At 59.1% G+C, this 55,684-nt stretch carries 55 protein-coding genes and 1 tRNA gene (2 of these 56 cut by a window edge); 39 read left to right on the top strand and 17 right to left on the bottom strand.

Annotated elements, in window-relative coordinates; all coding sequences use genetic code 11:
• From BM035_RS03700 to ribA, 3 genes are all read left to right on the top strand, one after another.
• On the top strand, positions 1 to 665 hold the 3' portion of the coding sequence (locus BM035_RS03700) for a Nudix family hydrolase (RefSeq protein WP_092030353.1). Its footprint begins 307 nt before the window's first position; the window shows 665 of its 972 coding nt (coding positions 308-972); its start codon lies off the left edge, out of view; the stop codon is at positions 663 to 665.
• 87 nt (positions 666 to 752) lie between these two features.
• The gene (gene moaC / locus BM035_RS03695; RefSeq protein WP_008176486.1) at positions 753 to 1,235 is read left to right on the top strand and encodes a cyclic pyranopterin monophosphate synthase MoaC; all 483 of its coding nucleotides are present in this window, start codon (positions 753 to 755) and stop codon (positions 1,233 to 1,235) included.
• Between the two features lie 134 nt (positions 1,236 to 1,369).
• A complete protein-coding gene (gene ribA, locus BM035_RS03690; protein ID WP_008176485.1) occupies positions 1,370 to 1,984 on the top strand; it encodes a GTP cyclohydrolase II in 615 nt (204 codons plus the stop codon).
• Positions 1,985 to 2,058: 74 nt separating this feature from the next.
• Here ribA and dxs read toward each other — a convergent pair whose 3' ends face one another.
• From dxs to BM035_RS03670, 4 genes are all read right to left on the bottom strand, one after another.
• Complete coding sequence (gene dxs / locus BM035_RS03685; protein ID WP_092030352.1) at positions 2,059 to 3,990, bottom strand: 1-deoxy-D-xylulose-5-phosphate synthase; 1,932 nt, start codon at positions 3,988 to 3,990, stop codon at positions 2,059 to 2,061.
• Positions 3,991 to 4,123: 133 nt separating this feature from the next.
• Positions 4,124 to 5,020, bottom strand: a complete 897-nt coding sequence (gene ispA, locus BM035_RS03680; RefSeq protein ID WP_014576115.1) for a (2E,6E)-farnesyl diphosphate synthase — start codon at positions 5,018 to 5,020, stop codon at positions 4,124 to 4,126.
• Positions 5,020 to 5,274, bottom strand: coding sequence for an exodeoxyribonuclease VII small subunit (locus BM035_RS03675; protein WP_008176478.1), 255 nt, complete (start codon positions 5,272 to 5,274; stop codon positions 5,020 to 5,022). The genes ispA and BM035_RS03675 overlap by 1 nt, the downstream gene beginning before the upstream one ends.
• Positions 5,275 to 5,329: 55 nt before the next feature.
• A complete protein-coding gene (locus BM035_RS03670; RefSeq protein WP_092030350.1) occupies positions 5,330 to 6,103 on the bottom strand; it encodes an NRDE family protein in 774 nt (257 codons plus the stop codon).
• Between the two features lie 88 nt (positions 6,104 to 6,191).
• On the opposite strand from BM035_RS03670, the gene BM035_RS03665 reads away from it, so the two are divergent.
• From BM035_RS03665 to BM035_RS03650, 4 genes are read left to right on the top strand one after another with little or no spacing between them, the layout of a single operon-like run.
• Entirely contained in the window at positions 6,192 to 6,989 is a 798-nt protein-coding gene (locus BM035_RS03665) for a sulfite exporter TauE/SafE family protein (RefSeq protein WP_041646103.1), read from the top strand.
• A 10-nt stretch (positions 6,990 to 6,999) separates the two neighbouring features.
• Complete coding sequence (gene lgt, locus BM035_RS03660; protein WP_092030348.1) at positions 7,000 to 7,788, top strand: prolipoprotein diacylglyceryl transferase; 789 nt, start codon at positions 7,000 to 7,002, stop codon at positions 7,786 to 7,788.
• Positions 7,785 to 8,624 (top strand): thymidylate synthase, encoded by an 840-nt coding sequence (locus BM035_RS03655; RefSeq protein ID WP_092030347.1) that lies wholly within the window; start codon positions 7,785 to 7,787, stop codon positions 8,622 to 8,624. Before lgt ends, BM035_RS03655 begins: the two co-directional genes overlap by 4 nt.
• A 23-nt stretch (positions 8,625 to 8,647) precedes the next feature.
• Positions 8,648 to 9,157 carry a dihydrofolate reductase gene (locus BM035_RS03650; protein ID WP_092030345.1) on the top strand — a complete coding sequence of 170 codons (510 nt, stop codon included), beginning with the start codon at positions 8,648 to 8,650 and terminating at the stop codon, positions 9,155 to 9,157.
• Here the strand turns inward: BM035_RS03650 and BM035_RS03645 are convergent.
• Positions 9,154 to 10,674: a DEAD/DEAH box helicase gene (locus BM035_RS03645; protein WP_062785656.1), complete on the bottom strand. Its 1,521-nt coding sequence runs from the start codon at positions 10,672 to 10,674 to the stop codon at positions 9,154 to 9,156. The two genes, BM035_RS03650 and BM035_RS03645, sit on opposite strands and share 4 nt — an antisense overlap.
• A gap of 198 nt (positions 10,675 to 10,872) precedes the next feature.
• Here BM035_RS03645 and BM035_RS03640 point away from each other — a divergent pair, with 198 nt between their 5' ends.
• Positions 10,873 to 11,661 carry an acyl-CoA thioesterase gene (locus tag BM035_RS03640; RefSeq protein WP_092030343.1) on the top strand — a complete coding sequence of 263 codons (789 nt, stop codon included), beginning with the start codon at positions 10,873 to 10,875 and terminating at the stop codon, positions 11,659 to 11,661.
• A gap of 13 nt (positions 11,662 to 11,674) precedes the next feature.
• On the opposite strand, the gene BM035_RS03635 is transcribed toward BM035_RS03640, so the two are convergent.
• From BM035_RS03635 to BM035_RS03625, 3 genes are all read right to left on the bottom strand, one after another.
• Positions 11,675 to 12,574 carry a haloalkane dehalogenase gene (locus tag BM035_RS03635; protein ID WP_008176462.1) on the bottom strand — a complete coding sequence of 300 codons (900 nt, stop codon included), beginning with the start codon at positions 12,572 to 12,574 and terminating at the stop codon, positions 11,675 to 11,677.
• Positions 12,575 to 12,721: 147 nt separating this feature from the next.
• Complete coding sequence (locus BM035_RS03630) at positions 12,722 to 12,970, bottom strand: hypothetical protein (protein WP_008176460.1); 249 nt, start codon at positions 12,968 to 12,970, stop codon at positions 12,722 to 12,724.
• Positions 12,971 to 13,045: 75 nt separating this feature from the next.
• Entirely contained in the window at positions 13,046 to 13,396 is a 351-nt protein-coding gene (locus BM035_RS03625) for a hypothetical protein (protein WP_008176458.1), read from the bottom strand.
• Positions 13,397 to 13,523: 127 nt separating this feature from the next.
• On the opposite strand from BM035_RS03625, the gene BM035_RS03620 reads away from it, so the two are divergent.
• Both BM035_RS03620 and BM035_RS03615 read left to right on the top strand, forming a co-directional pair.
• Entirely contained in the window at positions 13,524 to 14,639 is a 1,116-nt protein-coding gene (locus tag BM035_RS03620) for an AI-2E family transporter (protein ID WP_008176456.1), read from the top strand.
• 122 nt (positions 14,640 to 14,761) lie between these two features.
• The gene (locus BM035_RS03615) at positions 14,762 to 15,181 is read left to right on the top strand and encodes a peptidoglycan-binding domain-containing protein (RefSeq protein WP_008176454.1); all 420 of its coding nucleotides are present in this window, start codon (positions 14,762 to 14,764) and stop codon (positions 15,179 to 15,181) included.
• Between the two features lie 73 nt (positions 15,182 to 15,254).
• Here the strand turns inward: BM035_RS03615 and ilvD are convergent, their stop codons facing one another.
• A complete protein-coding gene (ilvD, locus tag BM035_RS03610; RefSeq protein WP_008176452.1) occupies positions 15,255 to 17,090 on the bottom strand; it encodes a dihydroxy-acid dehydratase in 1,836 nt (611 codons plus the stop codon).
• A gap of 160 nt (positions 17,091 to 17,250) precedes the next feature.
• Here ilvD and BM035_RS03605 point away from each other — a divergent pair, with 160 nt between their 5' ends.
• Positions 17,251 to 18,507 carry an HDOD domain-containing protein gene (locus BM035_RS03605; protein WP_092030342.1) on the top strand — a complete coding sequence of 419 codons (1,257 nt, stop codon included), beginning with the start codon at positions 17,251 to 17,253 and terminating at the stop codon, positions 18,505 to 18,507.
• A 52-nt stretch (positions 18,508 to 18,559) separates the two neighbouring features.
• Positions 18,560 to 19,138 carry an LON peptidase substrate-binding domain-containing protein gene (locus BM035_RS03600; protein WP_039882136.1) on the top strand — a complete coding sequence of 193 codons (579 nt, stop codon included), beginning with the start codon at positions 18,560 to 18,562 and terminating at the stop codon, positions 19,136 to 19,138.
• On the opposite strand, the gene BM035_RS03595 is transcribed toward BM035_RS03600, so the two are convergent.
• From BM035_RS03595 to BM035_RS03585, 3 genes are read right to left on the bottom strand one after another with little or no spacing between them, the layout of a single operon-like run.
• The gene (locus tag BM035_RS03595; RefSeq protein ID WP_092030340.1) at positions 19,135 to 20,592 is read right to left on the bottom strand and encodes a bifunctional DedA family/phosphatase PAP2 family protein; all 1,458 of its coding nucleotides are present in this window, start codon (positions 20,590 to 20,592) and stop codon (positions 19,135 to 19,137) included. The two genes, BM035_RS03600 and BM035_RS03595, sit on opposite strands and share 4 nt — an antisense overlap.
• Positions 20,589 to 21,587, bottom strand: coding sequence for a GGDEF domain-containing protein (locus BM035_RS03590; RefSeq protein ID WP_092030339.1), 999 nt, complete (start codon positions 21,585 to 21,587; stop codon positions 20,589 to 20,591). The genes BM035_RS03595 and BM035_RS03590 overlap by 4 nt, the downstream gene beginning before the upstream one ends.
• A complete protein-coding gene (locus BM035_RS03585; RefSeq protein ID WP_014576126.1) occupies positions 21,584 to 22,600 on the bottom strand; it encodes a GGDEF domain-containing protein in 1,017 nt (338 codons plus the stop codon). The genes BM035_RS03590 and BM035_RS03585 overlap by 4 nt, the downstream gene beginning before the upstream one ends.
• Positions 22,601 to 22,773: 173 nt before the next feature.
• Between BM035_RS03585 and BM035_RS03580 the strand changes: the two genes are divergently transcribed.
• The 10 genes from BM035_RS03580 (at position 22,774) to lipB (ending at position 31,805) form a co-directional block, all read left to right on the top strand.
• Positions 22,774 to 24,030: a glutamate-5-semialdehyde dehydrogenase gene (locus BM035_RS03580; protein WP_092030337.1), complete on the top strand. Its 1,257-nt coding sequence runs from the start codon at positions 22,774 to 22,776 to the stop codon at positions 24,028 to 24,030.
• Between the two features lie 5 nt (positions 24,031 to 24,035).
• Complete coding sequence (gene nadD / locus BM035_RS03575; RefSeq protein WP_014576127.1) at positions 24,036 to 24,686, top strand: nicotinate-nucleotide adenylyltransferase; 651 nt, start codon at positions 24,036 to 24,038, stop codon at positions 24,684 to 24,686.
• 70 nt (positions 24,687 to 24,756) lie between these two features.
• Positions 24,757 to 25,107 (top strand): ribosome silencing factor, encoded by a 351-nt coding sequence (gene rsfS / locus BM035_RS03570; RefSeq protein WP_008176434.1) that lies wholly within the window; start codon positions 24,757 to 24,759, stop codon positions 25,105 to 25,107.
• Positions 25,108 to 25,109: 2 nt separating this feature from the next.
• The gene (gene rlmH, locus BM035_RS03565) at positions 25,110 to 25,580 is read left to right on the top strand and encodes a 23S rRNA (pseudouridine(1915)-N(3))-methyltransferase RlmH (RefSeq protein ID WP_008176432.1); all 471 of its coding nucleotides are present in this window, start codon (positions 25,110 to 25,112) and stop codon (positions 25,578 to 25,580) included.
• 9 nt (positions 25,581 to 25,589) lie between these two features.
• A complete protein-coding gene (gene mrdA, locus BM035_RS03560; protein ID WP_014576128.1) occupies positions 25,590 to 27,479 on the top strand; it encodes a penicillin-binding protein 2 in 1,890 nt (629 codons plus the stop codon).
• Positions 27,479 to 28,621, top strand: coding sequence for a rod shape-determining protein RodA (gene rodA, locus BM035_RS03555; protein WP_008176427.1), 1,143 nt, complete (start codon positions 27,479 to 27,481; stop codon positions 28,619 to 28,621). Before mrdA ends, rodA begins: the two co-directional genes overlap by 1 nt.
• Before the next feature lie 123 nt (positions 28,622 to 28,744).
• Positions 28,745 to 29,638 (top strand): septal ring lytic transglycosylase RlpA family protein, encoded by an 894-nt coding sequence (locus tag BM035_RS03550; protein WP_053114580.1) that lies wholly within the window; start codon positions 28,745 to 28,747, stop codon positions 29,636 to 29,638.
• A gap of 56 nt (positions 29,639 to 29,694) precedes the next feature.
• Positions 29,695 to 30,861: a D-alanyl-D-alanine carboxypeptidase family protein gene (locus BM035_RS03545; RefSeq protein ID WP_092030336.1), complete on the top strand. Its 1,167-nt coding sequence runs from the start codon at positions 29,695 to 29,697 to the stop codon at positions 30,859 to 30,861.
• A 30-nt stretch (positions 30,862 to 30,891) separates the two neighbouring features.
• A complete protein-coding gene (locus BM035_RS03540; RefSeq protein WP_008176421.1) occupies positions 30,892 to 31,161 on the top strand; it encodes an HP0495 family protein in 270 nt (89 codons plus the stop codon).
• A 5-nt stretch (positions 31,162 to 31,166) separates the two neighbouring features.
• Positions 31,167 to 31,805, top strand: coding sequence for a lipoyl(octanoyl) transferase LipB (gene lipB / locus BM035_RS03535; protein WP_092030334.1), 639 nt, complete (start codon positions 31,167 to 31,169; stop codon positions 31,803 to 31,805).
• Between the two features lies 1 nt (position 31,806).
• Here lipB and BM035_RS03530 read toward each other — a convergent pair whose 3' ends face one another.
• On the bottom strand, positions 31,807 to 32,898 hold the full coding sequence (locus BM035_RS03530; RefSeq protein WP_008176416.1) for a GGDEF domain-containing protein: 1,092 nt from the start codon (positions 32,896 to 32,898) through the stop codon (positions 31,807 to 31,809).
• A 252-nt stretch (positions 32,899 to 33,150) separates the two neighbouring features.
• On the opposite strand from BM035_RS03530, the gene BM035_RS03525 reads away from it, so the two are divergent.
• Positions 33,151 to 34,596, top strand: coding sequence for an ABC1 kinase family protein (locus tag BM035_RS03525; RefSeq protein ID WP_092030332.1), 1,446 nt, complete (start codon positions 33,151 to 33,153; stop codon positions 34,594 to 34,596).
• Here the strand turns inward: BM035_RS03525 and BM035_RS03520 are convergent.
• Positions 34,536 to 34,979, bottom strand: a complete 444-nt coding sequence (locus BM035_RS03520) for a YqaA family protein (protein WP_008176412.1) — start codon at positions 34,977 to 34,979, stop codon at positions 34,536 to 34,538. The two genes, BM035_RS03525 and BM035_RS03520, sit on opposite strands and share 61 nt — an antisense overlap.
• Positions 34,980 to 35,039: 60 nt before the next feature.
• Between BM035_RS03520 and BM035_RS03515 the strand changes: the two genes are divergently transcribed.
• Together BM035_RS03515 and BM035_RS03510 are read left to right on the top strand one after the other, a co-directional pair.
• Complete coding sequence (locus BM035_RS03515) at positions 35,040 to 37,166, top strand: methyl-accepting chemotaxis protein (RefSeq protein WP_092030331.1); 2,127 nt, start codon at positions 35,040 to 35,042, stop codon at positions 37,164 to 37,166.
• Between the two features lie 120 nt (positions 37,167 to 37,286).
• Positions 37,287 to 37,541, top strand: coding sequence for a GrxA family glutaredoxin (locus tag BM035_RS03510; protein ID WP_008176407.1), 255 nt, complete (start codon positions 37,287 to 37,289; stop codon positions 37,539 to 37,541).
• Positions 37,542 to 37,628: 87 nt separating this feature from the next.
• Here BM035_RS03510 and BM035_RS03505 read toward each other — a convergent pair whose 3' ends face one another.
• Entirely contained in the window at positions 37,629 to 38,891 is a 1,263-nt protein-coding gene (locus tag BM035_RS03505; RefSeq protein WP_008176405.1) for a 6-phosphofructokinase, read from the bottom strand.
• Between the two features lie 155 nt (positions 38,892 to 39,046).
• Between BM035_RS03505 and mpl the strand changes: the two genes are divergently transcribed.
• From mpl to BM035_RS03480, 5 genes are all read left to right on the top strand, one after another.
• Positions 39,047 to 40,441 (top strand): UDP-N-acetylmuramate:L-alanyl-gamma-D-glutamyl-meso-diaminopimelate ligase, encoded by a 1,395-nt coding sequence (mpl, locus tag BM035_RS03500; protein ID WP_092030329.1) that lies wholly within the window; start codon positions 39,047 to 39,049, stop codon positions 40,439 to 40,441.
• A 46-nt stretch (positions 40,442 to 40,487) separates the two neighbouring features.
• Positions 40,488 to 41,135, top strand: coding sequence for a flavin prenyltransferase UbiX (locus BM035_RS03495; RefSeq protein WP_014576138.1), 648 nt, complete (start codon positions 40,488 to 40,490; stop codon positions 41,133 to 41,135).
• A gap of 122 nt (positions 41,136 to 41,257) precedes the next feature.
• The gene (locus BM035_RS03490; protein WP_092030328.1) at positions 41,258 to 42,397 is read left to right on the top strand and encodes an acyl-CoA dehydrogenase family protein; all 1,140 of its coding nucleotides are present in this window, start codon (positions 41,258 to 41,260) and stop codon (positions 42,395 to 42,397) included.
• A gap of 82 nt (positions 42,398 to 42,479) precedes the next feature.
• Positions 42,480 to 44,222, top strand: a complete 1,743-nt coding sequence (locus BM035_RS03485) for a protein adenylyltransferase SelO (protein WP_092030326.1) — start codon at positions 42,480 to 42,482, stop codon at positions 44,220 to 44,222.
• A 115-nt stretch (positions 44,223 to 44,337) separates the two neighbouring features.
• Positions 44,338 to 46,221: a hypothetical protein gene (locus tag BM035_RS03480; RefSeq protein WP_092030324.1), complete on the top strand. Its 1,884-nt coding sequence runs from the start codon at positions 44,338 to 44,340 to the stop codon at positions 46,219 to 46,221.
• 128 nt (positions 46,222 to 46,349) lie between these two features.
• Here the strand turns inward: BM035_RS03480 and BM035_RS03475 are convergent.
• Positions 46,350 to 46,436 (bottom strand) — tRNA-Leu (locus BM035_RS03475).
• Positions 46,437 to 46,687: 251 nt separating this feature from the next.
• Here BM035_RS03475 and rnr point away from each other — a divergent pair.
• From rnr to alr, 8 genes are all read left to right on the top strand, one after another.
• Positions 46,688 to 49,264: a ribonuclease R gene (gene rnr, locus BM035_RS03470; protein WP_092030323.1), complete on the top strand. Its 2,577-nt coding sequence runs from the start codon at positions 46,688 to 46,690 to the stop codon at positions 49,262 to 49,264.
• 15 nt (positions 49,265 to 49,279) lie between these two features.
• A complete protein-coding gene (gene rlmB, locus BM035_RS03465; protein WP_053114591.1) occupies positions 49,280 to 50,017 on the top strand; it encodes a 23S rRNA (guanosine(2251)-2'-O)-methyltransferase RlmB in 738 nt (245 codons plus the stop codon).
• Between the two features lie 245 nt (positions 50,018 to 50,262).
• Complete coding sequence (rpsF, locus tag BM035_RS03460) at positions 50,263 to 50,679, top strand: 30S ribosomal protein S6 (protein WP_008176389.1); 417 nt, start codon at positions 50,263 to 50,265, stop codon at positions 50,677 to 50,679.
• 25 nt (positions 50,680 to 50,704) lie between these two features.
• Positions 50,705 to 50,935, top strand: coding sequence for a 30S ribosomal protein S18 (gene rpsR, locus BM035_RS03455; protein ID WP_007154918.1), 231 nt, complete (start codon positions 50,705 to 50,707; stop codon positions 50,933 to 50,935).
• A 26-nt stretch (positions 50,936 to 50,961) separates the two neighbouring features.
• Positions 50,962 to 51,828 (top strand): hypothetical protein, encoded by an 867-nt coding sequence (locus BM035_RS03450; RefSeq protein ID WP_008176381.1) that lies wholly within the window; start codon positions 50,962 to 50,964, stop codon positions 51,826 to 51,828.
• A 20-nt stretch (positions 51,829 to 51,848) separates the two neighbouring features.
• Positions 51,849 to 52,295 carry a 50S ribosomal protein L9 gene (rplI, locus tag BM035_RS03445; RefSeq protein ID WP_008176379.1) on the top strand — a complete coding sequence of 149 codons (447 nt, stop codon included), beginning with the start codon at positions 51,849 to 51,851 and terminating at the stop codon, positions 52,293 to 52,295.
• Positions 52,296 to 52,526: 231 nt separating this feature from the next.
• The gene (gene dnaB / locus BM035_RS03440; protein WP_041644976.1) at positions 52,527 to 53,933 is read left to right on the top strand and encodes a replicative DNA helicase; all 1,407 of its coding nucleotides are present in this window, start codon (positions 52,527 to 52,529) and stop codon (positions 53,931 to 53,933) included.
• A complete protein-coding gene (alr, locus tag BM035_RS03435) occupies positions 53,933 to 55,009 on the top strand; it encodes an alanine racemase (protein ID WP_092030321.1) in 1,077 nt (358 codons plus the stop codon). The genes dnaB and alr overlap by 1 nt, the downstream gene beginning before the upstream one ends.
• A gap of 17 nt (positions 55,010 to 55,026) precedes the next feature.
• Here the strand turns inward: alr and BM035_RS03430 are convergent, their stop codons facing one another.
• Positions 55,027 to 55,383, bottom strand: a complete 357-nt coding sequence (locus BM035_RS03430) for a hypothetical protein (RefSeq protein ID WP_053114594.1) — start codon at positions 55,381 to 55,383, stop codon at positions 55,027 to 55,029.
• Positions 55,384 to 55,532: 149 nt separating this feature from the next.
• On the opposite strand from BM035_RS03430, the gene BM035_RS03425 reads away from it, so the two are divergent.
• Positions 55,533 to 55,684 carry the 5' end (the start) of an SDR family oxidoreductase gene (locus tag BM035_RS03425; protein ID WP_008176370.1) on the top strand. Its footprint extends 727 nt past the window's final position, so the window shows 152 of its 879 coding nt (coding positions 1-152); it begins with the start codon at positions 55,533 to 55,535; the stop codon falls past the right edge of the window.

Raw genomic sequence — 55,684 nt, 5'->3', positions numbered from 1 at the left:
GGGGATGTGAGGGGCAGCCCGTTGAATGGCTGACCCCGGAGCAGCTTCGGGATGAGGATTTCCCCGCCGCCAACCGGCCGATCATTCGCGCTCTGCGTCTACCCCGGCAGTTGGCAATTACCGGTTCCGAGAATGGTCTGGAGCCAGGCCTTGCGCACCTGCAGGAGGGTCTGAGCGCGGCTCGACCACCGCTGGTACTGCTCCGGGCTCCGGCGTTGAGTCCGCTGGCCTATCGGGAGTTGGCGGCGAACGCGTTGCCGGTTTGTGAAAAGGCCGGAGCTGCCCTGATTGTACACGGTGGACCGGAGGTATTCCGCGCCATACCCTGCGCCCATGGGCTGCACCTGCCCTGGCGCGAGGCGGCCAAGCTCTCGGCGAGACCGGTTCCGGAAGATGTCTGGTTGGGGGTTTCCTGCCACGACAGGCAGGAGATCGATCATGCGACGGCTATCGGAGCGGACTACGTGACCCTGGGGCCAGTCCAGCCGACCGAAAGCCATCCGGGTGCGCCGACCCTGGGATGGTCGGTCTTTGCCGACCTGGTGTCGGGAGCGGTGCTTCCGGTATTTGCCCTGGGCGGTTTGTCGCCCGGCGATCTCCGCGAGGCTCGCCAGCGGGGCGGTCAGGGCATCGCCGGAATCCGCTTCTGGTGGCCGCAAAGCTGATACTTGTCAGCGACGCCGTGGCCATGTCTGTTATGCTGTCGTTCCTGCATTTTTCACCATCTTGCACAACCGATTCCGGGAGAGACCGTGAGTAAACTGACCCATCTCGACGACAAGGGCGAAGCCCGCATGGTGGACGTGACCGACAAGGCGGCCACCGAACGCGAGGCCCGCGCTGAAGCTACCATCCGCATGGCGCCGGAAACCCTGAACATGATTATTGAGGGTGAGCATCCCAAAGGGGATGTCCTGGCTGTTGCCCGCATCGCCGGTATCATGGCCGCAAAGAAAACCCATGATCTGATTCCCTTGTGTCATGCGCTGAACCTGACGTCTGTGAAAGTTGAACTGACTCCGGGCGACGACGGGGCATCTGTACATATTCTGACCCGCTGCAAACTTTCCGGCCAGACCGGTGTCGAGATGGAGGCGTTAACCGCGGCAAGCGTGGCGGCACTGACGCTGTACGACATGTGCAAGGCGGTCGATCGTGGCATGGAGATTGATTCCGTGCGTCTGCTGGAGAAGAAAGGCGGCCGCAGTGGCCACTGGGTCGCCGATAAAGCCTGATCTGGCGGACCGCCGCGCTCGTAAGTGTTGGTTACCAAGACCACTCCGGAGGAGCGACAGTGCCGAGACTACGCCAAGCGGGCGGGCCCGTGATAGAATGCGCGGCCCGATTGACTGAACCACGAGGAAACACTGTGGCTGTTCGTTACATCCAGACCTGCCGGTTGCCGACCCCGTTCGGGGTATTTGATATGCACGGCTTTGAAGAACCGGACACCGGAAAGGAACACGTTGCCCTGACTCTCGGCGACCTGGATAGCGACGAACCCATGCTGGCCCGCACGCATTCCGAATGTCTGACCGGCGACGCCCTTTATAGCATGCGGTGTGATTGCGGCTACCAGCTGGAGGAGGCGCTGCGCAGCATTGCCCGGGAAGGTCGGGGTATCCTCATGTATCTGCGTCAGGAGGGTCGGGGAATCGGCCTGTTGAACAAGATCCGGGCCTACCATCTGCAGGATCAGGGCGCTGATACGGTAGAGGCCAATGAGCGCTTGGGTTTCGCGGCCGATCTTCGTGACTACAGCATGTGCAAGGACATGCTGGAGCATCTCGGTATCAGGAGCCTGAGGCTGATGACCAATAATCCCCGCAAGGTCAAAGCGCTCTCCTCCTACGGCATCGACATTACGGAAAGGGTACCTCTGCACGTGGGCCGCAATCCGCACAATGAACACTACCTCGATACAAAGCAGAGCAAGCTCGGCCACTGGCTGGAGACCCATCAGGACGACGATCCCGAAATCTGAGCTGGATTTGTCGCCAAATACGAAAAAGCCCGCGAACTCCGCGGGCTTTTTGCATTCTCAGGTTTGTGTTCCGTCTATTTGACGGCTTTCAGGTTCTGGTGGCGCAGGGTCTCGATCCGCGTGCGGATAGACGATTCAATACCTGCGGCGTCCAGCCCACATTCGGCCAGCAGCTCGCCGTGCTTGCCGTGATCCATAAAGGTATCGGGCAGGCCCAGTTGAAGTACCGGCATGGTAACCAGGCGGCTGTTCAGGAATTCGGTCACGGCGCTGCCTGCACCACCGGCAATGGCGTTTTCTTCCAGGGTCACCAGTAGTTCATGCTGCTCGGCCAGCTCCAGCACCAGTTCTTCATCCAGGGGTTTGACGAAACGCATGTCTGCGACCGTCGCGCCGATGGCTTCTGCTGCCTCCAGAGCAGGCGCCAGCAGGGTGCCAAAGTTGAGGATGGCAACACCTTTGCCGTTGCGAATCCGGCGGCCCTTGCCAATCACAAGCGGCGTCAGTTCCTGTTGAATTTCGGCACCGGGGCCCGTGCCACGGGGGTAGCGCACCGATGCCGGTCCTTCGTAGAGCATGCCGGTCTGGAGCATCTGGCGGGTTTCGTTTTCGTCCGACGGTGTCATCACCACCATGTTCGGCACGCAGCGCAGGTAGCTGATGTCGAAAGCGCCAGCGTGGGTCGGGCCGTCTTCACCGACCAGGCCTGCGCGATCAATCGCGAACAGCACATCCAGGTTCTGGATAGCGACATCGTGAATCAGTTGATCGTAAGCCCGCTGCAGGAACGTCGAGTAGATGGCGACCACCGGCTTGGCGCCGTCACAGGCGAGCCCTGCGGCCAGCGTGACTGCGTGCTGTTCGGCGATGGCGACATCGAAGTAGCGTTCCGGGAAGCGCTTTGAGAATGCCAGCAGATCCGAGCCTTCACACATGGCCGGGGTGATGCCCACCACGCGCTCATCCTGTTCGGCGGAATCGCACAGCCATTGCCCGAAGACGTTGGCATATTTGGGCTTCTTCGGTTTCGGCTTGACCGGTTCGGGTTTACTGGGTGGAACCGGCTCGATCTTGTTGATGGCGTGATAGCCGATCGGATCGGCTTCGGCCGGGGCGAAACCCTTGCCTTTGGTCGTCACCACATGCAGGAACTGCGGACCTTCAAGTTCACGGATGTTCTCCAGGGTTTCAACCAGCAGGGGCAGGTCGTGGCCATCGATCGGGCCGATGTAGTTGAACCCCAGTTCCTCGAACAGCGTGCCAGGGGCAATCATGCCCTTGAAGTGTTCCTCGGTCTTCTTGGCCAGCGCCATCAGGTGTGGCGCTCCCTGCAGAACCTTCTTGCTGCTATCGCGAACCTGATTGTAGGTGCGACTGGACAGCAGTTTGGCAAAGTAGTTGGACAGTCCGCCAACGTTCCGGGAAATCGACATGTCATTGTCGTTGAGGATCACCAGCATGTCGGCGTGGAGGTGACCGGCGTGGTTCAGTGCCTCGAACGCCATGCCGGCGGTCATGGCGCCGTCACCAATAACGGCAATGCTCTTTCGACCGGTCTGCTGCAGACGTGCTGCGATCGCCATGCCCAGCGCTGCACTGATGGAAGTGCTGGAATGGCCGACGCCAAAGGTGTCGTACTCGCTTTCGGCCCGTTTCGGGAAGCCGGCCAGACCGCCTTTGCGGCGGATGCTTCCCATGGACTCTTTCCGTCCGGTCAGGATCTTGTGGGGGTAGGCCTGATGGCCGACGTCCCACACCAGGCGGTCGCTCGGCGTATCAAAGACGTAGTGAAGGGCGACGGTAAGCTCAAGCACGCCCAGGCCGGCCCCGAAATGACCGCCAGTCTGGCCCACTGACCATAACAGAAAGGCCCTGAGCTCCCGGGCCAGCCGGGTCAGCTGTTCCGGGGCCAGCTCTCTGAGCTGGGCCGGTTCGTCAATCCGGTCCAGAAGCGGCGTATTGGGCCGCTGTGACGGGATTTCCTTGAAAATATAAGTGTCCTGCATCTGCTCGGGTCTTTTCCGGTACGTTCAGTAACTGACTGGCATTATAAGGGAACAGGGGAAGCTGTTTCACACAAAGCGGGCCAGTTGTTACGAAAATATTTACGGCCAGTGTGCGCCTTCGGAGCGCCGGGATTCAATGGGTTCTTGCCACCACGTAATCGGCCATTGCCCGCAGGGGGTCTGCTTCGGGACCAAACGCCTGCAAACTTTGCTGGGCCTGTTCCAGCAGATTGGCCAGGTGCTCCCTGGCGCCTTCCAGGCCAAGCAGGGCGGGGTAGGTGGGTTTGGCGCGGGCGGCATCCGAGCCCTGGGGTTTGCCAATGACCGTTGTATCGCCCTCGATGTCCAGAAGGTCATCCTGAACCTGGAAGGCCAGGCCCAGGGCTTTGGCATACTGGGTCAGGGAAGCCAGGGCCTGTTCGTCGACCGACGGCGCCGTCAGGGCGCCAATTCGCACGCTGGTTTCGATAAGGGCGCCAGTCTTGTGGCGGTGCATGGTTTCAAGTTGCGCCAGGGCCAGGGTTTTGCCGACGGACTCCAGATCGATGGCCTGGCCACCAACCATTCCTCCGTGGCCACTTGCCCGGGCCAGTTCCCGGACCATGATCAGACGCACCGATTCAGACAGTCCCGGCGCTTCGGCAAGCCAGCCAAAAGCCAGTGCCTGCAGGGCATCGCCAGCAAGGATGGCGGTGGCTTCGTCGAAGGCAATGTGGGTAGTGGGCCGTCCGCGGCGCAATTCATCGTCATCCATGGCCGGCAGGTCATCGTGGATCAGCGAGTAGGCGTGGATCAGTTCCACTGAGCAGGCCGGGATCAGGGCCTCGTCACCGGTTTGTCCCATTGCCTTTGCCGCTGCAAGACACAGTGCCGGCCGGATTCGCTTGCCACCGCCCAGCACGCTGTAGCGCATGGCTTCCTGCAGCCGGCCAGAGGCGGAATCACGGGTAATGCACCGGTCCAGTTCCGCATCGACGCGGGCCCGGCAGGTTTCCAGAAAATCAGAGGCAAGCAGGTTCTTTCCGGACATCAGTCAGCATCATCCGGTGAGAACGGGCGGGTTTCCAGGGTGCCGTCGCTGTTCTGGACCAGTTGTTCGACCCGTTGCTCGGCGCTCTTCAACGCCTGCTGGCATTCACGGGTCAGCTTTACACCCCGCTCGAACGCCGTCAGGGACTGTTCCAGGGACAGCTCGCCCTGCTCCAGATCGCGAACCAGCTTTTCCAGTTCATCAAGAGACTTCTCAAAATCAGCTATCGATGTGGCGCCTTGTTCACCGGCCATCAGGGGCCCTCCGATCGGGTGGCAGAATTTCGCGGATTATACCAGAGCCAGATCGCTATCGCCGCCAGTGGAAGTGACGTCGTTCACCGGTCCGGGCATCCGGACCCCAGTTCTGTTCCGTCACCTCGATTTCACCGCTGGCTGAAACGGTCACCACGGTGGTTGCCCGTGTGCCGTAGTCCGAACCCACGATGAATGGCGACGACAGAAAGCGTTCCCTCTCCAGGCCAACGCCTGTATCGGGCAGCATATGGTCTGGCGCGGGCGTGCTGTCCTGGAGCAGCGGAATCAGCTCGTTGTGCAGTGTTGCCGCATCCCGTCCGGCGGCGGCAATGGTATCTCCCGCAGCCTGCCGGAGGCGCAGAAGCTTGGGCCAGGGCGTCTGCAACAGATGATTGCTCAGTCCGTAGACCCCACGGTGGATTTGTCGGCCCGGATGGGCATCCCGATTGCTGAAATACCATCCGTCTGCTGTGGTCAGCTGCACCAGGTTGAAGCCGGAAAACTGGTCGGCGGTGTCGAGCAGATAGCGTTCAAGATGCTCCCGGGAATCAGTGAGTGCCCGCAAAGGCAGTTCACCACGACTGATACGGCCGGTTTCCGGTGCCCCTTCCCGGACGTTGGTCACGGCGCTGACCTCTCCCGCGGTATTAATCGCAAGCCAGGTGCCACCGGAGAGCAAGTCACGGCCGGCAAGCACCCGGGTACCGGATTCGGTGGTCCACCAGTCCATGGCGGCCGTCGGGCGGCGGAAAAATTCATCCCGATTGGCGGCAACCACCAATGGGAAATGAGGGTTCTGGCCAACGGCGAAAGCGATCAGGCACATGGTGTAGGAGTGGGCTCCCGGATTTAATGAAGTTGACTCTTGCGCTGTGTATCATACCAGCCTTGGTTTCCCGGGTGCGGCTCAAACAATGACTCTGTTTTACGTAATAGCTTCTTATCTGGCCCTCGGTGCCCTGGCAGGCACCGTGGCGGGGCTGTTCGGCATTGGTGGCGGGCTGATTATCGTGCCCGTGTTGATGTTCACCTTTGGTCTGCAGGGAATCGACCCGGATATCATTCCCCATCTGGCCGTAGGCACCTCGCTCGCGACCATCGTGTTCACCTCGGTCAGCTCCATTCGCTCCCATAACAAGCACGGTGCGGTGCGCTGGGATCTGTTCCGGCCCATGACGGTCGGGATTATTGGCGGCGCCCTGGTTGGCGCCTGGACGGCATCCCTGATGAGCGGGCGCGCGCTCGAACTGGTCATCGGCATTTTTGTCATTCTGGTGGGGCTGAAAATGTTTTTCCAGGTTGACCCCAAGCCGGGTCGCGACGTTCCCGGGGTGGCAGGCCTCGGCGTCGCCGGTGGTTTTATCGGCTGGGGGTCGGCGATTTTCGGAATCGGCGGGGGAACCCTTACGGTGCCTTACCTGAGCTGGTGTAACGTGCGGATGCAGCAGGCGGTCGGTACATCTGCTGCCTGTGGCCTGCCCATCGCCGTGTCCGGTGCGCTGGGTAACATCTGGACCGGGTGGCATCATCCCGCAGTGCCGGAACTGAGCGCCGGCTTCATTTATCTGCCTGCGCTCATAGGTATCATTCTCACCAGCGTTTTCTTTGCCCGGGTTGGCGCCAATCTGGCCCATCGGCTGAACCCGCAGATTCTCAAGCGTACGTTCTCCATCATGCTCCTGCTGGTGGGTCTCCGTTTTCTCCTGAGCTGAGAGGTAGTTGATGCTGCAGCATCCCCAGATTGATCCGGTGGCCATTGCCATCGGCCCCCTCAAGATCCACTGGTACGGTCTGACTTATCTGTTCGGTTTTCTAGCCGGCTGGTGGCTTGGACGCATTCGCACCCGCAAGCCCTGGTCGCCGATCAGCGAAGAGCAGATGGGCGACCTTCTGTTTTACCTGGCCCTGGGGGTCATCCTGGGCGGCCGCTTCGGCTATGTCCTGTTCTACAACTTTGACGCCTTCCTGGCGGACCCGCTCTGGCTGCTGCGGGTCTGGGAAGGGGGCATGTCTTTCCACGGCGGTTTGCTGGGCGTGATGTTTGCCATGTGGTGGTATGGCCGCAAGGTGGGCAGCGGATTCTGGCGCCTGGCCGACTTTGTGGCGCCGCTGGTGCCCCTTGGACTCGGCGCAGGGCGGATCGGCAACTTTATTAACGGCGAGTTGTGGGGCAAGCCCACTGACGTTGCCTGGGGTATGGTGTTTCGAACGGCTCCGGATTCTCTCGCCCGTCATCCCTCCCAGCTTTACCAGTTTGCCCTGGAAGGCGTTGCCCTGTTCGTGATCCTGTGGTGGTTCTCATCCCGGCAGCGCCCGACCATGGCGGTTTCCGGTCTGTTCCTCATTTGCTACGGCGTGTTCCGCTTCCTGGTGGAATTCGTGCGTCAGCCGGATCCGCAGCTGGGCTATCTTGCCTTTGACTGGCTTACCATGGGGCAGGTACTGTCCTTCCCGATGATCGTTGCCGGCGCCGCCCTGATGTTTATTGCCTACCGGAGACAAGCCCGATGAAAGCCTATCTCGACCTTATGCAAGACGTTGTTGATAACGGATTCGACAAGGGAGACCGCACCGGTGTCGGCACCCGGTCGGTGTTTGGCCGTCAGATTCGCTTCAACCTCCAGGAGGGCTTTCCGCTGGTCACTACCAAGAAAGTCCACCTGCGCAGCATCATTTACGAACTGCTCTGGTTCCTGCGGGGCTCCACCGACAACTCCTGGCTGCAGGAACGGAAGGTCTCGATCTGGAACGAGTGGGCATTGGAGAATGGTGACCTTGGGCCTATCTATGGCAAACAGTGGCGAAGCTGGCAGTGCCCCAATGGCGAGGTGGTTGACCAGATCAGCGAAGTGATCGAGCAGATTCGCACCAAACCGAATTCCCGCCGGCTGATCGTGTCCGCCTGGAACCCCGCTGAGCTTCCGGATGAGTCCATCGGTCCCCAGGATAACGTTCGCGAGGGTCGCATGGCGCTGGCACCCTGTCACTGCCTTTTCCAGTTCTACGTGGCCGACGGCAAGCTCTCCTGCCAGCTTTACCAGCGAAGCGCCGATCTGTTCCTGGGCGTACCTTTTAATATTGCCTCGTACGCCTTGCTGACGCACATGATTGCCCAGCAGTGTGATCTGGATGTCGGTGAGTTTGTGCATACCTTCGGCGACTGCCATCTGTACCAGAACCACCTGACCGACGACATCGTCTTCGAGCAGCTGAAACGCGAGCCCCGGGCCCTGCCTAAACTCGTGATCAAGCGCAAGCCCGCGAGCATCTTCGAATACGAGCTGGAAGATTTCGAGTTTGAGGGTTATGACCCCTATCCGGGCATCAAGGCGCCGATTGCCATTTGACCGAACCCCGAAGAGACGAGTACATGAGAAAAGCCCTGATCGTTGCCATGTCCCGTAACCGGGTTATTGGCCGTAACAACAAACTGCCCTGGTATCTTCCGGGTGACCTTCGTTATTTCAAGCAGGCTACCATGGGCAAGCCCATTATCATGGGCAGGAAGACCTGGGACTCCATTGGGCGGCCATTGCCGGGACGGATGAACGTGGTGATCTCGCGCAATGAAGAGTGGGAAGCACCAACCGGAACAGTGGCCGCGAAGTCTTTGCCCGAAGCGCTGGTGAAGGCCGAGGCGCAGGCGGAGCTGGAAGGTGGTGACGAAGTGATGATTATCGGTGGCGGGCAGATCTACGCCGAGGCATTGCCGATGGTTGATCGGATGTACGTCACCCAGGTGCACGCTGAGGTGGACGGCGATGCGTTTTTTCCGGAAGTAAACTGGGATGAGTGGGAAGAAATCGGACGGGAGGATTTCTCCGCGTCCGATAACAACCCTTACGACTACAGTTTCGTGGTCTATCAGCGTCAGGCTTAAGCCTGACGAGGCGGGCGCTTGCCTGCGGGCTTGCCGCCCTTGCCGGGCGGTTTGCCTCGACCACCGGGGCCGCCACGACCCTTCGGGCCACCTTTCTTGAAACCGCCTTTCGGGCCCTTGCGATTCTCGCCCGGACGACCGCCGCCACCTTTACGATCACGGCGGGGAGGTGTTGCCGACACGGTTGGCAAGGCCTCTGGTTGCTCGAGGGGCAGGGAGCCTGGCTGGGCTGCTTCCATCCAGCAGGCGAGGGCGCCGGCTACCATGGCCATGTCCATGTCATTGCGCTCGGCGATTTCGTCCAGCAGCGACATCGCCTTTGCCAACTTCTTGTCTTCCGCAAAGCCCAGCAGTTGGGACTCGAACTGCTGCTCCCTCATTTTCTTGAGCTCAACGGGAGACGGCAACTCGTAAGCTTCCATCGGCGAGTTTGTTGCGCGTTCAAGCGTTCGCAGCCAACTGCGCTCGCGGGGTGTTACCAGCAGGATCGCCTTCCCTTCGCGACCGGCACGACCAGTACGACCGACCCGATGGATGTACGCTTCAGTGTCGTAGGGAACGTCGTAGTTGATGACGTGTGTGATACGGGAAACGTCCAGACCGCGCGCTGCCACGTCTGTGGCAATGATAATGTCTTTCTTCCCGCGCTTCAGGTCTTCAACCGTTTGTTCACGCTGGCGTTGGTTCAGGTCACCGCTCAGGGGCGCGACCGCGTGGCCCCGGGCAGAAAGCTTTTCGGCCAGCATGGTGGTTTCCGCTTTGGTGCGCACAAAAATTATGGCGGCATCAATCGGCTCAACTTCCAGAATGCGGGTCAGGGCATCCAGCTTGCGCTCAGCATAGACCGGCAGAACGAACTGGGAGATACGCTCGACCGTGCGGGTTTCGCTTTCAATGCGAACTTCTGTGGCGTTGCGCAGGTAGGTCTGGGCCACTTTCTTGATCTGCGGCGGCATGGTGGCCGAGAACAATGCCCGTTGGCAGTTCTCCGGGGTCTTCGCCAGGATCGCTTCCACGTCGTCGATAAAGCCCATGCGCAGCATTTCGTCGGCTTCATCAAGAACCAGCGCTTTCAGGCTGTCCAGCTTCAGGGTACCTTTGCGCAGGTGGTCGAGCATCCGGCCCGGTGTGCCCACGATCACCTGGGCACCGCGACGCAGGCCCTTGATCTGGGGATAAAAGTCCTGGCCACCGTAAATGGGCAGAACGTGGAAATTCCGGAACTTGCTGGCATAGGTGGTAAACGCTTCCGCCACCTGGATGGCAAGTTCCCGTGTTGGGGCCAGAACCAGAATCTGGGGATCGGTAACAGAGGCGTCAATCCGGCTCAGCAGGGGCAATGCAAATGCCGCGGTCTTACCGGTTCCGGTCTGGGCAACGCCCAGCAGATGGTTACCGGCCAGCAGCGCGGGGATCGCCTGGGCCTGGATGGGTGACGGGGTTTCGTAGCCAACGGCGGACACAGCTTCAAGTACGGCTGGATCCAGCCCCAGTTCGGCAAAGGACAATTCAGACATTGATTCACTCGGAATTCGGGAGGTAGAGCATTGCCGGGCAATGCATGTTGTGCCGACATTATAGCGGCTTTGTTGCTGCTTTAATACGCAAAACCCCGGCGAGGCTATAGGTAGTTGCCGGGGACAGGCCATTGCGTTGCCATCCGATCTTGGGCACTCTTCGTAGCTTTCCCGATAGGTTGCTAACAGGAACTCGAAATGACCTTTGACGAATTATTGCGGGCGGCTCGTGGCAGTGAGGAGCTGACCATGCCCGAGAGCTGGTCCCAGGGCAGAGCCACCTTTGGCGGTCTCACGGCAGCGTTGATGTTTGAGCGCATGGAAAAGCTTGTCGCCGAGGGCCGTGCGATGAGGTCATTGCAAGTATCATTCGTGGGGCCGGTGGAGCCGGAAGTCCCCGCCAGTTTCGAGGCCGAGATTCTGCGTGAGGGAAAAGCGGTCAGTCAGGTACAGGGCCGCATTGTCCAGAAGGGTGAAACCCGGGTGGTCTGCCTGGCCAGCTTTGGCGGAGACCGGGACTCGCAGGTGCAGGTGGATGCCCTGCCAGCGCCCGAGGCAAACCCGGTCAGCCAGTGCCCGGGGCTGGACTACATCGAGGGTGTTACCCCGGAATTCATTCGGCAGATTGAGATGCGCTGGGCCTTCGGTAACCTGCCGTTCAGCGGCAAGGGGGGCCGGGAGCTCGGCGGCTGGATGCAGTTCCGGACACCGCCGGAAACGTTCTCTGATGCCCACATTATTGCTCTGGTGGACGCCTGGCCACCGGCGGTTCTGCCCTATGTAAAACAGCGGGTGAGGACCAGTTCCCTGAGCTGGGCGCTGGATATTGTACATCCGAGGCCGGTTATGGAGCCGGGTGACTGGCTCCTGTACAAGGTTTCCATTGATCAGGCGGGTGCCGGTTATGGTCACACCCAGGCCGGAATCTGGACCGCCAGAGGCGAGCTCGTGGCGCTGAGTCGCCAGACGGTAACGGTCTTCGGTTGACGGAAATGGCGGCTCAGGCCGCCATTTCCGATTTCAGAGCATCGATGATGATACGGGCGAAATCTTCCGGTGAATCTTCCTGGAGAAAGTGCCCGCCTCTGAGTGTGATATGAGGTTGTCCGTGGGCACCGGGAATCCGGCGCTGCATGTGCCTGTCGCCGCCCCGGGTAATCGGGTCGCCACTGCTGAAGCAGGTGATGAAGGGCTTCTTCCACTTCTCCAGGACCTGCCAGGCCGCCTTGTTGGCGTCGCTGTCCGGTGTATCCGGTTCCGTCGGAACCAGTTTTGGAAACGCCCTGGCTCCGGCCTTGAACTCTGCTGACGGGAATGGGGCTTCGTAAGCGGCAATTTCAGCTTTGCTCAGGGTGCGATCGGTGCCCAGTTGCACGATACGACCGACCGGGAACCAGGGGCTGTGGGTGGCAAATGCCTTCCACATGGAAAATACCGCTGGAACAGGCGTTTCGCCGGTCGGCAGCATGCCGTTTCCGACGATGATTCGGCTGAATCGCTGACGGTGTTCCGCGGCCAGTCGCAGGCCCAGCAACGATCCCCAGTTCTGGCACACAAGGGTGATATTGGTCAGGTTGAGCTGTTCAAGCCAACTGGCCAGCCACGTGAGATGGCGGCCGTAACTGTAGTCTGTAACCGACGCCGGCTTGTCGGATTTGCCGAAGCCGATCAGATCCGGGGCCAACACCCGGTGACCGGCCTCGGCCACCAGAGGGATCATGTGCCGGTACAGGTAGGACCAGGATGGTTCGCCGTGGAGCATGAGAACCGGCGAGGCGTTTCTAGGGCCTTCGTCAACGTAGTGCATCCGGAGACCCGGTTCTACGTCAAGATGGTTTGGAGCAAAGGGGTAATCCGGAAGACCTGCGAAGCGGGCTTCATCGGTTCTCAGAATACGCATGCCATCGACTGTCCTGACTGATTGGTTGCGTGATTGCCGGGCGGCATCCGGTGCTCATAGTGCCCTACTACAATCGTCGAAGATCAGGATAAAGCAGATGGAAATTTTGTGTGTTTGAGTTGCGTAACAGAGCGTTGTGGCTTTGAATCAGGACGCAATGCCAAACAGGCGTTCGGGGTTGTCAACGCGGGCCAGAGCGTCATCGCAACAATTGACGGCGCCGCAATCGTCGGCTGAGCAAAGGCCAATGGTCTGGCACTCCATGTTCTGGTGCTGGTCGCCCTCATTCCGGAAAATCCGGGCCCTGGAGAGAATCGAGTGGCAGTGGCCACAAAGGAGTGTGGGAACCGCGCTGCCTTCAGCAAGAAGTGCTGTGTATTGATGTTGTTCAGTCATAAATATCCTCCTGATACTGCCCAACATATGGGCCAAGTATGACATTTCAAAGTCGGGATGCCGGTGTTATACGGCTTAACTGTCAGGATCGACCAGTGGCCGACGGTTGGAGCGCTTGTCATCCCAGTCAAGTTCCTTGGGGTCATACCAGCCGATTGCCCCCAGCACTCTCTCCCGAGTCTGTGGCGACAGGGTAGGCCACAGCTCCTGGAAGTCCTCGAGGCCGAGCTCCCTCTGCTTCATCTGCTTGCTCTGGAGCCGGTTGATAATGCGTGGTAGCTGCAGGGCCTCGCCTAGCTGACCCGGCACCATGACTTCCTGACCCATCACTTTGCGCCGGTGCGTTCGGGCGGCCAGAACCTTGCGCAACTCGGTGGCCGCATCCAGGGCTGTTTCGATGGTGAAGGTTTCCAGTTCCAACAACATGACCTGTCTATTAGTTGATCAACAACCGTCCACTATAACCCGAAGACAGCTACAGTGGCCACGCCAGCGTGGTAGGGTAGAATGACTCGTTATATCGCAGAACCAACATCAGGGAACCGCATAATCTATGTACGCAAAACTTGAAACACGGACTTTTCTGGCGTTGCTGGTCGGCGTTTCCCTTGCCTTTGTTTTTCTTATGAAGCCCTTTTTCGGGCCCATATTCTGGGCGGTCGCCATCGCCCTGATTTTCCACCCGGTGCAGCAACTGCTGGAGCGGAAACTCGGGGACAGGCCCAATGTAAATGCACTGATTACCCTGTGTATCTGCATGTTCATCGTGGTTATCCCGGTTCTGGTACTGGTGACCTCATTGGTTGCCGAGGGCGTCGCGCTTTATCAGCAGATCCAGAGTGGTGAAATACGCCCCGGGGAATACATAGATCGGGTCAACCAGTCGTTCCCCGCCATCCAGGCCTTCCTGGCACAGTTTGATATCAGCTTTGCCGAGCTGAGGGACCGAGCCGTGAGTATCTTTGTCGGAGGAAGCCAGTTCCTGGGCAGGCAGGCGCTGGGCGTGGGCCAGAATACCTTCCAGTTTTTTCTGGGCCTGGCCTTGATGGTGTATCTGGCGTTCTTTCTGCTTCGGGATGGCCGTGCGCTGGTCGAGCTGATGATTCGGGCTCTGCCGCTGGGCGATGAGCGGGAGCGGTTGCTGTTTGCCAAGTTTGCGGAGGTGACCCGCGCGACCGTCAAGGGCAACCTGCTGATTGCCATCATCCAGGGGGCTCTGGGCGGGCTGATTTTCTGGATCCTGGGCATCAGCGGTGCGTTGCTCTGGGGTGTGGTTATGGCGATCGTATCGCTGTTGCCGGCTGTGGGTGCGGCGTTGGTCTGGGTGCCGGCAGCCATCTACCTGGCGGCCGTGGGCGATGTTGTCGAAGCGGTGGTGCTGACAGCCTTTGGCGTGGTGGTCATCGGGTTGGCAGACAACCTGCTGCGCCCGGTACTGGTTGGTCGTGATACCAAACTGCCGGACTACATTGTTCTGTTGTCGACCCTTGGGGGCATTGTCATGTTCGGCATCAACGGATTCGTAATGGGACCGCTGGTAGCTGCACTGTTTATGGCGTTCTGGGGCATTTTCATCCGCGAATTCAGCGAAGAAGCCCACCGCCCAGCCGCTTCTGCGGACGAAGAGACCCCTGCGCAAAGCAAGAAAACGGGACATGATGTCCCGTAAGGCGACATGCGACAAAAGTATGGTAGTCTTTTAACCGTTTGCCCCAGCCTGTGGAGATAGGCACCACACAACAAGAAAGAAACGGATATCGATGAGATATCAGGAGTTAGCAGGTGAGTACCATGAGAAACGCAACAACCCGATTGGGACGCCTGGCCGCAGCGGCCGGATTGGCGGTCACACTGGGCTTTGCCCCTGCAGCCTTCGCGGATGAGATCGTTGCACTCAAGAACGCGCTCTACGGAGCAGGATACGACATTACCAATGTCAGCCCGCAGATGGATGACTCAACCCGGTCCGCGCTAACCCGGTTCCAGCAGGATAATGGTCTTCAGGCCACGGGAAATCTGGACGATCCGACCAAGGAAGCCTTGGGTATGATATCGGTTCAGGTTGCCGCTTCGGCACCGTCACAGTCCGCCGCAGCCAGCAGCGCGCCGGCTCAGGAGTCGGCTTCTTCCGCGGCAGAAACCTCGGCCCCGGAGCCTGAGCAGGATGACGCCATTGAAGAAGAGGAAGATGGCGGCTGGTCGCTCTGGTAATCGGAGTTTCCTGAACAAAAAAGCCCGGCGAGATGTCCCGCCGGGCTTTTTTGTTGGTTCAGGATCTCAGTGCTCAGTCGAGCTTTTCGAGATCCCTAACGGCGCCCTTATCGGCGCTCGTGGCCAGTAGCGCATAGGCTTTCAGGGCTGCAGACACCTTGCGGTCCCGTGGCAGTTCCGGTTTCCAGCCCTTGGCGTCCCTGGCTTCCCGGCGACGATCCAGTTCGGGCTGATCCAGCTCCACGTTGATGCTCCGGTTCGGAATGTCGATGCGGATTGTGTCGCCATTTTCGATCAGGCCAATGGCTCCGCCGGCGGCCGCTTCCGGCGACGCGTGGCCGATGGACAGGCCGGAAGTGCCGCCAGAGAAACGTCCGTCCGTCAGTAGCGCGCAGTCTTTGCCGAGTCCCTTGGATTTCAGGTAGCTGGTCGGATACAGCATTTCCTGCATGCCCGGTCCGCCACGGGGCCCTTCGTAGCGAATGATGACAACTTCGCCCGGCTTGACCTCGTCAGAGAGAATTCCGGCAACGGCGGAATCCTGGCTCTCGAATACCCTTGCCTTGCCTTCGAACACGAAGATGCTCTCGTCTACGCCCGCAGTCTTGACCACGCAGCCGTCCAGGGCAATATTGCCATAGAGTACGGCCAGGCCGCCTTCGGAACTATAGGCATTCTCAACCGAACGGATGCAGCCGGTTTCCCGGTCACCGTCCAGGGTTGGCCAGCGGGTGCTCTGGGAGAAGGCGGTCTGCGTGGGAATGCCGGCGGGACCGGCCTTGTAGAACTCGACCACTTCGGTGGGCGGCGACCTCATGATATCCCAGGTCTCGAGCGCTTCTCGCATGGTCTTGCTGTGCACGGTGGGAAGGTCGGTATTGATCAGACCGCCCCGTTCCAGCTCGCCGAGAATGCCCATGATACCGCCGGCCCGGTGCACATCTTCCATGTGATATTTGGGTGAGTTCGGAGCCACTTTGCAGAGTTGCGGAACACGACGTGACAGCTGGTCGATCTCGTTCAGGGTGAACGGAACACCGCCTTCCTGGGCAGCCGCCAGCAAGTGGAGGATGGTGTTCGTTGAGCCGCCCATGGCGATGTCCATGACCATGGCGTTTTCAAAAGCCGCCATTGAAGCAATGCTCAACGGCAGTACGCTGGCGTCATCCTCCTCGTAATAGCGCCGCGCATTCTCCACAATCTGTCGGCCGGCTTTGAGGAACAGCTGCTCCCGGTCGGCGTGCGTTGCCAGGAGCGAACCGTTGCCCGGCAGCGCCAGACCGATGGCCTCGGTGAGGCAGTTCATGGAGTTGGCGGTGAACATGCCGGAACAGGAGCCACAGGTCGGACAGGCGCTGCGCTCATACTCTTCCACCTGTTCGTCGGAGGCGTTGGGATCTGCAGCAATGACCATGGCGTCCACCAGGTCGAGCTTGTGCTCCGACAGTTTGGTCTTGCCTGCTTCCATGGGGCCGCCAGAGACGAAGATCGTGGGGATGTTGAGGCGCATGGCAGCCATCAGCATGCCCGGGGTGATCTTGTCGCAGTTGGAAATACACACAAGCGCATCGGCACAGTGGGCATTGACCATGTACTCTACGGAGTCGGCGATGATCTCCCGGGATGGCAGGGAGTAAAGCATGCCGTCATGGCCCATGGCGATGCCATCATCGACCGCGATGGTGTTGAATTCCTTGGCAACACCGCCGGCGGACTCGATTTCGCGGCACACCAGTTGCCCGAGGTCCTTAAGGTGCACGTGGCCGGGCACGAACTGGGTGAAAGAGTTGGCAACCGCGATGATCGGTTTGCCGAAGTCGCCGTCTTTCATGCCGGTGGCGCGCCAGAGGGCACGGGCGCCGGCCATGTTGCGGCCTGCGGTGGATGTCCGCGAACGATACTGGGGCATGGGGTTCTTTTCTCTCTGTTGTTACCTGATGACGTTGATCAAAAAAACAGAGGATACCAGATTAGACTCCAGGCGCATGGTTGTTTTCAGAGCCTCTGTTTACAATAGTTAACACAGTTGCCAACTTATTTTCCGGTTTGATCCGACAAGGAGTATGCCTATGGCCGGCCAGGAAAGCCTGCCGCTTCGTCGCCTTAAAGAGTTCCAGCCTTTGAACCGGCTGACCGATGACCAGTTGGTTTTGCTTGCCAGCCGGGCCGAGCGTCGTACCCATGGGCCCGGGCAGAGGGTTCTGGAACGTGGTGTCCGTGACGGTCTCGATTTTTTCCTGGTGGCAGGAAAGATTGAGCTTGAGTCCGTGGATGGCCGAAAAACGATCATCGAAGCCGAAACAGAGAAAGCTCAAAACCCGATTGCCAGACTCCAGCCACGGATGTACGACGTTACAGCCGTCAAACCCTCGGAATTCCTGGTCGTCGAGCAGGACATCCTTAACCAGTTGCTGCGTTCGGCGCCTGTCGAACAGGTTGAGATGGATTCAGGTGAAGGCAATGGAGGGCTCGAGAGCGAGGAACATCACCTGCTGATGGAATTCCTGTCGGAGCTGAGATCGAACCAGGTGAAGCTTCCCAGTGTGCCGGATGTGGCCTGGAAGGTCCGGCGGGCGGTAGATCGCGAGGAGTCGACGGCGGATCAGGTGGCTCTTGCCGTATCGGCCGACCCGGCGATGGCGGCCAAGCTCGTTCGCGCCTGTAACAGCCCGCTTTATCGCGGATTCAGTGATGTCCGGAATGTCCGGGAAGCAGTGGTCCGTTTGGGCATGCGCACTACCCGCCAGCTGGTGACGGTGTTTTCCATGCGTGAGGTGTTCAAGACTCGTCAGGCGTCGCTTCAGAAAGAGATGGAAAAGCTTTGGCGTCACTCTCGTGAAGTGGCTGCGCTTTGCTGGGTGCTGGCGGATCACGCCACCAAACTGAATCCGGAGGAGGCGTTGCTGGCGGGGCTGCTCCATGATATCGGCGTGGTACCGATCCTGGTCCAGGCGGAACATCATGTGAATCTCTTTGCCGATGAGGCCAACCTCAGCCATGCAATCCGCGAACTCAGGGCGGATGTGGGTACGGCGGTTCTGGAGAACTGGTCGTTCCCGCCGACGTTCGTTGAGGCGGTCCGTCATGCCGAGGACTGGGGCTATGAATGCCGAGAGACATCACCCCAATTGGTGGATGTGGTTATCGTGGCGCAATTGCATTCGATGATCGGTTCCAGCCAGAATGCCGAGCTTCCCCCGTTCGACCAGGTGCCAGCGTATCGGCGTCTGGGCGAGCTTGAACTCAATGCTTCTCGCAGTTTGCAGCTTCTGACGGAGGCCAGGGCCCGGGTCGACGAAGTTCAGCAATTGCTGTCCATCCGGTGATTGTCCGGGCTGTGTAAACTGTGGAGTCTGCTTTCCGGTGACTGTTGCACTTATGAATGTACCTTTGTTCCCCCTGAATTCCATCGTCCTGCCCAGGGGGAGGATTCCCTTGCAGCTGTTCGAGCCGCGCTACATCGACATGCTGACCCGTTGTCTCAAGGAGGATCGTGGGTTCGTTGTGGTGCTGTTGCAGGAAGGCGGAGAGGCCGGGCGCACCGCCGCCTTCTACGATATCGGCACCTATGTACGTATTATTGATTTCCAGCAGCTGGAAAACGGCCTTCTGGGGATTACCGTTGAGGGCGAATCCAAGGTCTCCGTGGTCCGCAGCTGGCAGCAGGAAGACGGCCTGAATGTGGGGGACGTCGAGTGCCTGATTGAAGAGGCAGAGAGTGAGGTGCCGGAGCGTTTCAGCGAGTTGCCCTCGGTTCTGAAGGCGTTGTTTCGTCATCCGGTCATCCGGGACCTGAACATGGACATTGACTATGGTGATGCCCGGGATGTTGGCTGGCGGCTCACGGAGCTTCTGCCCCTGGACAAACAGGAGAAGCAGAAGCTGGTGGAATTGCAGGACCCTCTGGAGCGGCTCACCCGGCTACAGGGGCTTCTGGAGGCGCTGGAAGAAGGCTAGGTGCCAGCAACCGGCCTGAAGTTCAGAGCCGCCTGATCCCAGGACAGCAGGATGTAGGCTCCCGTAAGGATTAACCAAACCACCGCTGCACCAACGATGGTGATATCCGGCGCCAACGGAACCTTGTCATAGCGGCTGTAACTGGCCCGCACCGCACCGGTAACGGCCAGGGCAAGCAGCAGTCCTCCAATCACATCGGTGAACCAGTGCACCCCAAGGTAGAGTCGGCTCAAAGCCACGGGCACCAGTGGCAGCGAGAGCAGCACGTAGTATTGCCAACGTCTCCGATGCCTGCTTTCGCCGGCGACGAAACTTGCCAGCAGCGTCACCAGCAGGGTGATGCCCGCCGTGTGACCACTGGGAAAAGCGCCGGAATTCGGCGGGCCCATGACTTCATCCGGCCGGGGCACGCCCAGCAGCGCCTTTAGGCCCCAGACCAGAACCACCGTCACTGCGATAGCCGCCAGAACATGGATGGCCGCGGCGTAATAGCCCCGGAATAGCAGTGCCGCGCAGGCGAGCACACCGGCGGTCATTAACACCGGCGCGTCACCCAGCAGGGTAATGGCAATGAAGGGACCGTCCAGCAGAGGTTGCCGGAGTTGCTCAAACCAGAGAAGGGTGGCCTGATCGAACCCATCCAGGAGGCTGGTGGCGGTAGCCAACTGCCCCCAGATCAGAAGTAGTGCGGAGGCACCCAGCGCCAGCATGAATGAGGCCAGCGGGAATTCGCCCTCCCGGGCCGGTCGTTGATTCGTGTACAAGCGCCAGAAACGGTTCGTAGCCTCGTATTGTGCCATCCACTGCTTCAGCCAGCGGTAGAAACGGCTGTCCTCCCCGAGCCCCAGCTGAAACCTCAACAGCACGAAATAGACCACCGTCAGGGCGGCTAGGCTGATGCCGATGACCGCGTAAAAATGCGCCGGAGGCCTGATATCACTGGCCAGGGCACTGCCCACCAGAAACCCCGGGAAGATGTAGACTGGCGCCCAGGCAACAGCGGAGCCGATGTTGAAAGCCAGAAAGCGTCGCCAGGACATCATCAGGGCCCCGGCCACGAGCGGGATGATTGGTCTGACCGGGCCGACGAAGCGGCCGATGATCACACTCTTGCCGCCGTGACGCTTGAAGAAGCGCTCCCCGGTACCGATGATTTTTGGATAGCGGCTCAGTGGCCAGGCGGTTGTCAGGCGCCCCTGCAGCAGTCGCCCCAGGCCAAAACTTGCCGTGTCGCCGGCGATGGCCCCAAGGCCCGCCCAAAGCAGTGCTTCCGCAAGCGGCATGCCGGTCTCCCCCGCCAATACGGCGACGGCAAACAGGATGGCGACACCCGGGACAATAATGCCGGCTATAGCGAGTGATTCGATGAAGGCAGTCGTAAACAGGGCTGTTGCCAGCCAGCCGGGATGCAGGCTGAGCCATGCCGACAGATCGTTCAGCCAGGCACTGCTCATGTTTCGATGGTTTCTCCCGGGCTGAACCAGACCGAATCCGTACCGCGTCTGCGAGCTTCTTCCATGGCCTGGTGGGCCCGGTCCCTGAGTGTGTCGGTACGGGTGTCGCCACTGCCGCGGGTGGTGCAGCCGAGGCTTACTGTGGCTTTGCCAACCACCGGCCAGTGGTGTTCGGCAATGGTGCGGCGAATCCGCTCGGCAATCACTCGCACGCCTTCTTCCGGAGTAAACGGCAGGATCAGGAAAAACTCCGAGTCTTTCAGTGTGTACAGGGTATCGCCGGCTCGAATCACGCCGAAGAGGTGCTCGGTCATATCCCTGAACAGGCCCTGAACCTGGTCCCTGCCGTGAAGGTCGGCCACTTCGTCGGCGTAATCAATGCTCAGGTCGATGACGGACAGGCAGTGCCCCGTGGCGATGGCACGGCTGATCTCTTTCTGAAGGGTTTCATCCAGAAAGCGGGCATTATGGGCGCCAGTCACCGGATCGGTAATGGCGAGGTCCTCTGCCGACTGGGCCATGTGGTCATAGTGCCAGATGTACAGGGCTGCAACCGCCAGAAGGATGAACAGGCCCCCCGTGATGGCAATGGCGTCAGCCGGTGCCTTTTCGAGGAACAGGATGATCGACATGGGTACCAGCAGCAGAAGCGATAGCCCGACGCCTTGACGCAGGGGCAGGATAAGCAGATTCAGCACAAGCAGGGGCATGGCCCAGTGGCTGATGCCCGGGGCATCCATGGTCAGCAGCGCTGCCAGCATGCCACTGTTCAGGCCGGAGAGGATGACCAGGTGCCCGGGGGCCGACAGCTGGTGCCGGCGGCAAATGATGGTGTAAACGGCACCCGCGAGGGTCAGAACCGCCATCCCTGAGGCCAGGTAAAAGAGTTCGTAGAAACCATAGCGGAGGTTCTGTATCGCCAGGGTGAAAATGAACAGGCAGGCGATGCCGTAGCCAAAGGCATGTGTCCAGGTTCTCAGTCGGGTCTCTGTCATGCCACTGGCCCCTCTGCCCGAGGCTGGCTTGGTTGTGCCGGCTGCGACCATGAACTGTAGGCCTGGCTTCGGTTGCCTCCCTGCTGCTGGGCCCGGCGAAGGGCATTCGCGGCACTCTGCTGCAGACTGTTGGCATCGTCACCGATATTCAGGCCGGCGATCCCGGTGCTGACGGTCAGGTTCATGCCGTGGGATTCCAGAAGCGTTGCCAGGCCCTTGCGGATCGTCTCGGCGCGGGCGATCGCGTCGCTGGTGGAAATGCCCGGCAGGATCACAAGAAACTGCAGGTCCGCGACCCGGTAGTAGGTGTCGAAATCACGGATCTGGGAATGCAGGTAGCGACCAATGCGGGGAAGAATCGAGCGGATGTCCTCATCCGGTTCGTCATCGCTCAAATGGGTGTCCAGCCCGATCATGATAATCGACATATCGGTGCCCTCCCGCTCACTGCGCTGGATTTCCTTGTGCAGGTCGGCAGACAGGTATTCCCGGCTGGCCGCCTGGGTCAGTTCGTCGGTACGGCGCAACGGCGCAAGTTGACGGGTCTTGTAGTCCCGCAGGAAGACCAGCAACGCCGAAAGCAGCAGGGTAAGAAGAAAGGCGCTGATCATCTGGTGGCGGTCGGCAAGGCCTACCGCCCATTGTGTCGCGATCATTGCCAGTACAGCGATGATCAGTGTTACCACGGCTGCGGCCGCTGGCGGAACCAGGGCGAAAGCAACCAGAGGCAGCGCGTAAAGCCAGTGGCTCAGGATCCATGGGCCGGTCCAGAAACTGGCCAGCAGTATCAGCAGAAGCACGACAAAGAAAGCCTGCTGGATTCTCGGCCAGGGCTGGTGGACCCGGTTGGGGTGGAACGTCTTTCCGGCAATGACAATACCTGCCGCGGCAGCCGCGGCTGCGGCAACCATGGGTTCGCCCAGCACGGCGCAAAGGGTCGCAATGGCGATCAGGGCCACGAAGCCCGCTCGCGACAACTTGCTCAACAGGAATTTTTCGGCCATCTGGGCCATGGTGTCCTTCCTTTTCCCGAACTCCCTTGAAAAACCGTCCCCGGGGAACCTTTATAGGTCCGAGTATGGCATATCGCAGCGGTATAATATCTGTTTGGGATGCGTACTTGAAACGGGAAAGGTAAAGTTAGGCCCTGATTCCTGATTCCGCTTGAAAACAGAAAGGTATTTGAATGGATATTGCAGCGTACATGGCTGAGGTTGGGCAGCAGGCCCGTGCAGCGGCAACCGGAGTGGCTCGTTCGACCACCGCCGTGCGTAATCAGGCGCTCCTGGCGACGGCCGAGGCCCTGGATGCAGCCCGGGAAGAGCTGGCCCTCGCCAATGGCAAGGATCTGCGGATGGGCCGGGAAAATGGCCTGGATGCGGCGATGCTTGACCGGCTGGAGCTGACACCCCAGCGAATCGATACCATGATTGAGGGCCTGCGCCAGGTGGCCTCCCTGCCAGACCCGATCGGTGCCATCACCGACATGAACTACCGGCCCTCCGGTATCCAGGTGGGCAAGATGCGTGTTCCGCTGGGCGTCATCGGTATTATTTACGAGTCCCGTCCCAACGTGACGGTCGAGGCTGCGAGTCTGTGCCTCAAGTCGGGCAATGCGACCATTCTCCGGGGCGGCTCAGAGTCCATTCATTCCAACCAGGCCATTGCCCGCTGTCTTTCCGTGGGGCTCGCGAAAGCGGGACTGCCCGAGAATGCGGTGCAGGTGATCAAGACAACGGACCGCGCTGCGGTCGGAGAGTTGATCACCATGCCGGACTACGTTGATGTGATTGTGCCCAGGGGCGGCAAGGGGCTGATCGAGCGCATCAGCCGCGATGCCCGGGTGCCTGTTATCAAACACCTTGATGGCGTCTGCCATGTCTACATCGATAGCCATGCCGATCCGGAAAAGGCGCTGAAGGTGGCGATCAACGCCAAAATCCACCGGTACGGAACCTGCAACACCATGGAAACCCTATTGGTGGATGCAGAAATCGCCGAGGATATCCTGCCTCTGCTGGCCCAGGCTTTTGTTGAAAAAGGCGTGGAATTGCGGGGCTGCGAGCGGACACGGGCCATCGTCGAAGGCGTGGTAGAAGCTACCGAGGCAGACTGGGAAGCCGAATATCTTGCTCCGGTCCTGGCAGTGCGTGTGGTTGACGGCCTGGAAGGCGCCATTGCCCATATCAACCGCTACAGCTCCCAGCATACCGACAGCATCATTACTGAGAACTACACGCGGGCACGGCGCTTCATCACGGAGGTGGATTCCAGTTCGGTGATGGTCAATGCCTCCACGCGCTTCGCCGATGGGTTCGAGTATGGTCTGGGGGCCGAAATCGGCATCTCCACTGACAAGATCCACGCCCGGGGACCGGTGGGGCTGGAAGGCCTCACATCCCAGAAATACGTGGTCTTCGGTGACGGGCACATCCGGACCTGATGCCCATGCATGTCATTTATGGGGGGACCTTCGACCCGGTGCATCATGGCCATCTCAGGCTTGCGCTGGAAATCAGCGATCGTCTTGGCGTGGATTACGTCAGCCTGGTGCCCTGTCATATTCCGCCGCACCGGGGGCAAACCGGGGCGTCTTCCAGTCAGCGCCTGGAGTTGTTGAGGCTGGCAGTGGCCGGTGAGCCCCAGTTGCGGATTGACGACCGTGAGCTCTCACGGGAAGGAGCGTCCTACACCGCCGATACCCTTCGCCAACTCCGGGCCGAGCTTGGCCCGGATGAACCCCTGGTGATGGTGGTTGGCACGGACGCATTTGCTGGCTTCGATCGCTGGCGGGAATGGCAGCAGATTCCGGGTCTGGCGCATGTGGTTGTGGTCCGTCGGCCGGGCCCGGCATTGGACCCATCCTCCGAACCGGCCCGATTACTGGCAGAGCGTGGTGTGGAAAGCCCGGAGGCCCTGCATGACAGCCCCTGCGGCTGCGTTCTCGAGCTGGATCCACCCTTGCTGGATGTTTCCGCGACCGGTATTCGGGAGCGTATCGGTGACGGCCGTTCGCCACGCTATCTGGTGCCTGACTCGGTCTGGACAGAAATTCGCCGCCAGGGGCTCTATGGAGCATGCCCTGACGGGAACTTTTAGTGCTACAATCGCGTCTGAATATGACATTTCGGGCGGCCATACCGGCAAACGCCCGTCCAACAGGGTGATTATGCAGGCAGAGCAACTGAAAGATCTGGTAATTAATGCGCTTGAAGATGTGAAAGCACAGGACATCAGCGTAATCGATGTCCGTGACCGCACCAGTGTCACCGACTTCATGGTTCTGGCATCCGGAACGTCCAACCGACATGTAAAATCCCTGGCAGACTCCGTCGTGGTCGAAGCGAAGGAGAAGGGCGTGCGCGCGAGCAATGTTGAAGGTGCCGGCGTCAGCGACTGGATTCTCGTGGATCTGGGCGATGTGGTTGTTCACGTCATGATGCCTGCCACACGAGAATTTTACGATCTGGAGCGCTTCTGGCGTGATGCTCCGGATCTTGGTGTTGCGGGCAGCGAATAATCATGCGGTTACGCCTGATCTGTGTGGGGCAGAAAATGCCCGACTGGGTCAGTACCGGATTCGGAGATTACGCCCGCCGCATGCCGCCGGAGCTACCCGTGGAACTGGTTGAAATCCCCGTCGCCCATCGGGGCAAGAATCCCGATATCCCCAGGCTGATGCAGCGAGAAAGTGACGCCATTCTGGCGGCCACCGGCGCGAAAGACCGGGTCATCGCGCTGGAGGTTGGTGGGCGGCCGTGGTCGACCGAAAAGCTTGCGGCGCAGCTGGAGAACTGGCAACAGGATGGCCGGGACGTCAGCTTTCTGGTGGGCGGCCCGGATGGCCTCGCCGACGATTGCCGCAAACGGGCCGACCAGCAATGGTCGCTGTCGCCCCTGACCCTGCCTCATCCCCTGGTCCGTATTGTTCTGGCAGAGCAGCTCTACCGGGCCTGGTCGATCACCCGCAATCACCCGTATCACCGGGCCTAGGGGGACGTTATGCCATGGGGTGAGTTCAAGGATACGGCAGCGGAACGCCGGCTGTTCCAGCGGCGGAGCCTGGTCATGCTGGTGCTTGTCATGCTCGCTATCGGTGGCCTGATTGCCCGGATGTACCAGCTTCAGGTCGTGGAACATGAGATATACACCACGCTCTCAGACAAGAATCGCGTCCAGGTCCAGTCCGTGCCTCCTCCCCGGGGGCTGGTATACGACCGCAATAACACCCTGCTGGCGGAGAACCGCCCCGTTTTCAGTGTGACGCTTGTGCCCGAGCGGGTACAGGGCATGGACGATACCCTGGCGCAGCTTGACGCGATCCTGGAGATCTCTGAGGAAGACCGCGAACGGTTTCAGCGTCGGCTTCAGGAGCCCCGCCGACCCTTCCAGGAAATCCCCCTTCGCTATGACCTGAATGAGCAGGAGATGGCACGCCTCGCCGTGCATCGCCACGAGCTACCGGGCGTCGAGGTCAAGGCTGAGCTGGTACGGTATTACCCCCACAGTGAGCTGACGGCCCATGCCCTGGGATTTGTCGGGCGTATCAATCGGGATGAGTTGCAGAGGATCGATCCGGTCAACTACGCAGGCACCAACTACATCGGCAAGTCGGGCATTGAGCGGTTCTACGAGGAAATCCTCCACGGCCAGGTCGGCTACCAGCATGTAGAAACCAATGCCCGTGGCCGGACTCTCAGGGTTCTGGAACGTGAGAACCCGGTTCCCGGGGAGGATCTGCAGCTGCATCTGGATCTCAGGCTGCAACAGCGTGCCCACGAGCTTCTTGATGGTCGTCGGGGCGCCATCATTGCCATAGAACCGGATACCGGCGGCATTCTCGCGCTGGCCAGCGTGCCGGGGTTTGATGCCAACAAATTCGTCACCGGTATCAGCGTCAACGATTATCGGGAATTGAGCGACAGCAAAGACAAGCCCCTGTTTAATCGTGCCTTGCGCGGTCAGTACCCGCCAGGCTCAACCCTCAAGCCCATGCTTGCGGTCGCCGCCCTCGACAGTGGCGCGACCACCCGGGATTACACCATCTGGGATCCGGGGCATTTCCGACTGAATCAGGGTGGCCGGGTCTGGCGCGACTGGAAGCGGACGGGGCACGGCTGGGTTGATCTCAAGGACGCTGTGGCCGAATCCTGTGACGTCTACTTCTACGAGGCGGCGGTCGAAATGGGCGTGGATACCATGCACAGCTACCTGTCTCATTTTGGCTTCGGGGAAGACGCGACGCTTGATGTCTCCGGGGCCCTGAGCGGCTTGCTTCCTTCCAGAGACTGGAAAAGGGCAGTGCGCAATGAACCCTGGTATCCGGGAGATTCCGTGAACCTGGGTATCGGCCAGGGCTTCATGTTGGCAACACCGTTGCAACTGGCGACAGCGACCGCCCTAATCGCCAATCGAGGCGAGTGGGTCGAGCCGAGGTTACTGAAAGATATCAAGGGGGATCGCCCGGTCGAGGAGTTCCTACCCGCCGAAACCCACGAGCCGCTCAAGTTGAAGAACCCGGACGACTGGGAGTATGTGGTGGAAACCATGGTTGAAGTCATGCACGGAGCGAAGGGCACTGCCCGGGGTGCTGGTCGTGGTGCCCCCTACAAGATGGCAGGCAAGACAGGAACTGCCCAGGTCTTCAGTCTGGCCGAGGATGAAGAATACGATGAGGAAGAAATCCGCGAGCGGCTTCGGGATCATGCGCTTTTCGTGGGTTTTGCGCCGGTAGATAACCCGAAAATTGCCGTCGCCGTTATTGTCGAGAACGGCGGCAGCGGCAGTGGCACCGCGGCACCGGTCGCGCGGGCGCTGTTTGACTCCTGGTTGCTGGATTATGGCCAGGGGGATAGCGCATTGGTCAGTGGTGTCGGCGAGGTGGCTGACTGATGGCGTTCAAGGCGTTACTGGATTCAACCGCAAGCAACCCTCTTGGCCGGCACCGGAGCATCTGGACAGCGCTGCATCTGGATCCAATCCTGTTGCTGCTGTTACTCCTGCTGGTTTCCGGCGGGCTGTTCGTACTCTACAGCGGTGCCGACCGGAACCTTGAGGTCGTCAAGGCCCAGGGCATCCGGCTGGGCGTGGCGTTTGTCGTGATGCTGGTATTTGCCCAGCTGGATCCCTCGGTGTTTCGCCGTTGGGCGCCGTGGCTCTACGGCGCCGGTATTGTGGCCCTGATTGCGGTTCTGCTGGTGGGCGTTGGTGCCAAGGGTGCGCAACGATGGCTGGCTATTCCGGGACTTCCGCGTTTCCAGCCATCGGAATTGATGAAGCTGGTGGTTCCCATGATGGCGGCCTGGTATCTGTCCAGGCATTTCCTGCCGCCCAGATTCCGGCATGTGACCGTCGGGCTGGCGATCGTTCTGGTGCCCATGGTCATGATCATGCAGCAGCCGGACCTGGGGACCTCGCTGCTGGTCGGCATGGCCGGTATCTTCGTGGTGTTTTTTGCGGGCATCAGCTGGAAACTGATCACGGCGTTCGTGGCCATGGTGTCCGTTTCGGCCCCGCTGATGTGGTTCTTCGTCATGAGGGAATACCAGAAACAGCGTGTATTGACGCTTCTGGACCCTCAGAGTGACCCCCTTGGCGCCGGCTGGAACATCATCCAGTCCAAGACCGCCATCGGTTCCGGTGGCGTGGATGGCAAGGGCTGGCTTCAGGGAACCCAGTCGCACCTGGAGTTTCTGCCAGAGAGCCATACCGACTTCATCGTCGCAGTGCTGGCTGAAGAGTTCGGGTTCGTGGGCATGCTGATCCTGATGACGGTGTATTTCCTGATCATATTGCGGTGTCTGTATATTGCCGCGACGGCCCAGGATTCATTCAGCCGCCTTCTCGCGGGTGCGCTCACCATGACGTTCTTCATCTACATCTTCGTAAATGTCGGGATGGTAAGTGGACTTTTGCCAATCGTTGGTGTGCCATTGCCCCTGATCAGCTACGGTGGGACATCGGGGGTCACCCTGATGGCAGCCTTTGGTGTTTTGATGTCGATTCATACCCATCGGCGAATGATTGGCGCCTGATTCGGTCAATCAAACCATGGCCACAGGGTAATGGTGATTCCGTCGGAGAACCCGTTACAATGAAGGCTGGACCACCGGGAACCTGATACCGGTGGCCAGTGTAGTCAAGAGGAATTCCGGACAGTGAACTGCAAGCCCTCATTCTCCCTCCTGCTGTCGGTGGTTGTGTCGCTGATACTCAGCGGCTGCGCGTCGGCCCCGGAAACGGACCATTCGTCCCGCTATACCCTGGCAACTGACAGGGCCCCTTCGGGTAACTTCGATGTGTCCGGTCTTGACGATGCGGTTCCGGTTTACGAGGCCCCCAGGAGGGCGGGCAACAAATCGCCCTACCAGGTCTGGGGCAAGCAATACCACGTGCTCGACAGCAACGACGGTTATGTCGCACGGGGTACGGCGAGCTGGTACGGCGAGAAATTTCATGGCCACAAGACCTCCAACGGCGAAACCTTTAACATGTACACCATGTCCGCCGCGCACAAATCCCTGCGAATCCCCGGCTATGCACGTGTAACGAACCTTGATAACGGTCGCTCGGTGATTGTCCGTGTCAACGACCGCGGTCCCTTTCACAGCGACAGGATCATCGACCTGTCATACGCCGCTGCCAAGAAGCTGGGGTACCAGGCCAGGGGCACGGCCCGTGTAGAGGTGGCTGCCATCACCGTCAGGCCGGATGGCGCCATGTTCATTGCCGGCGAGCCTTATTCCCCGGGAGATCCGGCCGGATACGCTGAAAGCCGGGTGGAGGCAAGCGGCGACATGGCCATGACCAACCGGTCATTGTTTGTGCAGCTGGGGTCCTTCAGCAGCCGGGATCCGGCTGAAAAACTGCTCAGCCAGGTGAGGGCGGTGCTGGAGAATCCGATGCGCGTTCGGGCAGTGGATACCTCCGCGGGGCGCTTCCATCGGGTCCAGGTGGGCCCCTTCAATGACGAAGACAGCGCCAGGCGTACCCAAAGCCTGCTGGAAGCCCGTGGTTTCGATCAGTCCATCCTACTGACCGATACGCACTGAATAAGCCGAACACGACATATTTAAAAAAATACACTTAACGACGAATGAATGGACCCATGGCCTTAAACTCTGCTTTTCGAACTCTCTCCGTTGTCCTTGTGCTGATGCTTGCCCTGACAGGCAAGGCAATGTCCCAGTCGGTGCTGATTCCGTCGCCGCCGCAGATTGCCGGCAGCTCCTACGTGTTGATGGATCCCAAGAGCGGACGGATCATCATGGAGGAGAATAGCCACGAGCGTTTGCCTCCGGCCAGTCTGACCAAAATGATGACGGCCTATATTGTCGAGCGTGAGCTTGATGAGGGCCGCATTGCCATGTCCGACATGGTTCCCATCAGCGTTAATGCCTGGAAGACCGAAGGTTCGCGCACCTTCGTTCGGGAAGGCACCCAGGTTTCGGTCGAAGATCTGCTCAGGGGGGTCATCATTCAGTCGGGCAACGACGCGTCTGTTGCCCTGGCGGAATTCGTTGCAGGCAGTGAAGGAGCCTTCGTTGACATCATGAACCAGCAGGCCCAACTGCTGGGAATGAAAGACACCAATTTCGTGAACGCGACCGGCCTGCCCTCGCCGGAGCATTTCTCAACAGCCTATGACCTGGCGATGCTGGCCCGCGCGATCATCAACGATTACCCGGAGAACTATCCGCTCTACACTGAAAAACATTTCACCTACAACAACATTCGCCAGCCGAACCGGAACAGTCTGCTCTGGCGCGATGATAGCGTCGACGGCCTGAAAACAGGCCATACCGAGGAGGCGGGTTATTGCCTTGTTGCCTCTGCCAAACGCAACGACACCCGTTTTATTGCCGTGGTTATGGGCACCAACAGTTCAGAAGCACGGGCCCAGGAAATCCAGAAAATGCTGAACTACGGCTTCCGCTACTATGAGAGCGAACGCCTGTTCCGGTCAGGCCAGGAGCTCATCGAAGCCCGTGTCTGGGGCGGTCAGGCTGATCAGCTCTCCGTTGGCATGACTGAGGATGTCTACGTGACCATTCCACGGGGTTCACGAAACGATCTGGAATCGACGGTCGACCTTGATTCTGTGATTAAGGCACCCATTAAAGTTGGGGACGAGCTGGGACGGGTGAAGGTCTCCTATAACGGCGAGGTACTGGTTGATCAGCCGGTGTTGGCCCTGACCGAGGTTCCCGAAGGTGGCTTTTTCAAACGCATCTGGGACGCCATCAAGCTCTTTTTCATTCAGTTATTTCAGTAAGGTGATGTTGATCCCGGGGAGTAAAACGGCATGAGTGAGCCGAAAGCACCAAAAATTGAGTTTCCTTGCGACTATGTGATCAAGGTGATTGGCAATGCGGCCCCGGATTTCACCGAGTTCGTGGTCGAGGTTGTGGAGCAGCATGCCCCCGGAATCAGCGAGACCGATATCACCGTTAACGACAGCAGCAAAGGCCGTTTTTCCTCGGTTCAACTGAAGATTGTGGCCACGGGTGAAGCGCAACTGAAGGCCCTGTTCGAGGATCTCAAGGCCAGTGGCCGCGTACACATGGTGCTCTGAGCCCGATGCCTGACCTGATTGTCCGATCCCTGGGTGAGCAGCCCTATCTGGAAACCTGGGAGGCCATGAAAGCCTTCACCGCTGACCGCGATGACAGTGTGGCGGATGAACTCTGGTGTTTGCAGCATCCGCGGGTTTATACCCAGGGCCAGGCGGGGAAGGCCGAACATATTCTTGCCCCGGGCGACATCCCGGTGATCCCGGTGGATCGGGGCGGGCAGGTGACCTACCACGGTCCCGGCCAGCTCGTGATTTACCTGATGATCAATCTGACTCGCAAAAAACTTGGTGTACGTTCTCTGGTGGACGAGATCGAACAGGCCATCGTCCGCACGCTTGGAGAATTGGGCGTTGAGGCCGCTCCGAGACCGGACGCCCCGGGCGTTTACGTGGGCGACGCCAAGATTGCCTCGCTCGGACTGAGGGTTCGCCGGGGTTGTTCCTTTCATGGCCTGGCGCTGAATGTGGATATGGACATGGAGCCTTTTCAGCGCATAAACCCCTGCGGCTACGCCGGAATGGCCATGTGTCAGGTTCGCGACTTTGTTCCCGGTGTGACACTGGCTGACGTGCAGCGGAGGTTGTCGCAGCAGCTGGTCAGTGGCCTGGCTCACCACGATGTCGATTTCCGCGAGGGCTGGTAGCTCAGGCCGCGGCTTCATTCTCGTAACCGCATGCGCGGTTACGTCCCTCGGATTTCGCCCGATACAGGGCTTCGTCTGACCGCTGCAGCAGGCGATCGATGGATTCCGAGCCACGGATCGACGCCACCCCCACACTGATGGTTGCCTGAATCGGGCCCTTCTCCGTGCTTACGGATCTGGCGGCAAAAGCTTCACGGATCCGGTTTGCGGATGCCAGCGCCTCCCCGGTATTGGTTTCGGGCAGCAGAACCAGGTACTCCTCACCGCCCCATCGGGCCAGCGTATCAACTTTGCGGCATTGTTCCCGAAGGGTCCTGGCCACCAGAATGATCAATTCGTCACCCACATGGTGCCCATAGTTGTCGTTAACGCTCTTGAACAGGTCAATGTCCATCAGCAGCACCGAAAAGGGCCGGGCGTTGCGAAGATAGCGCTGATACTCGATGTCCAGTTGCTCAAGCGCTTCGCGGCGATTGGCCAGGCCGGTCAGGGCATCGTGCTTGGCGGCATACTCGAATTCCGCGGCCAGCTTCAGCAACCCCAGCTTGCTGCGTCGACGGCTCTGGTCAAGGATGTAACAGGTGACCATTTCAAAACCCAGCACCGCTATCATGGTGATTCTGAAACTGGTGCTGTGCGGCGGATCGAACAGGAAATCCCCCAGTGGGCTGAAAAGGAAGATGACGGCGGCGAACCCGCCACAGCAGGCGAGCACCCCAACCCGGGATTCGCTGATGTAGAAAATGATGGGCGGGTAGGCAAACAACCAGATAATGGCGGAACCGTCCTCTACCGCGTTGATAGCCAGGTAGGTGAACAGCACCGTAATCAGGGTTATGAAGCCGCGACGCTGCAGGGTCTTGTTACCGAAGAGCAGGTAGCTCACAGAGTTGACGGCAAGAAGAACGGCGAAGCCAACCAGTAGTGGCGGCGTGATCGGGTCGTTCTGCAGGCTGGAGCGCCAGGCAAAGAAACAGAGCAGGGGCACGGCAACAGCGGTCAGCCAGTTGATCAGGATCGGGACAGGAATCTCGCCCTTGACCCGGAACTGCGACAGCTCCGTATCCGGCGTTTTTCTTGCGGATTGCGGCATTTTCAGATCTTGTTGTTGTGATAGTCGTTGTTGGACCTTACGTATCTAGAAATACTAGACCGGTTTCCCGGCGGAAACTGTGTCGAAACGTAAACGATCCGGTTGTGCAGATGTAAACCGGCAACGGGGCTGGCGCATTGGCCCCGTGGCCGCGGCAGGCCGGTCGACTCGGTTAGGTCAGCTCCCCTGACTATCCGTATAATGGTGTAAGCCGCCAAACGTGGTGAAATTCTCTGATCCGAACAGGTCACTATGTCTTCCAGACGTTCAGGAAATTCGGTTTCCCGCATCAAGACAGGCAGTTTCGAGCGCAGGCTGAGTCTGACCCGTGCCGGGTTGTTTGCCGGTACCCGTATGGCCTCACATATGGCAACCAACTGGTTCAGCACTCGGGAAAATCGGGAAAAACGTCACCGCGCCATGCTTTCGAGCCAGGCCCGGTTCCTGGTGGATGAACTGGGCAAGTTAAAGGGCAGCGTGGTCAAGATTGGCCAGGTTATGGCTCTGTACGGCGAGCATTTTTTGCCCGAGGAAGTCACCGAAGCGCTCCACACCCTGGAAGATCAGACCACTTCTCTGGAATGGCCGGCTATCGAGCGTGTGCTGAAAGACGAGCTGGGCGCGGAGCGTCTGGCGCAACTGGATGTAGAGCCCGAGCCTATTGGCGCTGCATCGCTGGGGCAGGTCCACCGGGCCTGGCGCCGCAGTGACGGCCTGGAGCTGGTGCTGAAGGTGCAATACCCGGGCGTTGCCGACGCGGTAGACAGCGACCTGAATGCTGTCGCCCAGTTGCTGCGAGTGGCCAGGCTGGTCAGTTTTGGCCCCGAGTTCAATGACTGGCTGGAGGAAGTCCGGCAGATGATGCATCGGGAGGTGGACTATCGCCTTGAGGCGAAGACCACCGAGAAATTCCGCAACATGCTGGCATCGGATCCGAGGTTCATTGTGCCCAGGGTCCTGCCGGAGTTTTCAACCGAGCACGTTATCTGTTCAACATACGAGCACGGGCATTCGGTCAGTTCCCAGTCGGTCAGGGACCTCCCGCTGGATCGTCGCAGTGCCCTTGGCAAGGCCGCCCTGGAGCTGTTTTTCCGGGAATTGTTCATCTGGGGCGAAATACAGACCGATCCCAATTTCGGCAACTACCGCATCCGGATTGCCGGGGAGGAAGGGGATGACCCGGGGTACGACCGTATCGTCCTCCTCGATTTCGGCGCCGTGCAGTCCTACTCGGACGAGTTTCTCAAACCGGTCATCCAGATGATCAAGGCATCCTACGAGAACGATCTCGATGCGGTAATCGATGGTGGCGTGAAGCTGCGTTTCATGAGCACCGAGTGGCCGGAGGAGGTACTGGAGAAGTTTGGCCAGGTCTGCATGTCGGTGCTTGAACCGCTCTCCAGCGACAAGGATTCCTGGCCGGACTATGCAGTGAACAGCCATGGCCAGTATCGTTGGAAACAGAGTGAACTGCCGTCCCGGGTGGCGCGTCAGGCGGCCCGGTCGGCGATCAGTCGCTATTTCCGGGTGCCCCCGAAGGAGTTCGTGTTCCTTAACCGTAAACTGATCGGGGTCTACACCTTCGTTGCGGTTCTGAATTCCGAATTTAACGGCGAGCCGCTGCTTCGAAAATACCTCTACGGTGAAGGTGACGATGCACCGGACGCCTCCGCGACGAGCCAGAGCACAAAGGCGTAGCGGGCACCCTTGCCAATTCCTACCAGTATCACAAAATTGAGCCACGGCACGCGCATGATCCCGCCAACCAGGGTCAGCGCGTCGCCGCCCAGAGGCAGCCAGCCCATCAGCAGAGACCATTGGCCATATCGGTTAAAGCGGTTCCTCGCCTTGTGCAATTGCATCTCGCTGATCGGAAACCAGGGTTTATGCTTAAAGCGATCTACCTGCCGGCCGATAACTCCGTTAACGACCGAGCCCAGCGTGTTACCCAGTGTTGCCCAGAACCACAGCCACCACCAGGAGTAACCCTGTGTTATCAGCGTGCCCAGCAGAACTTCCGAGTAAGCGGGCAGCAGCGTGGCAGCGGCGAACGCGGTCAGAAATAGCGTCAGGTAGGCCACCGGCTCCTCCGTGCTCTAAAATAGAATGAACCCCCAACTCCCCGCAGGTCCGCCTTCACCATGAAACAGTTATCGCTCCGCTTCAAGCTCTACGCCCTCGTTGTGTCCCTGCTTCTGATAATGGGCATCAGTATCGTGGTGACTGCCCAGCTGTCTCTCGGAGCCATGGAGAAGAGGTTGAGTGTCGAGACCCGGGATACGGTGCAGGGCATTGTAATGGATCAGCTCAGCGCAACCGCTGGCAAGTTCGGCGAGCTGGTCAGTGGTCAGTTTGCAACTGCCTTTCGGACCCCGGAAGTCGTCCGCAATGTTATTACCCGCAATATTCAGTCCGACAGTTCCGGTCGAATCAGCAGGACGGCCCTGCAGGAGACTGTTGGCGCCGTGCTTGAGGAGCAGAAAAGTCTGAGCTCGATATACGCACAGTTCGAGCCGGATGGCTATGACGGGCAGGATCGCTATTTCACCGGTGGTGTTGAGGAGCACAGCAGCGACGAGGGCACCCTGGAAATCTATTACTACCGGGATCCGGAGGGCAAGGTTCACTTCAGCCGCACCGAGGACCCGGCTACGAAGTATCTGGATAGCCTGAACGAATTCGGGATTCGGGAAGCCGAGTGGTATCTGTGCTCGCGGGACACCAGGGCACCCTGCATCATGGAGCCCTATGATTACGAAATCAGTGAGGGCTATTCCGAGCTGATGACCAGCCTGGTGGTTCCGATTCTGGACGACGGAGCATTCGCCGGCGTGGTGGGCGTCGATATCAATCTCTCGACACTGCAAAGAACCATTTCTGGTGTCAGCAAGGAACTGTTTGACGGCAAGTCCCGGGTCACGCTGATCAGCGAGCAGGGTCTTATCGCGGCATCCAGTCATTATGAGGCTCATCTTGGTCGGCCCCTCCCGGAAGCTTTGCCGGAGCATGGCGATACCTTCTCAGGACTGCATCAGGGTGAGGGGACCTTCGATGACGGCCAGACCCTGGCCGTGGCCTATCCCGTCGAAATCAGCCTGCCCGATGCCGAGTGGTCGTTGTTGATTGAACTGCCAAGAGATGCCGCGCTTGCCAGCGTTTCCGAAATCACGGGCCTGCTGTCAGACGAAGTGGCCGCGACCGCGACCCGCCAGACCCTGGTAGGCATCGGTGTCGTGGTTCTCGCTGTTGTTGCCCTTGTTCTCCTGGTCCGCTCGGTGACCCGCCCGCTGGATGAGATCCGGGATCGCATGAAGAACCTGGCCAGTGCCGAGGGGGACCTCACCCGTGAGCTGGAAATCGACACCCACGCCGAGCTGATCGAGCTGGCTGGCGGATTCAACGCCTTCCTGGCGAGGCTGAGAGAGATGATCAACGACCTGAAGGATGTAAACGCCAAGGTCCGCGAACAGGCCAGGGATGTCGGAAGTATTGCGGTTGAGACCGATGAGCAGACCGGCAGGCAACATCAGGACATCGACAGCGTGGTGACCGCCATGAATGAAATGTCTGTCGCTGCCGGTGAGGTCGCGGGATTTGCCGGTGAGGCGGCGGACAACGCGCGGATGGCCCAGGACGGCATCCGCTTTACCCAGGACACCTTGTCGTCCGCAGTCAACGGCGTGAGCGCGGTGGCCAATGACATGGGCGAGGCCAGCACTGCGATCGGCCAGGTGGCCAATCGCAGTGAGGACATCAACCGGATCCTGGATGTCATCCGTGGCGTCGCAGAACAGACCAACCTGCTGGCGCTTAACGCCGCCATCGAGGCGGCAAGGGCCGGTGAGCAGGGGCGCGGCTTTGCCGTTGTCGCCGATGAGGTCCGAACCCTTGCCTCCCGGACGCGGGAATCCACCGATGAAATCAGCACCATGATCGACGGTCTGAAGCAGGATGTGAACGGGGCGGTTTCGGTGATCCAGAGCGGTGTTGATCGCGCCACCTCGGCGGTGGATGGCACCCAGGAGGCGGCCCATTCCCTGGCCACGGTTGTCGAGCGGATCGGAACCATTGTCGAACACGTGACCCAGGTGGCGACCGCAGCGGAAGAGCAAAGCTCGGTGAGCGAGGAAATCAATCGCAACCTCACTCATATCGGTGACGCCGCCAACGATCTCCGGGAACTTGCTGGTCGCGTCAAAGGCAGTGGTCAGGCCCTGGACAATGAAGTGCAGGTTCTGGAGCGGGAGCTCGGTCGCCTGAGGACATGATGGGCGGCTACTATGGTGGCGATTCAAAGCATCAATTTTAAATTAGCGTGCGCCGTGCCATCATTCAGCCATAGGATTTCAGTCCCGAAACATACAGCCAGAGACTTTAGGGAGGTGTTTATGGAGCAGGTCACGATTTATGGCCGCTCGAGTTGTGGTTTCTGCGTGCAGGCAAAGCGTCTGTGTGAGGCCAGGAACATTCCCTACGTCTGGGTCGATATGATCGAGAAGGGCATGAGCAAGCAGGATATCGCGGACAAGATTGGCCGGCCGGTTTATACCGTGCCGCAGATTCTGGTGGGCAACCAGTACGTGGGTGGGTTTGATCAGTTCTACGCCTACATGCGCGACCAGCAATCGGAGCTGGCCCGCTAACCATCTGCGTGTAGTGCCTGAACAATGAAAAAGCCTGACAGAGCTACTCTGTCAGGCTTTTTGCTTTCCGGTACGCTGTTCGTTCGGTTACAGCTGGAACTCGGTCTTCAGTTTCTTCTCGGTCAGCGTGTTCTGGAGTTTGGCAACACGCGGCAGGCCGTTATCGAATGGCGGGAAACTCTCACCGGCAATCAGAGGTTCCAGGTAGTCCCGGCAGTCCTGGGTGATACCAAAGCCATCGTCGGTGATGAAGTGGATCGGCATCTTTTTCTCCTGGTTTGCCACTTCGCTCAGCGGGGCCTCACCGATCTTCCAGACGTAAGGTTTGCCCTGTTCGCGGACGATCGTGGGCATCAGAGCCTGCTTGCCGTCGAGTGCCATTTCCACGGCGGCCTTGCCAACCGCATAGGCCTGCTCCACGTCGGTGGCGGAGGCAATGTGGCGGGCACTGCGCTGGAGGTAGTCGGCAACGGCCCAGTGGTATTTGTGGCCCAGGGCCTGCTTGACCATATTGGCCAGGGCCGGAGCAACACCGCCCAGCTGGGTGTGGCCAAACGCGTCCTTGGCTCCGGCGTCCGCCAGGAAGCGACCATCTTCGTACTGGGCACCTTCGGAGGCCACGACTACACAGTAGCCATACTCTTTCACGCAATGATCCACGCGCTCAAGGAACGCGTCGCGATTAAACGGGATTTCCGGGAACAGGATGACGTGGGGCGGTTCGCCCTCGCCCTGTCCTGCCAGGCCGCCGGATGCGGCAATCCAGCCGGCGTGGCGACCCATTACTTCCAGGATGAATACCTTGGTGGACGTTTCGCACATGGACTTGATGTCCAGGCTGGCTTCCAGGGTGGACGTGGCAATGTATTTGGCAACCGACCCGAAGCCCGGGCAGCAGTCGGTGAACGGCAGATCGTTGTCCACGGTCTTGGGCACGCCGATGCAGGTAATTGGGTAGCCCATCTTGTCGGCGATCTGGGAAACCTTGTAGGCGGTGTCCTGTGAATCCCCACCGCCGTTGTAGAAGAAGTAGCCAATGTCGTGGGCCCGGAACACCTCGATAAGGCGTTCGTACTCGCGCCGGTTCTCGGAAATGTTCTTGAGCTTGTGACGGCAGGAGCCGAAGGCGCCGCCCGGGGTATGAATCAGCGCCTGGATGGCATCGTCGCTCTCGAGGCTGGTATCAATCAGTTCTTCCTTCAGCGCCCCGATAATGCCGTTGCGTCCGGCAAACACCTTGCCGATTTTGTCCGGATGCTTGCGGGCGGTCTGGATGACGCCACAGGCACTGGCATTGATGACGGCGGTGACACCGCCGGACTGAGCGTAGAATGCATTCTTGATGGCCATCTCGGGCTGGAGCCTCCTGCTGGTTCGACAATGGCGCAGATGATACGCCAATCGACGGCAATTTTCATGAGCAGGATTGCGGATAGCGTGGCTCTTGACGGGGTGGGGCGGATACGGGAGGCTTGTCGGGTTTCAACTCAGAGGGCAGTTGCCGAATGCACATTCATATCCTGGGAATCTGTGGCACTTTCATGGGCAGCCTGGCCGTTCTGGCCCGGGAACTCGGCCATACGGTGACAGGCTCCGATCAGGGTGTTTATCCACCCATGAGCACCCAGCTGGAGGCTCAGGGTATCAGTCTGATGGAAGGGTTTAGCCCGGATCACCTGGAGCCGAAACCCGATCTGGTGCTCATCGGTAACGCCATGTCCCGCGGCAATCCGGAAGTCGAAGCGGTGCTCAACCGCAATATCGACTACATGTCCGGGCCCGAGTGGCTGAGCCGCGAGGTGCTCAGGCACCGTTGGGTCATGGCGGTAGCCGGTACCCACGGCAAGACCACAACCACGTCCATGCTGCTATGGATCCTGGATCAGGCCGGGTTTGAACCGGGATACCTGGTTGGCGGTGTTCCCCGGGACTTTCCCGTGTCGGCGCGTCTGGGCAACAGCGACTTTTTTGTAATCGAAGCAGACGAGTACGACAGCGCCTTTTTCGACAAGCGCTCCAAGTTCGTCCATTACCGCCCCCATACCCTGATCCTGAATAATCTGGAATTTGATCACGCCGATATCTTTGAAAACGTCGAGGCCATCGAGCGGCAGTTCCATCATCTGGTCCGGACCGTCCCTTCCCAGGGCCTGATTATCCGTCCCGCGGTGGATGGCCACCTGGACAATGCCCTGGCACTGGGCTGTTGGAGCCCGGTTCAGGACACCGCGATTGGCAGCGAGACCCCGCGCATGTCGGACTGGCGGGCCGAGCTGCTATCGGAGGATGGCAGCCGGTTTCTGGTGATTCACCACGAACAGCCGGTGGCAACGCTGAAGTGGGATCAGACCGGTCTTCATAACGTCCGCAATGCTCTTTCTGCCATTGCTGCCGCACGTCACGTGGGCGTCACCCCAGACCATGCGGTGGCCGCCCTGTGCCGGTTCTCCGGCGTCAAACGGCGGATGGAGTTGCTGGCGGACATAGACGGGGTGCGCGTATACGACGACTTTGCCCATCATCCCACCGCCATTGCCACCACACTTGAGGGCTTGCGCAACCAGGTGGGTGATGAACCTATCCTGGCATTGATTGAGCCGCGCTCGAACACCATGAAGCAGGGCGTCCACCAGCAGACACTGCTGCCCAGCGCGGAAATCGCGGACCGGGTTCTGTGGGCGAACCTGAATGACATGGAGTGGCTGCCCGAACTGATTGCCGGTTGGCAGGCGCTTAATGCCGGCTCCGATCGACACCGGGTGGAGGCTACAGTGGAAGATTTGCTGGCGCGCACCCTGGAAGATCTTCCCAGCCCCTGCCACATTGTGATCATGAGCAACGGCGGCTTTGGTGGTATTCACGGTAAACTTATTGCCGAGCTTGAGCGTATCCGTGGCTGATCCGGCGCAACCGGCGACTCCCCCTGACTGACAAGTGGCGATATTCATGACCAACGACCATAACCGGCCAACGACCGTTAACCTGGCCTTCACTGGCGCGTCCGGTGCCCAGTATGGCCTGCGCCTGTTGCAGTGCCTGGTCTCAGCAGGCTGCCGGGTGAATGTGATGGTCAGCCGGGCTGCGCAGGTGGTGATCGCCACGGAAACCGATCTGAAACTGCCGGGAACGCCGCCGGCGATGCAGGAAACATTGTCTGCCTACTCGGGCGCTGAACCGGGGCAGGTTCTGGTGTTTGGTCGGGAAGACTGGTTTGCACCGCCGGCTTCCGGCTCCGGGGAGAAAGCGCCACTGGTGGTCTGCCCCTGTAGTACCGGAACGCTCTCGGCCCTGGCGACCGGTGCCAGTAACAACCTGATTGAGCGGGCCGGAGATGTTGCGCTGAAAGAGCGTCGTACGCTCATTCTGGTCCCCAGGGAGGCACCTTTCTCCGAGGTGCATCTGGAGAATATGCTGAAACTGACCCGGATGGGTGCTGTCATCATGCCGGCGAGTCCCGGCTTCTACCACAAGCCCCAGTCGCTTGAGGATCTGGTGGATTTTATTGTTGCCCGGATCCTTGATCATCTGAACCTGCCCCAGGACCTGATGCCCCGATGGGGCGAAGCCCGGGCCGAGGACAAGCGCAAGGGCTGAGGCTGCTCTGAGCGATGGTTTTGGCCAGCCCGATTGATGCTTTTCATCATTGAGCAAACCGGGCTCCGGGCAGAGACTTGGTGAACGACAATCACAACACAGGTTATTCACCGAGGTTCACCATGATTCCACGCACTCTCTTCGACGCCGACCTTGAAGGCTTTCGCGATTCTGTCCGCAAGTTCCTGGAGCAAGAGGCAACGCCTTACCATGATCAGTGGGAGAAAGACGGCCAGGTTAGCCGCGAGCTCTGGCAGAAAGCCGGTGAGCTGGGCTTCCTTTGCCCATGCCTGCCGGAAGAGTTCGGCGGTGTTGGTGCGGATTTCCGGTACAGTGCGGTGTTGATCGAAGAGGTAGCCAGGGCCGGCTTGACGGGCATAGGCTGGGGCCTGCACTCTGACATTGTTGCACCTTACGTGCTCAACTACGGCTCCGATGAGCTGAAAAATCATTATCTGCCCAAACTGGCCAGCGGCGAAATGATTGGCGCCATTGCCATGACAGAGCCGGGTGCCGGCTCGGACCTGCAGGGCGTGAAAACGACGGCGGTGAAAAACGGCGATCATTACGTGCTGAAGGGTTCCAAGACCTTCATCACCAACGGCCAGCTTGCTGACGTGGTTATTGTTGTTGCCAAGACCGACCCCAAGGAAGGCGCCAAAGGCATCAGCCTGTTCATGGTGGAAACCGCGTGGGAAGGTTTCGAGAAGGGACAGAACCTGAACAAGGTGGGCATGAAGGCCCAGGACACCTCCGAGCTGTTCTTCCAGGATGTGAAAGTACCTGAGAAGAATCTGATCGGCCCGGGCGAAGGCCAGGGCTTTTTCCAGCTGATGCAGGAGCTGGCGGCCGAGCGCCTTCAGGTGGCCCTGGGTGCTGTTGCCGCAGCCGAAGCCGCCTGGCAGTGGACCCTGGATTACGTCAAGGAGCGCAACGCCTTCGGCAAGCCGGTGATTGCGTTTCAGAATACCCGCTTCAAGATGGCGGAAATGAAGGCGGAAATTACCGCTGCCCGGGTGTTCACTGATCGGTGCCTGGAGCTGCATCTGGACAAGAAGCTCGACATCCCCACCGCGGCGATGCTGAAGCAGCTCACCACAGACCTGCAGTGCAAAGTGATGGATGAGTGTGTTCAACTTCACGGCGGCTACGGCTACATGTGGGAATACCCGATCGCACGGGCCTGGGCGGACTCAAGGGTGCAGCGGATCTACGCCGGCACCAATGAAATCATGAAGGAAATCGTTGCCCGTTCATTCTGAACCCTCGCCACGGGGGCTGGTCATAAGGGCAAGTGAGGGCAGTGCTGGCACTGCCCGTTTCCTTTGATCAGGAGAGGCACAGATGAAACAGCCGTTGTCGCGAGAAACCGGTTTCGAGGTGACCAACCTCGAAGAACTTGCACCGATGGCCGATTATTCCCTGATGGATCATCTTACCCCTGATCCTGACGCCACGTCTGATGGTGTTGACCATCGGCCAAGGCAGGTCTTTTCGGGGCATTATGTGCCGGTCAGGCCCACGGCCATCGAAACCCCTGAATACGTTGCCCACAGTGAGGATTTGTTCCGCGAACTGGGCTTCGCCGACAGCCTGGCCCTGTCCGATGACTTTATCCGGATGTTCTCCGGCGACCTCTCGTTTGTACCGGAGCCGATGCGAAAAGTTGGCTGGGCCTCTGGCTACGCGCTTTCCATCTACGGCAACGAATACACCCAACAGTGCCCGTTTCAGACCGGCAACGGCTACGGCGACGGTCGTGCCATTTCGGTACTCGAAGCCGTTTTCAACGGTCGGCGCTGGGAAGTGCAGCTCAAGGGTGGCGGGCAGACCCCGTATTGTCGCGGTGGCGATGGCCGCGCCGTTCTGCGTTCCAGCGTTCGTGAATTCCTGGCGCAAGAGCACATGCACGCCCTGGGTGTGCCAACCTCGCGATCACTGAGCCTCTATGTCTCGAAAACGGAGCGGGTGCGACGTCCCTGGTACTCCGAGGGCTCACATTCCCGGGATCCCGACCAGCTCGTTTCGGAGCCGGTTGCCATTTCCACCCGCGTTGCGCCTTCCTTCATCCGGGTTGGCCAGCTTGAACTCTTTGGTCGCAGGGCCAGAAAACAAGAGCACCCTCGAGCGATCGAAGAGCTCGAACAGCTGGTGCTGCACCTGATTGATCGGGAGTACAGCGGGGTCATTGACCAGACGGTCGCAACTCCCACAAAAGTCGTCATGCTTGCACAGGCGTTCCGCGGCCGCCTTGCCTCGCTGGTCGCAAACTGGATCCGAGTCGGCTATTGCCAGGGCAATTTCAACAGCGACAACTGCGCCGCTGGCGGCTTCACACTGGACTACGGGCCTTTCGGCTTCTGCGAAGTGTTTGAGCCGTTTTATCAACCGTGGACCGGTGGCGGACAACACTTTGCCTTCCTTAATCAACCGGCGGCCGCTGAGCAGAACTTCAAGAGTTTCTGCTCGGCCCTCCGTCCACTGCTCAATGGCCATGAAGAGGAACTGGCTCAGCTCGATGAGATTCAGAAGGGTTTTTCGGAGGTGATGCAGGCGGAAATGGAACGGATGTGGTCAGCGAAACTGGGGCTGAAAGGTTTTGACGCCGAACTCTTCCGGGAGCTGGTGATGCTGATGACCCGCACCCCGGTGGATTACACCATCTTCTTTCGTGAGCTGTCCTCGGTACCCGACGATATTGAGCCACTAAAGCAGAGCTTTTACAGGTCACTGGATGAAGCAGGTGGAACTGATTCGGAAGGGCTTCTCAAGCGGTGGTCCGAATGGCTTGCCAAGTGGAAATGCCAGATTGGAATCGACGGAGCGGGCAACGGTTCCCGGCTCCAGGAGGAGCTCTCCCGGGACATGAAACTCGTGAACCCAAAATACACCATGCGCGAGTGGTTCGTGGTTCCGGCTTATCAGCAAGCTGCTGACGGTGATTATCTGCCACTGAGGGAACTGCAAAAAGTATTGAATCAACCCTATGACGAGCAATCGGATGGGGTTGAGCATCGCTACAACCGTCTGAAGCCTTTCGAGCTGTTCGATCTCGGCGGGTTTTCCCATTACAGCTGTTCGTCGTGAAGAGTGTCCCGTCTGGTTACCAAACTTTACAAATTGCCAAACCTATCAAGGTCTCCGATCACCACATCCCCTAAAGTAGCGGCACAACCTCTAACAAGGATAAACGGTTGCCGCGATGAAACGCCTGATAGGTTTCTCTGTGTCTGTTCTCTACCTCGCTCTGGCCGGTTGCGGCGAGGAATCCGATGAACTGCCCGTGGACGGGCGGGATTTTGATGGTGTGGAGTACAGTGAGCCGGCGCCCTATACCGGCAAGGTTATCGACGGATACCTGAACAACGCCCGGGTCTGGCTGGATATGGATGGCGACAGCCAGTTTACGCCGGGGCCCCTGGTCATCGAACTGGATAACGGGGCAGAAGCCACCCTTGCCTCCGGTGAGCCCACGGCAATGAGCGGTACCGGTGGCCGTTTCACAATCGACATCTCGGAGTTGGTTCTACCCCCTTCCGTGGGCCGGGACCTGGATCCCAGGGACTATCCGTTACATGCAGTCGCCCTGCCGGGTAAAACCCTCGAGGAAACACGCAACGGCGAGGTGCCGGTGGCCAGCGCCTATCTGATGTCGGCGCCTCCCGGTGTTCGCAATATCACGCCACTGACAACACTGGCCCGTTACCGGGGCGTTGTCGGGCTGGGTTCGTTCCTGGAAACGCCATCTGGCGTTGCTGCCAGCCTGGCGGACCTGAATCTGGTGCGGGATTACATTCTCGCCCAGGACGACCGCTCACACGCCTACGCCAGGGCATTGGCAAGATTCATGGCCAGTCAGATCCCCGAGGCCTACAACGACCTGCTGGCAGCAGAGAACAGTGACGGCACGGAGCGATTCCTGAGCAGGGAAGCGGCGTTTCTGCTGGGCGTTTCTCTGATTCAGAATGCCGCGGACGTTATTGCGGTGGTCGATACTGCTGCTCAGGGTGACTTTGCCAATGTCGATGCCGACGCCCTGACCCTGCCCGAAGTGGATGTGGAATTGAGCGATCCCGTGCTGCTCACCGGCCAGAAGGTATACGCCGAGCCTTCCAACCAGGACATCCTGCCTGCCAATCGTTCAGGCCTGCAGATCTCCGCCGAGCTGGCCTTCGATTACAGTGAGAGCGGGCGTCTGCTATCCGTCTCGGCGAATGGCTGTCTGTCACCGTCCATGCCGGAGTTGGCGCGCCTGATTGGTGTAAATGGTTATATGGCGAACCTGCACACCCAGTGGCTACCCTCTGCCGCACTGTCGGAGCAGAGCCGCTTGAATTTCGATGAAGACGGAACGGATGAACGTCTGATTTTCGACTGGGACAACCGCCGTGCCTATTTCGAAACCAGTACCACCTGCCATCAGTATCGCGGGATTTCAGCAGGCTCGACTGAACTCGGCGGTAACGCCGAGGTAACCTACAGCTGGACAAAGGACAGTGGTGAGCTGGCCGAGCTGGTTGCAGAGTATGGCACCGGCAAGACCCGCACGCTGGTTCCGGACATGGCGAATTCGTCTTCTGTATTTCCGGGTTATCGGCTTTCAGAGCAGGGCAGTGAGGTGGAGGCCGTTACGTTTGCGGTCGGCATCAGTAACTGTACCCCGCAAGAGGATGCCGTGGGCGCGAATCAGGTTGTCACTGGCGTTCAGCCTTACCAGTTTTCGGGCTACGACCCTCAGCCCGAGGGTTTTACCGATACCGTCCTGGAATTCGACCGCAGGGAGTTTTCTGGCCCGGAGCAACCGGATCTTCGACTGCTACGATACGGATTCCTTGATCCCGATCGTCTTGGGCTAGACAGGGTAAACGGGGATGGCAGTTTCGAGTGGGTGATGAATTACCCGACAGCAGGCGGGCCGGGCTTCGTTGCTGAACAACCGAATCTTATTCGTGATGCCTACCTGACACGATACAGTGCGGGCGGTGACTGTGGCCGCGAGTTCGAGGGCATTCCCAGCTCCGCGTATGCGCGGGTGGAGTATAGCTACCAGCGTTTGTCTGAGTATCTGGTTGAACTGCTGGAATAAGTACTATTGAGCCGGATTCTTTTCTGGCTGCAGGGAGCGCGTGCAAGGGAGTTACAGGAGTTGGCTGTGCTTCAAAGGGAATTTACATGTGGCCGTTTGGCCAATTTACCACTTCCTGAGGGAGGAAATGGTGCCGAGGAGAGGACTTGAACCTCCACGGGGTTGCCCCCACTAGCACCTGAAGCTAGCGTGTCTACCAATTTCACCACCTCGGCAGGTGATTTGCAGAACCTTAGCTTGTTGAAAACTAAACGTTTCTGCCAACGTTGAGGTGTGTGCCTCAACCGATGGCGCGTACTTTAATAATTCCGGCCTGGGCTGTCAAACATTTTTTCGCAAAAAGAATGGCAGGTATTTATGCCTATTCCGGGCAGGTTGATAGGCAGGACCTCCATCCCAACGTTATACTCGTTGCAAACGAATCTATACTGTGCCGCGTTGGTGCAGCCTCAGGACAAGGATCCGAATGGTTTCCAGGAAGAAAAACGACCGGGATCCTCACGCCAGCCGTGAGGCCCAAAAATACGATAATCCTATTCAAAGCCGGGAATTTATCCTCTCGCATCTCAAGGATCGCGGGGCTCCCGCAACACATGAAACATTGTGTTCCGAGCTTGGTCAGTCTTCGGAAGAGGGTATTGAAGCCCTTCGGCGGCGTTTGATCGCCATGTGCCGGGATGGACAACTGATCTGCAATCGCCGTGGCGCCTACCTGCCCATTGAAGAAGCGGATCTGGTTACCGGTCGCGTGATCGGACACAAGGATGGCTTCGGGTTTCTGGTGCCGGACGATGGCGGCTCCGACCTGTTTCTTACAGCCCGCCAGATGCGTCAGGTGTTTCACGGTGATCGAGTGGCTGCCCGGGTAGATCGGGTGGATGACCGCGGTCGACGTGAGGGTGTGATTGTCGAGGTTCTTGAATACCGGACCAGCCAGACAGTAGGGCGTTTTTTCCAGGAGAGCGGTATCAGCTTCGTGGTTCCGGAAAATGCGCGGATCAACCATGAGGTACTCATTCCCCAGGAAAATTGCGGCAACGCCCGTCATGGCCAGTACGTGGTGGTGGATATTGTTCGTCAGCCTACCGTACGCACCCAGCCATTGGGCAAGGTTGTTGAGGTGCTGGGAGAGCATATGGCGCCGGGAATGGAGATTGACGTTGCCATTCGTTCCTACGACATTCCCCATAGCTGGCCGCCCGCCGTGGGCGAGCAAACAGCCGCAATTCCGGAAGAAGTCACAGAAAAAGACAAGGTCAACCGGAAGGATATCCGCAATCTCAGGCTGGTAACGATCGACGACGAGACGGCACGGGATTTTGATGATGCCGTGTATTGCGAGCCAAGGGCCCGTGGTGGCTATCGTCTGTTGGTTGCAATTGCCGATGTTTCCCACTACGTCCGTCCAGGTACACCATTGGACGAAGAGGCGGTAAACCGCAGTACGTCGGTTTATTTCCCGGATCACGTTGTGCCAATGCTGCCGGAAAAGCTGTCCAACGGCCTGTGTTCGCTGAACCCGGGGGTCGACCGCCTCTGCATGGTGGCCGATATGACCATCAGCGCCGCTGGCAATATCAGCAGCTACAGTTTTTATCAAGCGGTCATGTTCAGTCATGCTCGGCTTACCTATAACAAGGTAAGCACCATGCTGGAGCACCCGGACACCGAACAGGGCTACAAGCTGTGTGAGCAATACGCCAACGTGCTCCCGCAGTTGCACAATCTTTATGGCCTCTACCAGTTGTTGCGTAAGGCCCGTACCGAGCGTGGTGCAATTGACTTCGAAACTACCGAAACCAAGATTGTGTTTGACGCCGATCGGAAGATAGAAGAGATCGTTCCGGTGCAGCGCAATGACGCCCACAAGATCATCGAGGAATGCATGCTGTGTGCGAACGTTGCCACAGCGCGATTCCTGAAAAAACACAAACTGCCGGCACTCTACCGGGTCCATGATGGCCCGTCAGAAGAGCGACTTAATGCAGTGCGGCTGTTCCTGGGTGAGCTGGGTCTGCAATTGGGGGGTGGCGATAGCCCCACGTCTGCGGACTATCAGGAGCTGCTGAACAGTATCAAGGATCGCTCGGATGCCAATGTGATCCAAACGGTTATGCTGCGTTCGCTCAGCCAGGCCGTCTACAGTCCGGAAGAGGGTGGCCATTTTGGCCTTGGCTATGCAGGCTATGCCCACTTTACGTCGCCGATCCGGCGTTATCCGGACCTCATTAATCACCGGGCCATCAAGTCGGTTATTCACGGCGGGCAGCCTTCCAAGGATGTGGTTCCGCCACCGAAGCCGGATCCCGAGCTTGCCGAATATCCTTACGATATGGCCCGGATGGAGCAGTTGGGTGAGCACACCTCGATGGCAGAGCGCCGTGCCGATGATGCCACCCGTGACGTCATGGCCTGGCTGAAGTGTGAGTACCTCAGTGATCATGTCGGTGAGGAGTACGACGGTGTCATTGCGTCCGTTGTGCCCTTCGGTTTCTTTGTGGAGCTTTCTGGCGTCTACATAGAGGGGCTGGTGCATGTGTCGACGCTCAGCGGTGACTTCTTCCATCACGATTCAGCCAAGCATCGCCTCATCGGTGAGCGCACGGCAATGAGCTTCCGGCTTGGTGATGAGGTCCGTGTGAAAGTCGTTCGGGTTGGAATGGAAGATCGCAAGATCGACCTGGAGCTGATCAGCGAGCCCGTGCATCGACAGGCAGATCGCGACGCGCTCAAGGTTCCAGATAAAGGCGAGCGAGGAAAGGGCAAGCGCGGCCCCGGCAAAGGTGGCAAGCCGCCCGGCAGAGCCAAGCCTGGCCAGAAGGGTGCATCATCCGGCGAGCCTGGCCTGAAGCGCCCGAGGAAACGCCCGGCGTCGGCGTCATCGAAGAAAAAGGGGCCTGAGGCCTTCGATGATAATGAAACGCCATCTGCCAGAGATGAGCTGGTTGCAAAGGCTGCGAAACTTGCCCTGAAAAAAGGCAAGAAGGGCAGTGGCGCTGGCAAAGACGACAAGAAAGCCAAGCCGCGAAAATCAGGCAAGTAACAGGAATCAAAACCAGTGTCCGGAGAGTTTGTGTTTGGCTGGCACGCGGTTGAGGCTGTCCTCAAGCGCGAGCCTGAGCGTCTTCAGCAGGTCTGGATCCAGACCGGCCGGCAGGATAAGCGGGTCAAGAGCATTACCGATACCCTGGACAGCCTTGGGGTGAAATGGAAGGTCGTGCACCGGAAGGAGCTTGATGAGCGGGTGTCCGGTGTACATCAGGGTGTTGTGGCGGCTGTCAGTGAAAGCCGGGAATGGACCGAAGATGATCTGCTGGCCCAGTTGGCCGCCAGTGACAAACCGCCGTTCCTGCTGGTACTTGATGGCGTAACCGATCCTCACAATCTTGGTGCCTGTATGCGCACCGCCGATGCTGTTGGTGTTCAGGCGGTTATCGTGCCCAAGGACAAGTCTGCGTCACTGACGCCGGTTGCCCGAAAGGTCGCCTGTGGGGCTGCCGAGACGGTGCCCTTTGTGCGGGTCACCAACCTTGCCCGCTTTCTGCGCAGTTTGCAGGATCAGGGTGTCTGGCTGATTGGCACCGCCGGTGAGGCGGACGCCACCCTTTACCAGGCTGATTTCAAGGGGCCGGTAGCGCTGGTGATGGGCGCCGAAGGCAAGGGTATGCGCCGGCTCACCCGCGAGCACTGCGATCAGCTGATCAATATCCCCATGCTCGGCCACGTAGACAGCCTCAACGTCTCTGTGGCTACGGGTGTTTGCCTATACGAAGCACTGCGCCAGCGGCTTGGTTAACCCTTGCACACAGGGCCTTCCCCGCCTAGAATACGTGACCCCTTTTTTAAGGGGTGGTTTTGTATTGCCTGATTGCAGGCAATACCGGGCCAAGCTTTTGATCAAGCCTTTCTTGTAAAGCCTTATTGATAAAGCAAAAAGAAACCGGCAGCAGCAGCTGTCAACTCCTTGCTTTCATGTTTGTCGGTCGCGGGTTCAACGCCGTGCCGGTAAAAAGGAAGCTGTTTAAACCGTAGGGAGAACTCATGCGTCACTACGAAATCGTTTTTATGGTACATCCGGATCAGAGCGAGCAGGTGCCCGCGATGATCGAGCGTTATACCGGCGTCATCACTGAAGATGGCGGCAAGGTACATCGCCTGGAAGATTGGGGCCGTCGTCACCTGGCATACCCGATCAACAAGATTCACAAGGCTCACTACGTACTGATGAACGTTGAATGTTCACAGGCCGCGATGGACGAGCTGACTCACAACTTCCGTTTCAACGATGCAATCATCCGCGACATGATCCTGCGCCGTGATGGTGCGGATACAGACCTGTCCCCGATGAAAGCTTCCGAGTCCCGTGAAGACCGTCGTGGCGGCGATGATCGCCCGCGTCGTTCAGCCGAATCTGACGAGCCACGTCAGCGTGCTGAAACCCAGGACGAAGAAGAGTAATTAACCGGAGTTGAGGAGTTAAGTTATGGCTCGTTTTTTCAGACGTCGTAAGTTCTGCCGCTTCACGGCAGAGGGTGTTAAGGAGATCGATTACAAAGATCTGGACACCCTGAAAGGCTACATCACTGAAACCGGCAAAATCGTGCCCAGCCGCATCACCGGCACCAAAGCACGTTATCAGCGTCAGCTGGCTACCGCTATCAAGCGTGCCCGCTACCTGGCACTGCTGCCGTACTCGGACAGCCACGATAACTAAGTAACAGAAACACAGGACTTGGGACCATGCGTGCACTTGCACAGTATGTAATGCGCGGTCCCTTCCAGGCCGGCGGGGTAGCAGCAGTCACGACTGCAGTGCCCTTGTTGTTCTGGATTGGCGCAGCCGTTGTCGGCCTGGTTATTCTCAGGCTTGGCATCAGCCAGGGGCTCAATATCGGGCTCTGGGCATTACTTCCGGCGCTTGGCTGGAGCATTTTCGGGCAGGACCCGACCGCTCTGGCTGTATTGCTCCAGGTGATGCTCATGGCGTCGCTGATCAGAACCACGCAGTCCTGGGAAAAAGCCCTGCTTGCGGGAAGTTTTCTCGCAATCGTCACAGGCCTGATGTTGCCTGTGGTCTACCCGGGCTTGCTGGATGATCTGGTCCAGGCCGGGGTGAGCTTTTACCAACAGTACAATGCCGAAATCGCGCAGAGTCTCGGCGATGACCTCGACAGGGTTATCCGCGACACGATGAACGCGAGTATGGCCGGCACCTACCTGGCAACGGGTGTGGGCATGACCATGCTGGCGCGGTCCTGGCAGGCGGGGCTTTATAACCCCGGTGGGTTCCGCAAGGAATTCCATAGCCTGCGGCTGTCGGCGCCGATTGCGGTGTTGTGTGCAGTGACCATGGTGGTTGGTCCGATCCTCGGGCTGAATTCCATGTTGCTTGCCTGGGCTGCGGGAACACCGCTGTTCCTGGCCAGCCTGGCACTGGTACACGGCGTTGTTGGTTTGAAAAAGCTCAGTGGGAACTGGTTGGCGATGTTTTATGTAGCGCTGATCCTTTTGGGCCCAAGCCTGATGATTCTGTTAGTGGTTCTGGCTTTTGTGGATAGCTGGCTGGATATCCGGAGGCGTATAAGCCCTGCCGGGCCGGCTGAATAAAGCACGAAGAGGTTAACGAGATGGAAGTTATTCTGCTCGAGAAAGTTGCAAACCTTGGCTCCCTGGGTGACAAGGTAAAGGTTAAGGCCGGTTACGGTCGTAATTTCCTGCTTCCTTATGGCAAGGCTGTACCTGCCACTGAAGCAAACCTGAAGGCGTTCGAAGAGCGTCGTGCCGAGCTTGAGAAAGCAGCTGCTGAGAAGCTGTCTGCTGCCCAGGCCCGCGCCGAGGCCCTCGAGGGTGCCGCTTTCACCATCAGCTCCAAGGCCGGTGAAGAAGGCAAGCTGTTCGGTTCTATCGGTGTGCGCGACATCGCTGACGCGATCACTGCCGGTGGTACCGAAGTAGAGAAGAGCGAAGTTCGTCTGCCGGAAGGCCCGATCCGGGTGACTGGCGAGTACGAGATTGAGCTTCAGCTGCACTCCGACGTTGAAGTAAGCGTCAAGCTGGCGGTTGTTGCCGAGTAAGCCGTTTTCTCTGGAAACGGTGCTGGGGTTGCCCCGGCTCTGGTAATACGCTGGTGGCCCCACTGCCTCTTTAGAGGCTGGTGCCGGCCAACCTGACAGGCCCGAACCGCATCTCGCGGCTTTCGGGTCTGTTGCTTTCTGGTATGCTGTTAAGACCCTGTAACCCCCTCCCATTGCTTCGGCAGGTCGCTTAAACTGTCGTGGTTATGATGTGCAACTGAAGATGTGTTCATGGCCAAGCCCAATCTGAAGCCCGCGAGTACCGATCTCGAAACCAGCCGGATCAAGGTTCCCCCTCATTCTGTCGAAGCAGAGCAGGCAGTCCTGGGCGGCCTGATGCTGGACAATCGCCGGTTTGACGAGATCTCCGAGGTGATTTCGGCCGCCGATTTTTACCGACAGGACCACCGGCTGATCTTTGGCGCTGTGGAGCGCCTTGCCAGTGAGAGTGAGCCGCTGGATGTGGTCACCCTCGCCGAATTCCTGGAGCGGGCCGGTGATATCGAAGATGCCGGTGGTTTGTCCTATCTGGCGGAATTGGCCGAGAAAACCCCGGGTGCAGCCAACATCCGTGCCTACGCCGATATCGTCCGGGAACGCTCCATTCTGCGCCAGCTGGTGGAGGTGTCCGGCAAGATTTCCGATTCGGCCTTTAATCCACTCGGGCGAAACAGCAATGAGATTCTGGATGAGGCTGAGCGCAGCGTTTTCCAGATTGCCGAAGCGCGGGTCAAGGAGGGTTCCGGGCCGCAGGCCATCAACCCCATTCTGGCCAAGACCCTGAGCCGGATTGAGGAACTGTTTGAGTCAGGTGAGCAGACCACCGGCCTGACCACCGGTTTCAAGGATCTGGATGAGCAGACCTCGGGCATGCAGCCTTCGGACCTGATCATCGTGGCGGGTCGCCCCTCCATGGGTAAGACGACCTTTGCGATGAATATTGTCGAGAATGCCCTGATCAGCACCGGCACGCCGGTTCTGGTGTTCAGTATGGAGATGCCGGCGGATGCCCTTGCCATGCGTATGCTCTCGTCGCTCGGGCGCATTGACCAGACCAAGGTTCGCGGCGGCAAGCTGGAAGAAGACGACTGGCCCCGGCTGACCTCGGCGGTGAGCCTTCTGAAAGACAAGCCGCTTTATATCGACGATACGCCGGGCCTGAGCCCTACCGAGATGCGTTCCCGGGCGCGCCGTATTGCCCGGGAAAACGACGGCAAGATTGGCCTGATCATGGTCGACTACCTGCAGCTTATGCGGGTGCCCGGCAACACCGAGGGTCGGACCGCTGAGATCTCGGAAATTTCCCGGTCACTGAAGGGTATCGCCAAAGAGTTGAGTTGCCCGGTGGTGGCCCTGTCCCAGCTTAACCGGAGCCTTGAGCAGCGGCCCAACAAGCGCCCGGTGAACTCGGATTTGCGGGAATCCGGCGCCATCGAGCAGGACGCCGACGTCATCATGTTTGTGTACCGGGATGAAGTCTACAACGAGGACACCCCGGACAAGGGCATTGCCGAGATCATTATTGGTAAGCAGCGGAACGGCCCCATTGGCACCATCCGACTTGCGTTTATCGGCAAGTACACGAAATTCGAAGATCTGGCCCACGGTGATTACAGCGACTACGGCGGGGAGTATTGATGCCCCGCAGTACGATTGCCCGGATTGATCTGGGCGCCTTGCGCCGGAACTTCCAGACTGCCCAGCGGCGGGCAGGCGGGGGCAGGGTGATGGCCGTGGTGAAAGCCGATGGCTATGGCCACGGTATCGGGCCGGTGGCTTCGGCGCTGGATAGCCTGGCGCCGAAATACGCAGTGGCTTGCCTGGAAGAGGCGCGTGCCATTCGGGAAACAGGTCTGATACAGCCGGTCGTCCTGCTGCAGGGTGTCCATGCTGAAGCCGATATCGATGAATGCGCCCGGAATGGCTTTGAGCCGGTGTTCCACAGTTTCCAGCAACTGGCGTGGCTGGAGCGCCTGGAGAATTGGCCCGCTTTCTGGCTGAAAGTGAATAGCGGTATGAACCGTCTCGGCTTTCATCCGGACGAGCTGGCCGGGGTAATGAGCCGGTTACAGGCCATGAGCGCTGATACAGAGCTACTGGGGTTCGTCACGCACTTTGCGTGCGCCGACGATCCCGACAGCGCAATGACGGCGCAGCAGACTGCGGTGTTTGAAAAGGCCACGTCTTCTTTTCCGGATTTAATGAAGAGCGTTGCCAATTCGGCCGCCCATTTTCGACCGGGCCAGCCGATGTTTGACTGGAGCCGCCCCGGAATCATGTTGTATGGCGGCTCACCAATGGTGGGCACGACCGGTCCCGAACTTGGCCTGGAGCCGGTAATGTCGCTTGAGGCCCCCTTGATCAGCACCCGCTTGGTGCCGGCGGGCGAGTCCGTTGGCTATGGGGCTGGCTGGGTTGCCGATCGGGACACCCGGATGGGCATGGTCGCGATCGGTTACGGTGATGGCTACCCCCGGCATGCCGGCACCAATACGCCTGCGGCGATCAACGGCCAGCGGATCAGACTGATTGGCCGGGTATCCATGGACATGCTGGCGGTGGACCTCACCAATGCACCCGATGCGAAGGAGGGTGACAGCGTTGAACTCTGGGGTCGCACCGTGGGGGTCGATGAGGTAGCCGCCTGTGCCGGCACTATCTCCTACGAGTTGATGACCGGCATCACCGGGCGGGTACCGCGGCAATACCGGTAGCGCTGTGGCGCGCTTTTTCAACCTGGTTCCGGTTCGTGAATGATTTCCTCGATAAAGTCGAGAATGGCAGCGAGGCTGCGGTCGTCCAGCTTTTTGAGCACCTTGTGCACGACCATCTTGCTGCCCTTGAGCATGCTGCTGATGCCCATTTTGGCCATGCCCATCATCATGCTGCTGGCATGCAGGCGGCGAAGCGGCTCCAGGAAAAAGAAGTCCAGACCTTCTTCGGTCATGTCCACAATCAGGTTGAAGAGCTTGTCGATGGCTTCCTTGTCGGCCTTGCCGCGTTCGCGCAGTTCGCCGACGGTATACAGGGCCCGGGTTCGCAACTCATCAGGGATCGGCGCCACAATGTGGCTCTGTTGTTTCAGCATGACAGTTCCTGTTGTTGTATGCTCTTGAAAGAAATAGCAAAGCATTAAATTCAGACTGCATCAGTGTAGGCGCCGGAATCCAGAAGCCATTGGCCAAACCGGTTCCGAAATAACGTCACATCAGTGATATCGGGAGGCATTGAATCCTCGTGCATGTACTTGTTGTTCACGATTACGGCCCTTTGGGGAAGGTTTTGCTGGAGCGCTTGCGGGCAACGCACCTGCACGTCAGCCCTTTGCTTGTCAGCGATCCCTCCAACGCCGATCTTGATGCACTGGAGAACTGGATTCCCGAAGATAC

This window comes from Marinobacter sp. DSM 26671, from assembly GCF_900112835.1.
Lineage (GTDB): Bacteria > Pseudomonadota > Gammaproteobacteria > Pseudomonadales > Oleiphilaceae > Marinobacter > Marinobacter flavimaris.
This window is presented reverse-complemented; position numbering and strand designations above follow the sequence as displayed.

Bases quoted from the DNA above. Each gene is read 5' to 3' on its own strand.
- dxs (WP_092030352.1), bottom strand. From the start codon at position 3,990: ATGCAGGACACTTATATTTTCAAGGAAATCCCGTCACAGCGGCCCAAT.
- ispA (WP_014576115.1), bottom strand. From the start codon at position 5,020: ATGTCCGGAAAGAACCTGCTTGCCTCTGATTTTCTGGAAACCTGCCGG.
- BM035_RS03675 (WP_008176478.1), bottom strand. From the start codon at position 5,274: ATGGCCGGTGAACAAGGCGCCACATCGATAGCTGATTTTGAGAAGTCT.
- BM035_RS03670 (WP_092030350.1), bottom strand. From the start codon at position 6,103: ATGTGCCTGATCGCTTTCGCCGTTGGCCAGAACCCTCATTTCCCATTG.
- BM035_RS03665 (WP_041646103.1), top strand. From the start codon at position 6,192: ATGACTCTGTTTTACGTAATAGCTTCTTATCTGGCCCTCGGTGCCCTG.
- lgt (WP_092030348.1), top strand. From the start codon at position 7,000: ATGCTGCAGCATCCCCAGATTGATCCGGTGGCCATTGCCATCGGCCCC.
- BM035_RS03655 (WP_092030347.1), top strand. From the start codon at position 7,785: ATGAAAGCCTATCTCGACCTTATGCAAGACGTTGTTGATAACGGATTC.
- BM035_RS03650 (WP_092030345.1), top strand. From the start codon at position 8,648: ATGAGAAAAGCCCTGATCGTTGCCATGTCCCGTAACCGGGTTATTGGC.
- BM035_RS03645 (WP_062785656.1), bottom strand. From the start codon at position 10,674: ATGTCTGAATTGTCCTTTGCCGAACTGGGGCTGGATCCAGCCGTACTT.
- BM035_RS03640 (WP_092030343.1), top strand. From the start codon at position 10,873: ATGACCTTTGACGAATTATTGCGGGCGGCTCGTGGCAGTGAGGAGCTG.
- BM035_RS03635 (WP_008176462.1), bottom strand. From the start codon at position 12,574: ATGCGTATTCTGAGAACCGATGAAGCCCGCTTCGCAGGTCTTCCGGAT.
- BM035_RS03630 (WP_008176460.1), bottom strand. From the start codon at position 12,970: ATGACTGAACAACATCAATACACAGCACTTCTTGCTGAAGGCAGCGCG.
- BM035_RS03625 (WP_008176458.1), bottom strand. From the start codon at position 13,396: ATGTTGTTGGAACTGGAAACCTTCACCATCGAAACAGCCCTGGATGCG.
- BM035_RS03620 (WP_008176456.1), top strand. From the start codon at position 13,524: ATGTACGCAAAACTTGAAACACGGACTTTTCTGGCGTTGCTGGTCGGC.
- BM035_RS03615 (WP_008176454.1), top strand. From the start codon at position 14,762: ATGAGAAACGCAACAACCCGATTGGGACGCCTGGCCGCAGCGGCCGGA.
- ilvD (WP_008176452.1), bottom strand. From the start codon at position 17,090: ATGCCCCAGTATCGTTCGCGGACATCCACCGCAGGCCGCAACATGGCC.
- BM035_RS03605 (WP_092030342.1), top strand. From the start codon at position 17,251: ATGGCCGGCCAGGAAAGCCTGCCGCTTCGTCGCCTTAAAGAGTTCCAG.
- BM035_RS03600 (WP_039882136.1), top strand. From the start codon at position 18,560: ATGAATGTACCTTTGTTCCCCCTGAATTCCATCGTCCTGCCCAGGGGG.
- BM035_RS03595 (WP_092030340.1), bottom strand. From the start codon at position 20,592: ATGAGCAGTGCCTGGCTGAACGATCTGTCGGCATGGCTCAGCCTGCAT.
- BM035_RS03590 (WP_092030339.1), bottom strand. From the start codon at position 21,587: ATGACAGAGACCCGACTGAGAACCTGGACACATGCCTTTGGCTACGGC.
- BM035_RS03585 (WP_014576126.1), bottom strand. From the start codon at position 22,600: ATGGCCCAGATGGCCGAAAAATTCCTGTTGAGCAAGTTGTCGCGAGCG.
- BM035_RS03580 (WP_092030337.1), top strand. From the start codon at position 22,774: ATGGATATTGCAGCGTACATGGCTGAGGTTGGGCAGCAGGCCCGTGCA.
- nadD (WP_014576127.1), top strand. From the start codon at position 24,036: ATGCATGTCATTTATGGGGGGACCTTCGACCCGGTGCATCATGGCCAT.
- rsfS (WP_008176434.1), top strand. From the start codon at position 24,757: ATGCAGGCAGAGCAACTGAAAGATCTGGTAATTAATGCGCTTGAAGAT.
- rlmH (WP_008176432.1), top strand. From the start codon at position 25,110: ATGCGGTTACGCCTGATCTGTGTGGGGCAGAAAATGCCCGACTGGGTC.
- mrdA (WP_014576128.1), top strand. From the start codon at position 25,590: ATGCCATGGGGTGAGTTCAAGGATACGGCAGCGGAACGCCGGCTGTTC.
- rodA (WP_008176427.1), top strand. From the start codon at position 27,479: ATGGCGTTCAAGGCGTTACTGGATTCAACCGCAAGCAACCCTCTTGGC.
- BM035_RS03545 (WP_092030336.1), top strand. From the start codon at position 29,695: ATGGCCTTAAACTCTGCTTTTCGAACTCTCTCCGTTGTCCTTGTGCTG.
- BM035_RS03540 (WP_008176421.1), top strand. From the start codon at position 30,892: ATGAGTGAGCCGAAAGCACCAAAAATTGAGTTTCCTTGCGACTATGTG.
- lipB (WP_092030334.1), top strand. From the start codon at position 31,167: ATGCCTGACCTGATTGTCCGATCCCTGGGTGAGCAGCCCTATCTGGAA.
- BM035_RS03530 (WP_008176416.1), bottom strand. From the start codon at position 32,898: ATGCCGCAATCCGCAAGAAAAACGCCGGATACGGAGCTGTCGCAGTTC.
- BM035_RS03525 (WP_092030332.1), top strand. From the start codon at position 33,151: ATGTCTTCCAGACGTTCAGGAAATTCGGTTTCCCGCATCAAGACAGGC.
- BM035_RS03515 (WP_092030331.1), top strand. From the start codon at position 35,040: ATGAAACAGTTATCGCTCCGCTTCAAGCTCTACGCCCTCGTTGTGTCC.
- BM035_RS03510 (WP_008176407.1), top strand. From the start codon at position 37,287: ATGGAGCAGGTCACGATTTATGGCCGCTCGAGTTGTGGTTTCTGCGTG.
- BM035_RS03505 (WP_008176405.1), bottom strand. From the start codon at position 38,891: ATGGCCATCAAGAATGCATTCTACGCTCAGTCCGGCGGTGTCACCGCC.
- mpl (WP_092030329.1), top strand. From the start codon at position 39,047: ATGCACATTCATATCCTGGGAATCTGTGGCACTTTCATGGGCAGCCTG.
- BM035_RS03495 (WP_014576138.1), top strand. From the start codon at position 40,488: ATGACCAACGACCATAACCGGCCAACGACCGTTAACCTGGCCTTCACT.
- BM035_RS03490 (WP_092030328.1), top strand. From the start codon at position 41,258: ATGATTCCACGCACTCTCTTCGACGCCGACCTTGAAGGCTTTCGCGAT.
- BM035_RS03485 (WP_092030326.1), top strand. From the start codon at position 42,480: ATGAAACAGCCGTTGTCGCGAGAAACCGGTTTCGAGGTGACCAACCTC.
- BM035_RS03480 (WP_092030324.1), top strand. From the start codon at position 44,338: ATGAAACGCCTGATAGGTTTCTCTGTGTCTGTTCTCTACCTCGCTCTG.
- rnr (WP_092030323.1), top strand. From the start codon at position 46,688: ATGGTTTCCAGGAAGAAAAACGACCGGGATCCTCACGCCAGCCGTGAG.
- rpsF (WP_008176389.1), top strand. From the start codon at position 50,263: ATGCGTCACTACGAAATCGTTTTTATGGTACATCCGGATCAGAGCGAG.
- rpsR (WP_007154918.1), top strand. From the start codon at position 50,705: ATGGCTCGTTTTTTCAGACGTCGTAAGTTCTGCCGCTTCACGGCAGAG.
- BM035_RS03450 (WP_008176381.1), top strand. From the start codon at position 50,962: ATGCGTGCACTTGCACAGTATGTAATGCGCGGTCCCTTCCAGGCCGGC.
- rplI (WP_008176379.1), top strand. From the start codon at position 51,849: ATGGAAGTTATTCTGCTCGAGAAAGTTGCAAACCTTGGCTCCCTGGGT.
- dnaB (WP_041644976.1), top strand. From the start codon at position 52,527: ATGGCCAAGCCCAATCTGAAGCCCGCGAGTACCGATCTCGAAACCAGC.
- alr (WP_092030321.1), top strand. From the start codon at position 53,933: ATGCCCCGCAGTACGATTGCCCGGATTGATCTGGGCGCCTTGCGCCGG.
- BM035_RS03430 (WP_053114594.1), bottom strand. From the start codon at position 55,383: ATGCTGAAACAACAGAGCCACATTGTGGCGCCGATCCCTGATGAGTTG.